Origin of the sequence: Saccharicrinis aurantiacus (assembly GCF_947489045.1) — a bacterium.
GTDB lineage: Bacteria > Bacteroidota > Bacteroidia > Bacteroidales > Marinilabiliaceae > Saccharicrinis > Saccharicrinis aurantiacus.
Genome location: NZ_CANLCN010000025.1, coordinates 1 through 57,671, shown reverse-complemented (window position 1 = coordinate 57,671; position 57,671 = coordinate 1). Strand labels below are relative to the sequence as shown.

General features: G+C 35.5%; 44 protein-coding genes (1 of these 44 running past the window's edge). 23 read left to right on the top strand and 21 right to left on the bottom strand.

What is annotated here, in order from left to right:
* From gldE to mutY, 3 genes are all read right to left on the bottom strand, one after another.
* On the bottom strand, positions 1-196 hold the 5' portion of the coding sequence (gene gldE, locus QMO11_RS19850; protein ID WP_282039539.1) for a gliding motility-associated protein GldE. 1,064 nt of this gene lie to the left of the window's left edge; only the first 196 of its 1,260 coding nucleotides appear in the window; its start codon is at positions 194-196; the stop codon falls past the left edge of the window.
* Positions 197-296: 100 nt separating this feature from the next.
* A complete protein-coding gene (locus QMO11_RS19845) occupies positions 297-785 on the bottom strand; it encodes a single-stranded DNA-binding protein (protein WP_068472036.1) in 489 nt (162 codons plus the stop codon).
* A gap of 80 nt (positions 786-865) precedes the next feature.
* On the bottom strand, positions 866-1,918 hold the full coding sequence (gene mutY / locus QMO11_RS19840) for an A/G-specific adenine glycosylase (RefSeq protein ID WP_282039535.1): 1,053 nt from the start codon (positions 1,916-1,918) through the stop codon (positions 866-868).
* 123 nt (positions 1,919-2,041) lie between these two features.
* Here mutY and QMO11_RS19835 point away from each other — a divergent pair, with 123 nt between their 5' ends.
* The 11 genes from QMO11_RS19835 to QMO11_RS19785 all read left to right on the top strand — a co-directional run bounded on the left by QMO11_RS19835 (position 2,042) and on the right by QMO11_RS19785 (position 14,805).
* Positions 2,042-2,326, top strand: coding sequence for an HU family DNA-binding protein (locus QMO11_RS19835; RefSeq protein WP_068472034.1), 285 nt, complete (start codon positions 2,042-2,044; stop codon positions 2,324-2,326).
* A 322-nt stretch (positions 2,327-2,648) separates the two neighbouring features.
* Positions 2,649-4,199 carry an Rne/Rng family ribonuclease gene (locus tag QMO11_RS19830; RefSeq protein ID WP_068472032.1) on the top strand — a complete coding sequence of 517 codons (1,551 nt, stop codon included), beginning with the start codon at positions 2,649-2,651 and terminating at the stop codon, positions 4,197-4,199.
* Between the two features lie 118 nt (positions 4,200-4,317).
* Complete coding sequence (locus QMO11_RS19825) at positions 4,318-5,730, top strand: HTH domain-containing protein (RefSeq protein ID WP_282039532.1); 1,413 nt, start codon at positions 4,318-4,320, stop codon at positions 5,728-5,730.
* Between the two features lie 108 nt (positions 5,731-5,838).
* Positions 5,839-7,611 (top strand): hypothetical protein, encoded by a 1,773-nt coding sequence (locus tag QMO11_RS19820; protein ID WP_282039530.1) that lies wholly within the window; start codon positions 5,839-5,841, stop codon positions 7,609-7,611.
* Entirely contained in the window at positions 7,596-8,396 is an 801-nt protein-coding gene (locus tag QMO11_RS19815; RefSeq protein ID WP_282039528.1) for an SH3 domain-containing protein, read from the top strand. Before QMO11_RS19820 ends, QMO11_RS19815 begins: the two co-directional genes overlap by 16 nt.
* Positions 8,397-8,425: 29 nt before the next feature.
* Complete coding sequence (locus QMO11_RS19810) at positions 8,426-9,418, top strand: AAA family ATPase (protein WP_282039526.1); 993 nt, start codon at positions 8,426-8,428, stop codon at positions 9,416-9,418.
* Between the two features lies 1 nt (position 9,419).
* Positions 9,420-10,304, top strand: coding sequence for a DUF58 domain-containing protein (locus QMO11_RS19805; protein ID WP_282039524.1), 885 nt, complete (start codon positions 9,420-9,422; stop codon positions 10,302-10,304).
* Between the two features lie 31 nt (positions 10,305-10,335).
* On the top strand, positions 10,336-11,145 hold the full coding sequence (locus tag QMO11_RS19800) for a hypothetical protein (protein WP_282039523.1): 810 nt from the start codon (positions 10,336-10,338) through the stop codon (positions 11,143-11,145).
* Between the two features lie 23 nt (positions 11,146-11,168).
* Complete coding sequence (locus tag QMO11_RS19795; protein WP_282039521.1) at positions 11,169-12,224, top strand: VWA domain-containing protein; 1,056 nt, start codon at positions 11,169-11,171, stop codon at positions 12,222-12,224.
* Entirely contained in the window at positions 12,221-14,356 is a 2,136-nt protein-coding gene (locus QMO11_RS19790; RefSeq protein ID WP_282039520.1) for a vWA domain-containing protein, read from the top strand. The genes QMO11_RS19795 and QMO11_RS19790 overlap by 4 nt, the downstream gene beginning before the upstream one ends.
* 44 nt (positions 14,357-14,400) lie before the next feature.
* On the top strand, positions 14,401-14,805 hold the full coding sequence (locus QMO11_RS19785; protein ID WP_282039518.1) for a hypothetical protein: 405 nt from the start codon (positions 14,401-14,403) through the stop codon (positions 14,803-14,805).
* Positions 14,806-15,763: 958 nt separating this feature from the next.
* On the opposite strand, the gene QMO11_RS19780 is transcribed toward QMO11_RS19785, so the two are convergent.
* Positions 15,764-18,406, bottom strand: a complete 2,643-nt coding sequence (locus QMO11_RS19780; protein WP_282039517.1) for a DUF6923 family protein — start codon at positions 18,404-18,406, stop codon at positions 15,764-15,766.
* A 544-nt stretch (positions 18,407-18,950) separates the two neighbouring features.
* On the opposite strand from QMO11_RS19780, the gene QMO11_RS19775 reads away from it, so the two are divergent.
* The 3 genes from QMO11_RS19775 to QMO11_RS19765 all read left to right on the top strand — a co-directional run bounded on the left by QMO11_RS19775 (position 18,951) and on the right by QMO11_RS19765 (position 22,608).
* Complete coding sequence (locus QMO11_RS19775) at positions 18,951-19,829, top strand: lysophospholipid acyltransferase family protein (protein ID WP_068472015.1); 879 nt, start codon at positions 18,951-18,953, stop codon at positions 19,827-19,829.
* A 3-nt stretch (positions 19,830-19,832) separates the two neighbouring features.
* Positions 19,833-21,605: an AMP-dependent synthetase/ligase gene (locus tag QMO11_RS19770; RefSeq protein WP_282039515.1), complete on the top strand. Its 1,773-nt coding sequence runs from the start codon at positions 19,833-19,835 to the stop codon at positions 21,603-21,605.
* A gap of 205 nt (positions 21,606-21,810) precedes the next feature.
* Positions 21,811-22,608, top strand: coding sequence for a substrate-binding periplasmic protein (locus tag QMO11_RS19765; RefSeq protein ID WP_282039514.1), 798 nt, complete (start codon positions 21,811-21,813; stop codon positions 22,606-22,608).
* Positions 22,609-22,677: 69 nt separating this feature from the next.
* Here QMO11_RS19765 and QMO11_RS19760 read toward each other — a convergent pair whose 3' ends face one another.
* The 4 genes from QMO11_RS19760 to QMO11_RS19745 form a co-directional block, all read right to left on the bottom strand.
* A complete protein-coding gene (locus QMO11_RS19760; protein ID WP_282039512.1) occupies positions 22,678-23,601 on the bottom strand; it encodes a helix-turn-helix domain-containing protein in 924 nt (307 codons plus the stop codon).
* A 14-nt stretch (positions 23,602-23,615) separates the two neighbouring features.
* The gene (locus QMO11_RS19755; RefSeq protein WP_282039511.1) at positions 23,616-24,128 is read right to left on the bottom strand and encodes a hypothetical protein; all 513 of its coding nucleotides are present in this window, start codon (positions 24,126-24,128) and stop codon (positions 23,616-23,618) included.
* Between the two features lie 376 nt (positions 24,129-24,504).
* Positions 24,505-25,446, bottom strand: a complete 942-nt coding sequence (locus QMO11_RS19750) for an SDR family oxidoreductase (RefSeq protein WP_282039509.1) — start codon at positions 25,444-25,446, stop codon at positions 24,505-24,507.
* Between the two features lie 148 nt (positions 25,447-25,594).
* On the bottom strand, positions 25,595-26,674 hold the full coding sequence (locus QMO11_RS19745; RefSeq protein WP_282039508.1) for a bestrophin family protein: 1,080 nt from the start codon (positions 26,672-26,674) through the stop codon (positions 25,595-25,597).
* 793 nt (positions 26,675-27,467) lie between these two features.
* Between QMO11_RS19745 and QMO11_RS19740 the strand changes: the two genes are divergently transcribed.
* Positions 27,468-28,127 (top strand): PQLLE family protein, encoded by a 660-nt coding sequence (locus QMO11_RS19740; RefSeq protein ID WP_282039506.1) that lies wholly within the window; start codon positions 27,468-27,470, stop codon positions 28,125-28,127.
* A 127-nt stretch (positions 28,128-28,254) separates the two neighbouring features.
* On the opposite strand, the gene QMO11_RS19735 is transcribed toward QMO11_RS19740, so the two are convergent.
* From QMO11_RS19735 to QMO11_RS19710, 6 genes are all read right to left on the bottom strand, one after another.
* Positions 28,255-29,100, bottom strand: a complete 846-nt coding sequence (locus QMO11_RS19735) for a helix-turn-helix domain-containing protein (protein WP_068472004.1) — start codon at positions 29,098-29,100, stop codon at positions 28,255-28,257.
* A gap of 5 nt (positions 29,101-29,105) precedes the next feature.
* On the bottom strand, positions 29,106-29,858 hold the full coding sequence (locus tag QMO11_RS19730; RefSeq protein WP_222844115.1) for a peroxiredoxin-like family protein: 753 nt from the start codon (positions 29,856-29,858) through the stop codon (positions 29,106-29,108).
* A gap of 431 nt (positions 29,859-30,289) precedes the next feature.
* Entirely contained in the window at positions 30,290-30,625 is a 336-nt protein-coding gene (locus QMO11_RS19725) for a DsrE family protein (protein WP_068472002.1), read from the bottom strand.
* Positions 30,618-31,040 carry a DoxX family protein gene (locus QMO11_RS19720; RefSeq protein WP_282039503.1) on the bottom strand — a complete coding sequence of 141 codons (423 nt, stop codon included), beginning with the start codon at positions 31,038-31,040 and terminating at the stop codon, positions 30,618-30,620. The genes QMO11_RS19725 and QMO11_RS19720 overlap by 8 nt, the downstream gene beginning before the upstream one ends.
* Positions 31,041-31,049: 9 nt before the next feature.
* The gene (locus QMO11_RS19715; protein ID WP_282039502.1) at positions 31,050-31,613 is read right to left on the bottom strand and encodes a carboxymuconolactone decarboxylase family protein; all 564 of its coding nucleotides are present in this window, start codon (positions 31,611-31,613) and stop codon (positions 31,050-31,052) included.
* A 442-nt stretch (positions 31,614-32,055) separates the two neighbouring features.
* On the bottom strand, positions 32,056-34,077 hold the full coding sequence (locus QMO11_RS19710) for a glycoside hydrolase family 127 protein (RefSeq protein WP_282039500.1): 2,022 nt from the start codon (positions 34,075-34,077) through the stop codon (positions 32,056-32,058).
* Positions 34,078-34,274: 197 nt separating this feature from the next.
* On the opposite strand from QMO11_RS19710, the gene QMO11_RS19705 reads away from it, so the two are divergent.
* The 3 genes from QMO11_RS19705 to QMO11_RS19695 all read left to right on the top strand — a co-directional run bounded on the left by QMO11_RS19705 (position 34,275) and on the right by QMO11_RS19695 (position 38,388).
* Complete coding sequence (locus QMO11_RS19705; protein ID WP_282039499.1) at positions 34,275-35,885, top strand: hypothetical protein; 1,611 nt, start codon at positions 34,275-34,277, stop codon at positions 35,883-35,885.
* 82 nt (positions 35,886-35,967) lie between these two features.
* The gene (locus tag QMO11_RS19700; RefSeq protein WP_282039497.1) at positions 35,968-37,215 is read left to right on the top strand and encodes a T9SS type B sorting domain-containing protein; all 1,248 of its coding nucleotides are present in this window, start codon (positions 35,968-35,970) and stop codon (positions 37,213-37,215) included.
* 402 nt (positions 37,216-37,617) lie between these two features.
* Entirely contained in the window at positions 37,618-38,388 is a 771-nt protein-coding gene (locus tag QMO11_RS19695) for a TIGR00266 family protein (RefSeq protein ID WP_068471992.1), read from the top strand.
* Positions 38,389-38,450: 62 nt separating this feature from the next.
* On the opposite strand, the gene QMO11_RS19690 is transcribed toward QMO11_RS19695, so the two are convergent.
* The 3 genes from QMO11_RS19690 to QMO11_RS19680 all read right to left on the bottom strand — a co-directional run bounded on the left by QMO11_RS19690 (position 38,451) and on the right by QMO11_RS19680 (position 43,626).
* A complete protein-coding gene (locus QMO11_RS19690; protein WP_282039494.1) occupies positions 38,451-38,909 on the bottom strand; it encodes a DUF6438 domain-containing protein in 459 nt (152 codons plus the stop codon).
* Between the two features lie 50 nt (positions 38,910-38,959).
* The gene (locus QMO11_RS19685; protein ID WP_282039493.1) at positions 38,960-40,774 is read right to left on the bottom strand and encodes a T9SS type A sorting domain-containing protein; all 1,815 of its coding nucleotides are present in this window, start codon (positions 40,772-40,774) and stop codon (positions 38,960-38,962) included.
* Between the two features lie 401 nt (positions 40,775-41,175).
* Positions 41,176-43,626 carry a CoA-disulfide reductase gene (locus QMO11_RS19680; RefSeq protein WP_282039491.1) on the bottom strand — a complete coding sequence of 817 codons (2,451 nt, stop codon included), beginning with the start codon at positions 43,624-43,626 and terminating at the stop codon, positions 41,176-41,178.
* 157 nt (positions 43,627-43,783) lie between these two features.
* Between QMO11_RS19680 and QMO11_RS19675 the strand changes: the two genes are divergently transcribed.
* The 4 genes from QMO11_RS19675 (at position 43,784) to QMO11_RS19660 (ending at position 52,052) form a co-directional block, all read left to right on the top strand.
* Positions 43,784-44,500, top strand: coding sequence for a M48 family metallopeptidase (locus QMO11_RS19675; RefSeq protein WP_282039489.1), 717 nt, complete (start codon positions 43,784-43,786; stop codon positions 44,498-44,500).
* Positions 44,501-44,892: 392 nt separating this feature from the next.
* Positions 44,893-49,680, top strand: coding sequence for an Ig-like domain-containing protein (locus QMO11_RS19670; RefSeq protein WP_282039488.1), 4,788 nt, complete (start codon positions 44,893-44,895; stop codon positions 49,678-49,680).
* Positions 49,681-49,787: 107 nt separating this feature from the next.
* Positions 49,788-50,588 (top strand): T9SS type A sorting domain-containing protein, encoded by an 801-nt coding sequence (locus tag QMO11_RS19665; protein WP_282039487.1) that lies wholly within the window; start codon positions 49,788-49,790, stop codon positions 50,586-50,588.
* Positions 50,589-50,708: 120 nt separating this feature from the next.
* Positions 50,709-52,052: a deoxyguanosinetriphosphate triphosphohydrolase gene (locus QMO11_RS19660; RefSeq protein WP_282039486.1), complete on the top strand. Its 1,344-nt coding sequence runs from the start codon at positions 50,709-50,711 to the stop codon at positions 52,050-52,052.
* 64 nt (positions 52,053-52,116) lie between these two features.
* On the opposite strand, the gene QMO11_RS19655 is transcribed toward QMO11_RS19660, so the two are convergent.
* The 4 genes from QMO11_RS19655 to QMO11_RS19640 all read right to left on the bottom strand — a co-directional run bounded on the left by QMO11_RS19655 (position 52,117) and on the right by QMO11_RS19640 (position 54,956).
* Positions 52,117-52,425, bottom strand: a complete 309-nt coding sequence (locus QMO11_RS19655) for a hypothetical protein (protein ID WP_068471977.1) — start codon at positions 52,423-52,425, stop codon at positions 52,117-52,119.
* 28 nt (positions 52,426-52,453) lie between these two features.
* Positions 52,454-52,696, bottom strand: a complete 243-nt coding sequence (locus QMO11_RS19650) for a Nif11 family protein (protein ID WP_075602644.1) — start codon at positions 52,694-52,696, stop codon at positions 52,454-52,456.
* Between the two features lie 191 nt (positions 52,697-52,887).
* Positions 52,888-54,492 carry an alkaline phosphatase family protein gene (locus QMO11_RS19645; RefSeq protein WP_282039482.1) on the bottom strand — a complete coding sequence of 535 codons (1,605 nt, stop codon included), beginning with the start codon at positions 54,490-54,492 and terminating at the stop codon, positions 52,888-52,890.
* An 89-nt stretch (positions 54,493-54,581) separates the two neighbouring features.
* Positions 54,582-54,956, bottom strand: coding sequence for a DUF190 domain-containing protein (locus QMO11_RS19640; RefSeq protein ID WP_068471971.1), 375 nt, complete (start codon positions 54,954-54,956; stop codon positions 54,582-54,584).
* A gap of 401 nt (positions 54,957-55,357) precedes the next feature.
* Here QMO11_RS19640 and QMO11_RS19635 point away from each other — a divergent pair, with 401 nt between their 5' ends.
* On the top strand, positions 55,358-57,514 hold the full coding sequence (locus QMO11_RS19635; RefSeq protein ID WP_282039479.1) for an elongation factor G: 2,157 nt from the start codon (positions 55,358-55,360) through the stop codon (positions 57,512-57,514).
* Positions 57,515-57,671 lie beyond the last annotated feature (157 nt).

Genomic DNA, 57,671 nt, shown 5'->3' with positions numbered 1-57,671 from the left:
AGTTATTGCCTATCAATATAGTCGCCAATAAAGTTTCGGGATCGTTTAAATGCTGTTGAATTAATGCTGCACTCTTATTTTCGCCATCTTCAATATTGTGTAAATCACTTGGTGTTAGTGAGAAAAACGCTACTTCTGAACCAGATAGCATACCTGACAATAAAAGCAAAATAAAAAGCGCTACTATAGCAGTCATTACACCAGTGGTTAGGGGCAATAACTCAATAGCTAAAATTGTTGTATTTATATGTGAGTAAATCAATACTGTAGTTAAAATTAATTGGCTAAGTTAAACATTAAAAAGGTAAATCATCGGTTTCATCCGAGTCATTAAAAGATTGTTCGTTAGGTGTATTAGATGTAAATCCAGCTTGTGGAGGCTCCGTAATAGTAGGCTCTTTATATCCTTGAGATCCTGTTGAGACTTGCGTATTTCCACCCGGATTATCTGATTTTCTTCCTAATAACTGAAGATTATCAACATAAACTTCTGTTGTATATCTTTTGTTGCCATCTTTATCGTCCCACGAACGTGTACGGAGTTTTCCCTCAACATAAATTTGAGTACCCTTTCTAACGTAGTTTTCGGCTACTTTTGCTAATCCACCCCAAATAACAACATTATGCCATTCTGTTCTTTCAGGAACCTCTTGCCCTGATGCCGTTTTAAAACCACGCTCTGTAGTTGCTATCGGAAAATTAGCAACAGCTCTGTCATTTTCAAAATATCTAACTTCAGGGTCTTTACCCACATTACCAACTAGGATTACTTTATTTACCGACATTTCTTATTTAGTTATTGGATTAAACTTACTTTTTTAAAAATACTTAAATAAGTAAGATTTGCAAAAATACAGAAATTACTCTACTCTTTGCCAAAGCGAGCCACTATATCTGTTAAAGGTTTTGGAAAAGCATATTCTTTAAGATTACTTATACTCTCAATGTCAAAGATATTTGTTTCGAGTAACTGATCAATTTTTAAAATTACTTTATTGATATAAAGAGTTTGATGGGTTAATTTATGCTTTACCTGATTTGTATAAATTATTTCTTTTTTAGCATCTGCAACCAGCTCTTTAATAAAATCAGAATTGAGTAAATTCTCAATTGAAACCTCTTCTGCAGATTCATATAAAGGAAACTGATACAAGCCCTCCCATATTCCTTTACCTTCGCGCCTTTGGATAAATGTATTGTCATTGGCATCAATAATGCAAAGAAATGATAAATATCTATTTCTCACTTTTAACTTCTTCTCCTTAACAGGAAGAACATCTACTTTATCACTCCTAAGCGCTTCGCAAGTATCTTGAAAGATACAAGTTTCACACTTGGCAAGTTTAGGTGTACAATGCAAGGCACCAAACTCCATAAGAGCTTGATTAAATAAACCATGCTCACTACCGGTATTTAAACTATGGGCGAGCTTTTCAAACTGCTTTTTACCAATGGTACTATTAATAGCTGTATCGATACCAAATAACCTGGATAATACACGAAACACATTACCATCAACAACCGTTTTGTGCTCATTATAACATATTGAACTAATAGCGGCGGCTGTATACGGACCAACACCTTTTAATTCTATCAAGTCGTTATATGTACCCGGAAATGCTCCATCTAGTTCAAAGTAAATTTTTTTTGCTGCCACATGCATATTTCTGGCTCTGGAATAATAACCCAATCCTTCCCATAATTTTAGTACTTGATCCTCAGTAGCAAGTGCCAAATCTCCTACTGTTGGAAAGGTATTTGTGAATTTCTCGTAATACGAAATCCCCTGTATAACACGTGTTTGCTGCAATATAATTTCAGAAATCCATATATGGTACGGATCCTTTGTTTTGCGCCATGGCAAGGAACGCTTATGCGCTTTGTACCACAAAATCAATTCACTACTGAAATCTCTCATTGTATATTTTTTAGCAAAAATAAGCTTTTTGTTTTTTTTTATTTCGAATATCATTCTATCTTTGCAGTCTCAAATTTTGAAAAACATTGTAATTACTTGATTATTAAATAATTTTATAGAAAGATGACAAAGGCTGATATTGTAAACGAGATTTCTAAAGATACAGGGATAGAGAAAGTTACAGTGCAAAAGACTATTGAGGCTTTTATGGAGACTATTAAGGGGTCTTTAGTGGATGGAAAAAATGTATATTTACGTGGTTTCGGTAGCTTTATTGTAAAAGAAAGAGCTGAGAAAACTGCTCGTAATATTTCAAAAAATACTACGATCATTATTCCAAAGCACTTTATTCCTGCATTTAAGCCTTCTAAGAGCTTTGTAACAAAAGTGAAAAACAACGTAAATTAATTTGGTTATTAATAAGTTTAAAAGTTAGGTTATGCCAAGCGGAAAAAAAAGAAAAAGACATAAGATGGCTACGCACAAGCGTAAGAAGCGTCTTAGAAAAAACAGACACAAGAAGAAGAAGTAATCTTCTCCACATTGTGGTAAAAAACATAATAAAGAACAGACTAAAAAGACATTTGTCTTACCGGTCTGTTCTTTGTTGTATGTAGACATTAAAAAAAAGACCTTAATATTGATGTTACAAATAAGTAACATCTCATCAAAATTTATTGATGACATAATACTAAGGCATCGTTCTTAAATTATTGAAATACCTACCATTTTGAGTGCAGAACTATTTGTAGATGTATCTCCCGACGAGCTTTCGATTGCATTGCTCGAGGATAGAAGGTTGGTTGAATTAAGAAGAGAGAAAAGCAACGTAAAATTTACGGTTGGCGATATTTATCTGGGTAAGATAAAAAGAATAATGCCAGGCTTAAATGCTGCTTTTGTTGATGTTGGTTACGAAAAGGATGCTTTTTTGCATTATTTGGATCTTGGACCCCAATTTCGTACCCTCAAAAAGTTTCTTAATATCGCTGCCACTACCAAAAAGGGAGGAGTTGCCTTAAACAAGCTTAAAGCTGAACCGGATATTGATAAACACGGTTCAATCTCAGATGTTCTTACAGTAGGTCAGGAAGTATTGGTGCAAATAGCAAAGGAGCCCATTTCAACAAAGGGGCCACGGCTAACTTCTGAATTATCCATTGCAGGAAGAAACCTTGTATTAATGCCTTTTTCAGATAAGGTATCCGTTAGTCAGAAAATTAAATCTTCTGAAGAACGTAACCGTTTGAAAAGACTAATACAAAGTATTAAACCCCAAAACTTCGGTGTAATTGTACGTACCGTAGCAGAGGGTAAACGTGTTGCAGAGCTTGATAAAGAATTAAGCACACTGTTTCGACGTTGGGAAGAGTCAACGGCTAAATTATTCCATTTAAAGCCTAGAGCTCTTGTTGTTGGAGAGATTGGACGCACCTCGGCCATTCTTAGGGATATAATGAATCCTTCTTTCAACAGCGTTTACGTATCAGATAAAGATATGTATAACGAGGTAAAAGAATATGTTGGGCTAATTGCACCCGACAGAGAAAAGATTGTGAAAGAGTACAAGGGAAACGTCCCTATCTTTGATCAATTTGGAATTGAGAAACAGATTAAAGCACTTTTTGGGAAAACAGTATCCTTTAGAAGTGGCGCATATCTTATTATTGAACACACGGAAGCACTTCATGTTATCGACGTTAATAGTGGTAACAGGTCAAAAAGCGCAAACACACAAGAGAACAATGCTCTTGATGTTAATTTAGCGGCTGCCGATGAAATTGCACGCCAATTGCGTTTGCGCGATATGGGTGGAATTATTGTTGTTGATTTTATTGATATGCAAAAGGCCGAACACAGGCACAAAGTGTATGAGCGCATGAAAGAGGCTATGGGCCCCGACAGAACAAAGCATAATATTCTGCCGCTGAGTAAATTCGGATTAATGCAAATTACACGTCAACGTGTTAGACCTGAAATGGAAATAGAGACTAATGAGTCTTGCCCATCCTGCTATGGAACAGGTAAAATTGCACCAGCTATCCTACTGGAAGAAAAACTGGAGAGCAGCATTAGAAAAGCTGTTGAAGGACACAAGAAAAAGAAATTGACCCTGAAGGTTCATCCGTATTTGGGAGCTTATTTAACGAAAGGCTTTCCTTCAATCTTCCTTAAATGGAAGTTTAAATATACATTCGGATTGAAATTGATACCTTCCGCTTCGTTAAGTTTTTTAGAGTTCAAGATCACAGATGAAGATAATAAAGAGGTTGACCAATAGGTCAACCTTTTTTTTGCCTTTTTTTAAAAAATTAACTCCCCACATAAAAGCTACTGACATACTGTTGTCACTCCCCCTTGTTTTATTTGTACTAATAAACATCTAAAACGATAATATTATGAAGACAACAAAAATGAATGAAACATTAGTAGCATGCCACAGTATTAAAACATCTCTTAATACCATAAAAGATGAAGTTGGCGTTACCCCAGAGGCAATTTATAAAGAACTCAGCAACCAAGGAATTGAACCTACGGGAGCACAAATTTGGGATTATAATGGCTGCGACGATAAGCTTGATACCATATTCGACCTTAATATTTGTGTGCCTGTTGCCAAAGCGGGTGCCGATACTGAGTTTATTCAATTTCTTACCCTTTCCGAGATGAAAGGCATTTCGTATACCCACAATGGCCCTTGGAGCGAATTTGGTAATGTATATGGTAAGTTAATTCAAAGTGTGTTTAAGAATAAACTTAAACCAAGTGGACGAAATCGTGAAGTTTACATCAACTGCGATTTTGAAGACCAATCTAATTGTGTTACTGAAATATTTATTGAAGTAGAATATGCCTCTATAACAATGAATAGAATAGATAGATTAAGTGCCATACTCATACAACTTCAAAGTAAAAGCTGTGTTACAGCTGCCGAAATTGCTAATCGTTTCAATATTAGCTTACGTACTGTTTATAGAGATATTAGAGCCCTCGAAGAAGGTGGTGTACCCATTGCTAGCGAAGCCGGTAAGGGGTATTCCTTATGCTCTGGATACAATTTGCCTCCTATCATGTTTACGCAAGATGAAGCCAGTGCTTTTATATTAGCAGAAAAGCTGATGTCAAAAATGAGCGATGTAAAAATTCAAGAAGCCTTCACCACTGCTCTATTTAAACTTAAATCAGTATTACGCTCAAGCGAAAAGGATTATCTAGAATCACTAGATCAAAAAATAAGTGTTTACAATATTAATAACACTAACAATCATGACACTGACTTATGTCTAAATGATATTCAGCATGCGCTTGTAAATAAAAAGCTACTGCAGATTGAATATGAAGCAAATTACAATGGTAAAACAAGTTCTAGAGTAATTGAACCCATGTGCCTTTGTAATTATTGGCAAACGTGGCACCTAATTTCATATTGCAGACTAAGGAATAGCTATCGCGATTTTAGATTAGACCGCATCTGCTCGCTTAAGGTGTTAGATGAACACTATGGTGATGAACACCTAATTAATATTGAAGATTATTTCAATGCACTCTCTCCCCAAAATGACCTGAAAAAAATTACCCTCCGATTTGATAAAAGCATCTACGCGCAGGTATCCCTTGCAAAGTATTTTTATGGTTTGCTAAATGAGCAATTTGATGGTAATAATTATACAATGGATTTTGCCTATGGTAACCTCATCTATTTTGCTAAATGGATTATTAGTTTTGGAACTGAAGTTAAAGTGGTCAGTCCGCCAGAACTTCAAGAAGAAATCATTCTATTAGTAAAAGAACTCTATAGTTATCACAAGTAGAAACAAACAATGTACCCCTCAATATTTAATCTATTAAACACTCCCCGAAGTACTAATCTTGATACGCACAAGTACACAAAAGCCAACTGCATTATGTATTTTTGAGTCATGATTAAACATCCAATACACAAATCACAATTTGGAAAACGACTGTTGGTATTATTCTGTTTGTTAATTTCTATAATTTCAACAGAAGCGCAAACTGCATTTTGGAAAAGCAGCAACGAAAGCTATTTTGTAGGCGATTATTTTGTGGCTTCTTTAATAATAGTTGGTTCTGATGTTAAAAAGCAACCTAAACTAGCGAGTTCTGAAGCTTTCAGTTACCAATTACTTGAAAAAAAGAAAGTAGAAACCGAAGATCAAACCACAACCATCTTCAGGTATAAGTTTATTCCTGTTAAAGCAGGTTCGCTTTTACTACCACAAGCAGCTATAGGAAATATTAAAACTGATAACTTTCCTTTAATAGTGCAAGCTCCTGAGCGTAATCCTAATTTACGGCTTGAGGTAACTGTTTCAGAAAACAGCTGTTTTCAATTTCAGCCTATTACGCTGTACTTTAATTGGCAATCGGCTATTCCTCTCAATAACCTAAAGGCTGTAAATATTGATTTACCCATTTACAAAAACAAATATTTTAAAGTATATACACCTAGTAAAACGGCACAATTCTCAAAGCACGATATTGGTCTACCCGTTTCGGGCAAGCGTATAATTGCAAGCATACACGATGTTGATATTAATAACACACCATATAAGGGCATCGAATTTCAGCTAACCATCGCACCCCAGCAAGCAGGTATTTTCGAGATAGAACCATCTACTGTTTTATGCTCATACCTAAAGCAAAATACTTCCTTCAATGCCTACCCTGCTTACTTCGATAATAATCTATTCGATACCGAAACCTCAAACAAATACAAGCGATTGGTTTGTCAATCCAAAACCATAAAACTACATGTTAAAGAACTCCCTAGGAAAAACAAACCTGCAAATTTTAGTGGCTTATTCGGTGCTTTCAATGCCGAGGCTAATTTAAGCGAAGCACAAATTGAAGCAGGCGAAGCTCTAAAAATGCAATTCAAAATTAAAGACTATCCGTTTCCCGAGACATTTGCTTTACCAGAGCTCAATACACTGCTGAATAATGATTTCTCATTTACTAAGGCAAACCCTGTAGTTTCGTATAATGATTCGTTAATTACCATCGACAAACTAATCCGCATTAATAGCACAAAAACGAAGGCGCTACCTGAAATTCATATTCCTTATTTTGATTTATCGAAAAACAGCTATGCATTTATCAATACCAATGCCATAGATATACAAGTTCTACCCAATAAAGCAAACACAAGTGATATTGCTGATTCTACTCAAACCGCTGCTAAAAAAAATGCATTAACATCTAATCCTTACGGGATACTCCAGTTATACACACAAAAAGATGCCCTGAATCAACAGAAACAAAAAGGAAACCATTGGTTTTGGTGGTCATTAATCCTCTTGCCTATTGCCATATTTTTAGGCAATAAAGCGTATGCATCTTTCACTAGCCAATCCGCCATTCAAAAAAGAAACATTCGTAAGGCCACAAAAGTATTTAATAAAAGTCCATGCAATACTATTGAGGAAACCCAGAATGCAATACAAATTTTCTTTCAGGATGCTTTTGCTGTTACAGATGAAGTATTATTGCCTAGTAAAATAACTGAAGTTTGTTCTTTTTACTCTGTAAATATCGATTTACAACCCATTAAAGATTTTTATGCTGTTTACTTCAGTAATAGCTTTTCTCAAACTGATAAATCAACTTTAGCCGATACTGAAGAGATTAAAATATGCATCAATAAACTTGCTAAGATATGCTTACAGAAATAAAAAAATACTTGCTAAGATACCATTTAGCCATATTGATGCTCTGTTTTGGGATTTCGGCTTATGCCGATAAAAATTATGAAAGCTATCAAGAAGCACTTCAACTATTTGAACAGGCAGATGAATTACAAGCTGCAAATCCTGATTCTGCAAAAGCTAGCTATCAAAAAGCTGCCAATAGATTAGAGTACTTGATACAGAAGTCGAACATCAAAAACGGATGGCTACATTACAATTTAGGGAATACCTATTTTAGAATGGACGAACTAGGCTTAGCCATATATAACTATAGAATGGCTCAGAAATATTTGCCCTATCACAAGGATGTGAGTCATAACCTACAATATGCACAATCGTTAGTGACTGATGCTACTGAAGAGAATACCTCATCGAGGTATGCCCTCACTATGGAGTATATCCGAAGCATAGCTACCCCAATTAAAGTGTTACTATTTATTCCATTGTATATTATAGTGTTGCTCCTTTTTATCACTCCCATAAAAAAACGTTTCCCGGCTTTCTACAGATGGATTGGCTTTGCGGTTCTACTACCCATAACCATATTATTGGCCTTAAGCAGCATTGAATCTACAAAGGGCATCATCATAAAAGATAGCATCATTGCTAAAAAAGGAAACAGCTTGGTTTACGAAGATGCACTAATGAGTGGACTAAACAAAGGCTGTGAGTTTACTATGTTAGAGCAACGTAATGAATGGATTAAAATAAAATTAATAGATGGCAAAGAAGCCTGGATACAAGAAGATGGTGCCAGAATTATAAAATAAGATATTAGTAAGTATAAAGACCTATTATAATGAACGATATAAAAACTGAAAACGAAGCATTATTAACGAAAGCACTGCTTTTTGATAAAATTAAAACAGAAATCAGCAAAGTAATCATTGGGCAAAGTGATTTAATTGATAAATTACTCATGGCCCTATTATGCAATGGTCACGTTCTTATAGAGGGGGTCCCTGGCTTGGCAAAAACCCTAACCATTAACAGCCTGGCCGATACTTTACATGCCTCATTTAAACGTTTACAGTTTACTCCCGATTTATTACCTGGAGATTTAACGGGTACATTAATTTATAGTCCGAAAGACGGAAGTTTTGAAACCCAGCGAGGACCTGTTTTTGCCAATATTGTATTGGCCGATGAAATAAACCGTGCTCCTGCTAAAGTACAGTCGGCTTTGCTAGAAGCCATGCAAGAAAAGCAAGTAACCATTGGTAAAGAAACGCTTCAATTACCAAAACCTTTTTTTGTTTTGGCTACACAGAATCCTTTGGAACAAGAGGGAACCTATGAGTTACCAGAAGCACAGGTTGATAGATTCATGTTCAAACTAAATGTGGAATACCCAAGTTTTGAAGAAGAACATCAAATACTACAAGCCATGTCGAAAGCCAAGGCTGATGTGAAGTTAGAACCTGTGGTTGACATAGCCGAGATACAAGATATTCAGCTTTCGCTTGATGAAATATTCTTACACGAGCGCTTAGAAAAATATATTATTCGCTTAATTTTTGCCACCCGTGAACCTAAAAAGTACGTTAGCGAGGTGGCCGAATATATTAAGATTGGTGCATCGCCTAGGGCTACCATATTTATGGCAAAGGCGGCAAAAGCAAAAGCTTTTTTACAACAGCGCACCTACGTTACTCCTGAAGATATCCATGCTGTGGCTCCCGATATTTTACGCCATCGTGTGGTAGTAAATTATAAAGCTCAGTCTCGCGGCATTAGCATCGAAAAGGTTATTGATACCATACTTAAAAACGTAGCTCTTGAGGAAGCCTAATATGTCAGTACACGAAACCGACATTCACGATATTCACCTGCAATTTCTTAAAATTGTTGATGAACAATTAGCAGGCTTATTCCGCAGTGCCTTTAAAGGCCACGGCTACGAATTGGCTGAAATACGAAAGTATGCCCCGGGTGATGAGATTAGAATGATTGATTGGAATGTGACTGCACGAACCGGTGATTTATATATCCGCCAGAATTTAGAGGATAAAGAATTATCTGTTTTTATATTAGTCGATGCTTCTGCTTCAGGATTAGTACATAGTTTAGAGTCGAGCAAGCAAAGTGTTATTAACAAACTAGCCACCTTACTCACCATGCTTTGTGTGCGTAACCGCGATCAGGTTTCTATCATTAAATTCACAGATGAAATAGAGGGATATTTACCTCCTTCAAAAACGGCATCGCAAAGTATTAAAGCCATCGACTTACTATATAAAAAAACGAGCAATTCTAGAAAAACGAGCATCAAAACAGCCCTGCAGCACTTAATTTCATTAGAAAAGAAAAATGCCTTGGTATTTCTTCTTTCCGATTTTATGGATTCTAATTATCAAGAGGAATTGGAGTTGGTATCGGAATTGCACGATTTAATTTGTTTGCAAGTAAGCGACCCATTAGACGAAGCATTACCAAATGTGGGCTTAATTGAAATGAATGCTATTGAAAGTGGCACCTCAGGCATTATTAATACATCTAACCGAAAACTACTTAAAAAAATAAATAGATCACTCCGTGAGCAACAAGACAAATTACATCGTATGCTGCTCGATGTAAATTGCGAACATCTCAAACTTAATGCAAATGATGACGCAGTAATTAGTTTAAAGCATTTTTTTAGTCAACGCAAAAAAGGACGGAATCATGTGGGCGCATAGAAATCATACAAACAAATTATTCTACCAAGTAATGTTTGTTTCCCTGATGGGAGTAGTGCTATTAGCTTGCAATAAGAAAGAAGATACCAGTCTAAGACAGCATTATTCATTAGGAGAAAGCTCTGTTGAGCTTCGATTACAAAAAACGCAGTACCACTTACCTGATTATATTAATTTCAGTTTAAACATCGAAAGTAATGAAGAACTTACACCTAAAGTTTCCATCGATAAACAATACAAAAAGCATTTGCAATTAGCGCATTTCAATAAGAACACCGTTATTGTTTCAAGGGCAGATAGATTATTGCATCAATACCAATTTATTTTCTCTGCTAAGCAAGCCGATACAATATGGTTTTCTGGGTTTAATGTGCAATTCAATAATGGGGCTGAGGTAAAAACTGATAGCATACAGATATGTGTAAACTCAGTTCTGAATGATAAAAATGCCGAGCCAAAACCAATCATTACAAAATTGCCCTTTCGTTTCCCATTTGGATTTATTATCGGTATTATTCTGCTATCAGCAGGAGGATTTTACATCTATAAAAGAAGGCTTCAAACTAAAGTTGAGACACCTATTATTGAACGTGATGAAAAGACATACTTATTAAAAGAAATAGAATCATTAAGGCTTAAACCGATAAGCCCAATGAAATTCGATAGCCATTTACAAAAGCTCTTATTTAGTTTTAAGGCACATCTTCAACCTACAGAATATATCAAACTTATTAATGAATATGATAGCTATTATAAGGAACAAAGCTTTGCTCAAAATCAAGCTGAATCAGAACGTCGGAACAAGTTAATAAGCTACTTAGTGGATAAACTCAATAATTAAAAATACTAAACACAAAAGAGTCAATGCAATTTGAATCTCCCATAGCATTTTTGCTACTCCCAATATTAGTAGTAATTGTGATTTATCGGCACCGTAGAAATACGGCTGGCGGAATTTCCATGTCGAATGATGCTGCCATGCAACTCATAAATAAACGTCAGCAATGGTATTATAAGTTACCTTATATATTGCAGATAGCAACTGCCTTTTTTCTAATATTTGCCCTGGCACGCCCCGTAACTACAAATGCAAAGTCTGAACGAAAATCAAAGGGGATTGCCATGCAACTGGTGGTGGATATTTCGAGTAGTATGGATCAGAATGTTCAAATTGCAGATAGCTCTGCTACCCGAATGGAAGTGGCCAAACATGTTATTGCGGGTTTTATAAAGGGTAACGATTCCACTTTTGTGGGACGCACACACGATGTAATAGGTATCATTTCTTTTGCGCGATTTGCCAATACCATTTGTCCGTTTATTATGGGGCCTGATGTATTGGTGCACTTTGTGGATAAACTTGAAATTGAAGATCGCCCCAACGAAGATGGAACAGCTTATGGCGATGCCACTGCCCTTGCTGCAGCGCGCCTTGAACGCATGGATGATATTTACGATCAGCAAAACGTGCAAAAAACAGATGACACTTCTGTAAAAAGCAAAATCATCATCCTGTTAACAGATGGCGAAAATAACTGTGGTAAATACCAACCCATGGCAGCAGCAGCATTGGCCAATAAATGGGGCATTAAAATTTATACCATCTCGTTACAAGACGAACCCGATACACAAGAAATAGAACACGAAGGACAAACTATTGAGTTGCCCGAAGATTTAAGCCAAACAGACTATACCTTACAACAAATGTCGAACTTAACAGGAGGCAAGTTTTGGCGTGCACACGATTTTGGTACGCTCAATAAAGTGTATAAAGAAATTGATGAACTTGAAAAGAGCGATATCAAAACCATATCGGTGATAGAAAAAAAGGATGTGTTTTACATTTTTGCACTATTGGCCTTACTGACTCTTTGCACCGAAATAATACTTCGCAACACCATATTACGCAAAATTCCATGATAGCATTAGTACTATATAAACCCATATATTTAAGCTTTATGCCATTGGTTGGCATATTGCTGTTTCTTTATTTGCGTGCATCGGTAAAACGTAGTAAGGCTTTAAAAATATTATTTCCACATAGAAAAACTAGTGCTTTTGAGCGACCAAAAAAGTTGCGTAACCTAAAAATATCTTTAATTTTATCTGCTTGTGCTTTGCTGATTTTTGCATTGGCACAACCCGCTTGGAATTTAAAAACAGACACCTCTATCCGCCAAGGAAAAGATATTGTAATTCTGCTTGATGTATCCAGAAGTATGTTGGCTGAGGATATGAAACCCAACAGACTTGAAGCTTCGAAGCAAGCTATTATAGAGTTTGCTGAGAGCTTGGAAGGTGACCGAATTGCATTGGTGGTTTTTGCTGGTGCATCGCAAATTGCTTGTCCGCTTACTTACGATTATAACTTTTTTAAGAGTGTAGTACAAGATGTGGATTGGCAATCGGCTAACGTAGGTGGTACCTATATCTCAACAGGCATGGAACGGGTTTGTAACGATTTGCTTGAAACGCAAAAACAGGCTTTAGTTGATGTATTACTATTATCGGATGGCGGTGATATGGGTAAATTAGATTCTTTGGGCCAATACTTCCTAAAGAACCAAATTAACTTGGTAAGCATTGGTGTTGGAAATGCCAATATTGAGAGCTTAATACCAGAAACAGATGCTGATAAAATGCAAACATCCCCTTATGTACAACATCATGGAGAACCCGTAAAAACAGCATTAGAACCTGAAGCCCTCAAACAAATAGCCAAAATTACCAAAGGAGCTTATGAAGAAACGGTTGGCAAAACCATTAACTTAATTAATATCTATCAGCAACATAAAAACAATGCACAACTCAAAAGTGAAATAGAATCTGACATTAGCAGCTTTAAAGAGCAGTTTCAATGGTTTATAGCACTGGCTTTATTATTAGTCCTCATCACACTAGCCATCTCTAAAAGAAAGGGACATCAAATCACTAAGGTTCTTATTCCGTTTTTCATATTATCATTGCTCAGTTGTAATAATGAGCAAAATAAGATTAAACAACTAAACAAAAGTGCACAACTAAGTACCAATCAAGAAGCCTATATATTGGCTACAAACGATTACAAAACAGCTTACGAACAAAGTACACATCGAGAAACAAAAGCTGCTTTGGCATATAATGTTGCCAATTGTTTGTACCAACAAACTTTTCATATAGAAATAGATATTGAAGAGGACGAGGAATTTGATATTGATGAATTAAAACTGCAACTCTACAACGAAAGTTTAAGCTATTACAAAATTGCCTTAGAACTAAACCCAAAACTAAAAGATGCCATATTCAACTACGAAGTTGTTAAGCAAAGTGAGAATGAATTATTGGCAGAAATTGAAAAGCAAAATCAGTTGCAAGATCAAATGAATGATCCTGTGAAAGAGATATTAAAAGTGTTGACCAACGAATTGCAATTACAGCAGAAGCATAATAACAATGTAACTTGGTTCCTACGTAAGAAACTAAATAAGAAACAAAATTTCACTCAGGATAACCGTACCGAAAAATTACAACAGTTTGCACAAACACAGTTACAATATAGTGATACTACAAGCCTTATATTACAACTAATTTGGAATTTAGAGACTGCACTTGATTCGATCCACAATGTATTACAAATACAGTTTGAGCAAGATACAATACATAAAATAGCCATCAATAAAATGGATTCTACTTTTATGTTTCAACAAAAAGCAGCTAAATTGATTACCTCAAAAAAACAGCATAATTTATCAAGTCACCAACGCAATGCAGCTAAGCTAATTCAGGAAACTATTGACTATTTTAATAGCCAGTATAATCAGGATCCTAACATGCCCGAGGGACAGCAAGAATCTGATGAAGAAGGCGAAAGTGAGGAAAGTGACCAAGAGAGTGAATCTGATTTTGCCGAAGCACAAAGCGAAGCCTCAGTAGAATTAAGTAGCATGGATGAAGTAGAAGGATTTCCCCCTCCTAACGATAATGCACAAGATGTATTAAAGCAAGAGCAAAAAAATAATGAATCGCGCAGCAAAAAGCCATCAAAGTATAAGTCGACTGAGATGGATTGGTAGCTAGAGAGCAGCAGAAGGGAAATTCATTTTTTAGATATGGAATTATGAAAATAGGTATCGCACAATACACATCTGACAGCATTGAAGAAATATCAAATATTGTTAATCAATTTTCGCTTACTTTAAAAGTATTTTTTAAGAATCTCCAATACTCAAAGGATGTCGATGAAATTTATTTTGGATTCATATGTGTTGAGGACGATTCAAAATTCTTTTTTAAACCAAAGCGTCATAGACTAAGTAAAAAAGACAATACATTTCAGTTTGAAAGTGATTTTGATATGACTATGATCAAAAATTGTTCTGAGCAAGAGATAACTCTTTTACTTCTAGAGAAGTTTAAGGAAGTTCCATTACTTCTCCCTAAAAGAGTAACAGACTTTAAAACCGAGGAATATTTTCACGATTTAGATAACTTTACTAGTCAATATATTAGTGGACTAACATAGAACTACAAAAACTCTCTGAACACTCTCATCTCAAGCCTTCACACAAGTCTTGTTAGTAGTCAAAAACGTAGATGAAGCACCTCGCAACACTTGTAAATACCATATTTTTCATCAAAAGGTAGTTCGCAACACCTGCGACATAGTTTTGAATGTAGGTTTTGTACCTCGCAATACTTGCTTGGACTATTTTCAATGTAGTTTTTTGGCTTACAACACCTGCGAGTTCCATCTTTAACGTTCTTAAGTTACTCGCAACACTTGTTAAATGATTTTCTAAGGTTCAAAAGCACCTCGCAACACCTGCAACATACTTTTGAATGTAGGTTTTGTACTTCGCAATACTTGCGAGGTCTATTTTGAACGTTCTTAAGTTACTCGCAACACTTGCGAAATGACTTCTTAACGTTCAAAAGTAGCTAGCAACACCTGCAACATACTTTTGAAAGTAGGTTTTGTATTTCGCAATACTTGCGAGTTCCATCTTTAACGTTCTTAAGTTATTCGCAACACTTGCAAGGTGCTTCTTAAACATTGGGTTTGGCACTTGCAAGACTTGCGAGCTCCTTAGAGAAGGTTCTTTGATGTGTTTTCAAGCATTGCGAAGTGCTTGTACTTTAAAGGGCAATATACTAGCCATATTATTTACCTACCTATGCTACAGAAATTGAGTAATATTAACCACATTCACACTCTCTCGCTTCAGTTCTATTTATAATTTACCATACTGCTCAGCGTATTAATTAAATTATATAGAGTCCTATGGCTACGCCACATAATACATAAGCCTTTTAGCGTATGTGCCTTAATAAACCAATATTTTTTTTGCCTGAGAATAATAACAAAGCGAGACGCTTCTTTAATCGTGAGAATTGAAAATCACTATGCTAACTGCATTAAGCAAAAAAAAGGTAGCCGCATAAGCGACTACCTAGAAAACTAAACAATCTAAAACTTCTAATTAATCTATGAAAACTACCTTACCTTTATTTCTTTTCCCATTTGGAGTAATTAATCTATATATGTAAACCCCACTTTTAATATCGTCTTTATCAATTTGTATTTCGTTAAGACCTTGGTATGCCATTCCTTTATAAGTTCTAACACTTATCCCTGTACTTGATAATAGTTTAAGAGTATAATTCCCTCCAGAATTTGAATAGAATTGAATAACACCAGAGGTTCTTATTGGATTAGGACTAATTGATATTTCACTTTTATCAATAGGAATACCATCAATATTAGTAGGCACATTTAAAAACTCAATATCGCTAATACTTAAACTTCTATTCTCTTCAACTCCCTGATTGGAGGCCTCCATTATAAACACTAATGTTGTTAAGTCTGTTGCATTAAACTCTGGTTCTCCACCAACAAAATCTGAGAATAATAAAGTATACCTTTCATCAGAATCAGTGAGTGTTATTTGAGTTTTAAATTGATTACTCCAGTCCTCAACACTCGTTTTAAATAATGAAACTATTAATTCGCCATTGCCGGAGGCATTAAAACTCAAACTATTAAACGCTGAGAAATCGCTTGATATGAATCGGGGGGTTAAAGAACGATATAGTACGCCATAACTATCTGTACTAATTTCTAAATTAGCATTTCGTTCAATTCTTTGCCCCTCACCTTCATATAAGAAACTATTATTTGTAACTGAATAATCTAATATTGTTGTTGATCCGTCATTAGTATCAACTCCATAAGCACCATCAGAGAAAAACAGATCATCAGGTGACATATCTTTACTATTACTCAACCTGAAACCAAAATCAAACATCTGCCCAATTTCTATATTAACATCATTAAGATATTCATCTAAGGTAAGAGTCTCTTCTTTATCTATTTCAGCACTTGTTTCTGTTGGCGACATACCTCCATCAATCTGATATCCTAAACCATCTACCTGATAAAGGGTGTTAATTATTTGAAGATTTAAAATACCATTATTATAAGCACCACTTTTTACAAAAACAGGAGGTTCTGCAGATAAATTGTAAGATCCAATTGTTTTTTGAGCTTCTATTAATTCTAGAATGCTATTCGCAATTGTAACCAAATCATCTGCATTGTTAGCCCAAATTTGGAAATTATAATAATCACTCTCAGCTGTAAACTGATCTAAATTCCAATGAGATTCAATAATAAACTGATCATCTTTCAAACGTGCAGCAAAACTAATAACATGTTCTTTAGCTCCTTCAGGGGTTTTTATTTCGGTTTTTATAAAGTGATGACCACCAATATCATCACTATCACTATCACTATCACCACCAATAATAATATCATTAACAGATAATATTTCAGACCCACTCATTCTATCGCATATATACTTTGTATGCTCATAAACACCATTCTCTGTTTTAATAGCTATTAAAGCAGCGCGCGTGTCTTCTCCATCAAGGTAATCAATTGAATGAATCTCAACTGCATTAGTTATATCTATTAAATCACCCGGTGTGGATGTAACTCCTATTAAACCGGGTATAGGAGACTCTAAAGGAATCATTGAACCAATTTCAGGAACACCATTTGTTGAGGTTTTTAAAGAAGGTACTCCTGTAAATTTGGCTGCTTTTAATTTGTCAAATTTCACATTGTTCTTAACCCTATTGAAATTACGCTGATTGATTTTCTCCCCTAGACGATTATTACTTTCTAAGCCACCATCATTACCTGAGCTGGTAATCGTAATTACTGGGCATTCTGCAACACCTGAACAAGATGGATCATCGCAATCAATTAGGCCATCGCCATCATCATCAATTCCATTTAAACAATCTTCTTGTGGCACAGGAGCAGTTGGACAACGAGCTCCATCGTTACTGCTGCTTGATGGACCATAAGCAAACAAATTTGAATTTATTTCACCATTGGGCTCTATGTCTTGTACATCATAAATAATATAAATTGTACCGGTATTATTTGAGGATACGTAAAACCTACCTTCACTATCAAAATAAACTGCTCCATAGGTATAATTAACACCACTTAAAATCGGAACCTCACCTAAGGCTATTACCTCACCTGATTCTGGATTAACACGATATAGAATATTAGTTTTCTTCTCCACTGTATATAAATATCCATCTACCGAATTAAAGGCCCAATCATGAATAGATATATTCTGAGATAAATCCATAGTTTTCAGATGACTAACATCACCATCGTAGTTTTCAATATTCAAATCAATAAGGTGTAGTTCAGCGCCTCCACCTTTAGCGTAATAAATTCCATCCTCACTTACATCACCAATATATCTATTAGACTCTGGTAACTCTGGCACTTCAAACTGTGTAACACTAAAATCTTTTCCTATTCGGATAATAGTTTTTTGAGGTATTGTTACAGAAGCCCATATATAACCATCAGCTGGGTTATAACCAGCTGCATTTATGTTACCATTCTGAACAACATCTACAGCAACTAAATAGGCACTGCCTGATGCTAGGTCAATGGCATATACATCAGCTTTCTGAAATAAATAAGCATTGTAATCACAATTAAATGGTGTTGAACTTGGGTTCTCTTCGCCTCTCGCTATTTCAAATATACTTAGCGATGCAAGAATCATAAGTGCAGTTAAAATATTATACATTTCGCTATGTTTTAGAAGTTTACATTAAATATACTTAAATAGGCATTCACATAGTGCATCCATAGACGAATAGCGTGTTTCTATAGATGAATGGTAAAAACACACCAAGATCGAATTGAAACATTTAGACAACACCTCGCAATTAACACTAAGCCAGATTAATGGTATGAAGTAGCGCATGCGTATTTTAATATACCCCAAAGTCATTACTCCCTAATTTACGGCATGTATTTTGAGCTGTTATTGCAAAGAGTTAATTATAGTATCGGATTACCTGAATAAAATTATTACCAATAAATATTTAATAACAAGTATTATCTAAAACACAATACAACAAAACAATAGGTAATACGATTACTATTTTATATTTATGCTAAAGGCTAGCAGTTACAGTACTTTGTAACCTTTCTTAACAGAATAAGTATCAAAGAGAAGACTTTTCTTTTAATGCATTTAAGTCCTCAAAAGTTAAAACATTCATCTGTATTGTTTTGAAGGAGGTTGATAGTGGTGTGAGAGTTTATAAACAATAGAACATTTTAGAATGAAATTATTTTTGACAGGTATTTTCTACCTCTTAGTGCTTATAGTGAGTGTTATGCCATTTAGGGCATTATATTGGTTTTCGAACTTTGCCAGTTTTATAATGCTCAATGTAGCAAAGTATAGAGTTGAGGTAGTTTCTTCTAATTTAAAAAAGGCTTTCCCCGAAAAAACAGATGACGAATTAAAACTTCTTCGCAAACTGTTTTACCGAAACTTATGCGACAATTTTGTCGAGAGCTTTAAAACTTTCACCATACGTAAGTCAACAGTAGTAAAACGCCATAAAATAAAGAACCCTGAGCTATTACAAGATATCTTTAAGAAACACAAAGGAATTATTGGTGCCACGGGTCATTATGCCAATTGGGAATGGGGAAGTTTATCAGGAAGCCTCCAGTGCGATAATAATTTTGTGGCTTTCTACAAACCGGTTCGAAACAAGTATATGGATAAGATACTTCGCGATAGTCGTAGTAAATGTGGTACTGAATTGGCTTCAATAAAACAAACAGCTGCTACCTTTGAAAAATATAAAGATCAGAATTATGTATTTTTAATGGCTGCAGATCAAAGTCCTTCCAAAGGAAACCAGTTAAAATATGCACACTGGACATCATTTTTAGGTATTGAAACGGCCTTTCTTTCTGGTATCGAAAGACATGCTAAAATCAATAACTATCCGGTAATTTATATTGACATACAAAGAGTGAAACGCGGTTTTTACGAACTAGAATTATCTGTTCTTGTTGAAGATCCTTCGAAATGCAAGGACGGCGAAATAACTGATTTGTACAAAAACAAGTTAGAAGAAATTATCAGAAAGAAACCAGAAAACTGGTTGTGGTCGCACAAGCGATGGAAGCATACAAAAGCGTAAACAATGATTGATACACATATAGCACACATGCTCCGTAATAGAGCCGATAAATACGGAAGTAAAACGGTTTTTAAATACGAGCAAGGAGACGATTACAATACCATATCGTGGCAACGATTTAAGCAGATAGCAGAACAAATATCAAAATTTTTACTGCACCAAGATATTGCAGAAAATAGTAACATTGGTATTTACAGTCCTAATATGCCCGAGTGGACTATTAGTGATTTGGCCATTCTTTCAATACGCGCAGCAGTGGTACCAATTTATTCAACTGCTGTTTATTCGCAACTGAGTTATATTGTTGATGAAACCAATATGCGTGTTTTATTTGTGGGCGATGCCGAACAACTTAAACATGCGAAAAAGGCTCTAGATAGCTGTGACTCATTGGAGTTGGTCATTACCTTTAATTGTGACGCCAGCGACGATCCAAGAATTGTGCGTTTTATTGATGTCGCAGCCTCAAAGGCTGTAGCTGATGATGCCAGCTTTAATGAAAGGCTAAATAATGTAAGTACTGACGATTTAGCAACCATTATTTATACCTCGGGCACCACTGGCGAACCTAAAGGGGCAATGCTTACGCATAAAAACTTTATGTGTGCCTTTAAAAGAAACAACGAAAGACTCCAGCTTCGCGAAGATGATGTATCCATTGCTTTTTTGCCTCTAAGTCATGTTTTTGAGCGCATGTGGACCTACTTATTGCTTTATAGTGGTGCTACCAATGTGTACAACTATAATCCTAAAAAAATTATAGAGGTATTGCCAAAGGTAAAACCTACAGTAATGTGTGCTGTTCCGAGGTTTTTTGAGAAAACCTACGATGCCATTCACCAGAAGGCAGCTACTTGGAGCGCACCCCAACGAGCTATTTTTCGTTGGGCATTAAACGTTGGCTTACGTTATATCGAATATCAAAAAGATGGCAAAAAAGTACCACAAAGCCTTGCCATAAAACAAAAGTTAGCCGATGCACTTGTGTATAAAAAAGTACGTGCTGTATTTGGGGGGAACTTTCGTATGTTACCTTGTGCTGGTTCGGCCTTGAGCCCACATATACTAAAATGTTTCCATGCCATTGGTATGTTTATTACTTATGGATATGGTGCTACTGAAACCTCAGCAACAGTATCTAACATGGCTTTTACTAACTACGATTTTGATTATACTGGCGATATTTTACCTGGTGTAGAGGTGAAAATATCAGAGGATAATATGATTCTGGTAAAAGGAGAAACTGTATTTAAGGGTTATTACAACAAACCTGAAGAAACCGCCGAAGTATTAAAGGATGGTTGGTACCATACAGGCGATCAAGGGTATATTCCTAAGCCTGGCAAACTACACATGACGGAGCGAATTAAAGATATTATTAAAACTTCTACCGGTAAATATATCTCACCTCAAAAGGTGGAGTTGGTATTAAGCCAATCAACTCTTGTGGAGCAAATTTGTGTTATTGGCGACAACCGTAAATACCTCACTGCACTCGTAGTTCCGGTTTACGATGCCGTTATAAAACATGCCGATGAATTAAAAATAGCGTACGATAACATTGGCAGCTTACTCGAAGAATCTGAAATTATTAAATGGATAACTAGTGAGTTTGAAGAATTACAGAAACTATTACCATCGCACGAACGAGTTATTAAGTTTAATTTAGTAGAGGAGCCTTTCTGTGTATCCAACAACATGCTTACTAATTCTATGAAGGTACGTCGTAAGCAGGTAAATATAAATTATAAATCAACAATTGAAGCCATGTATTAATCGTTATGCAAATCATAAAATTGTCGCATTTATTAATTTGAAGTCATAAAATTAGCGGCCAATAGAAACCCGCATAATAGTAATTCTGTAATTTAGCGCCAATTGATTTTTCAAGTTTAAATTATTGTCGTAGATTAAGTTATAATTTTTAAAGTATGAATTAAGAATCTTAATCTGATTTATTAATAATCTAAATTTGAACAGCATGAAGAAAACTACAATTGCACTGACTCTATTCGTTTTAATGTGTTCACTATTTATTACATCGTGCACACAACCCGCTAAACAAAAAACACTTGATAGAATTTTAGCTGATCAAACCATTGTTGTTGGCACAACAGGCGAACAATTTCCATTTTCTTTTAAAGATGATGAAGGCAAAATTACAGGTATTGATATTAGTATTGCTAACCACCTAGCTAAAGAATTAGGGGTTGATATTAAATACAAGGTTATGCCCTTTAATCAGTTAATCCCTTCGGTTATTAATGGCGATGTTGACATTGTTTTTTCGGGCGTGTCAATTACTACCGAGAGAAATACAAAGGTTGTATTTCCGGGGGCATACTATGCTAGTGGTAAATCAATTTTAACAAAAGATAAAAAACTATCTGAAGGCAAAAAGGAGCTTATTAACTCTGAAGACATTACTTTGGCAGTAACAAAGGCAACTACAAGTGTTGATTTTGTAGAAACCAAATACCCAAAAGCCAAAATAGTGTTGGTGAAAAATGCAGATGATGCGGTTGCCTTATTAGATGATAATAAAGTTGACGGTGTAGTTGCTGATTATGAAACCTGTGAACTGTTGGCCTACTCTTATAAAGAGAGCTACTTATATTTTAAGAATTTATCATCAGCAACTGAAAAAGAATTCTTAAGTCCTATTGTTGCTGCCGACGATTACCTTTTTATTAATTTAATTACCAATTATATCAACAGAATAAATACTGTGGATAAATATGAAGTGATTGACTTAATTTGGTACGAATATCTGAATTAAAATATTCAATCATCTATACCTACTTTTATTGTGAGTGTATTTCCTATTGATTTACACTCACAATAAAAATTAATTCAACGAAGCTGACTCAATATACTCTTTGGGGCTCAGTCCGGTTTTCTTTTTAAATAAACGAGAGAAGTATTGCGGATATTCAAAGCCCAACTTGTAAGCAGTTTCGGATATTGAGGTGGCGGGATCTAATAATAGGTTTTTTGCTTCCTCAATTAAATACAGGTTAATCTGATCAACAGCAGTTTTTCCGGTCTCTGATTTAATACTATCACTCAAATAGCGATGGCTTACTTCTAACTGAGATGCCAACCATTGCACACTTGGAATTCCGTTTTCTGATAGCTGTCCACTTTCAAAATAGGCATCTAAAATTTCGGTAAACCGCGTCATTAAATTCTTATTAATCTCTTTTCTATTTAAAAATTGACGCTTGTAAAAACGATCAGCATATTTTAAAAGTGTTTCAAGGTGAGAGATGATAATCTCTTTACTAAACTCATCCTGATTATTTTGGTATTCCGATTCAATATTCCTAAAGATGGTTTTTATGGTTTGTTCCTCTTTGGGCGAAAGATGTAGCGCCTCGTTAACATTGTAATTAAAGAAATGGTAATTCTTAATCCTTTTACGAATATCCAATCCTTGAATAAAATCATCGTGAAAAGCCAAAAACCACGATTCAGAACTAATTACAATATCTTTTACCGTATAGGTTTGATTGGGTGCAGAGAATAGCAGTGTTCCTGTGCTACAATCGTATTTTGTGCGGCCATAAATAATTTCGCCAGATATAATGTTTTTTAAACTGATGATATAAAACTGATTGGTATAACTGGCTTCCTCCTTTGAGGAGATGCAATTATTTATCTCATCGGTACTCATTGTTTTCTGACCAATACTGAAAAGCGGATTCTCTGGCTCAGGTAAATTCTGCGCCAAGTTGAACTCGGTAATATTTTTAAAGTTTATATCTCTCATCACTACAAATCAAACTATTTATTTAAAGGCATTTCAAGCGAAATTAATTCAGCTTTATATGCCTCAATTCTATCGCGAGCAGTACCATCAATCAATAAAATAACTACTAACATGGCAATGGTTGTAATCATGCTAGCGCGCCATACTGGCGAATTCATAAAAATAATAAGCAAAGCACATACTGCTATAATTATGGGAATAGCTTTAAAAACTATCGTTTTATATTCGTTAATCGCTTTATCTACACGTACTATTTCTGCTTCTACAAAAGCTGAGGCATCGGCGTTGTAATCTGCTGCAAAGCTCGAAATTCGGGATATATTGGTGAAAAACAAACCAAAACCTATGGTTAAAAGCATTGTTCCGGCAACCAATGTTGGAATGATATATGCCTTGGCCATATCTGTTTTTCCTAGCTGCCAAAAACCGATGCTTGCTAATACAAAAGCAAATCCGAAAACAATGAAAAATGCGGTTGAAAAAACCTCGGCTTTAGCCCAATCTGTTGCAGTTTTTAAAATATCCATAGCGTTATTCATTTTAATATCAATGTTGTCCTAATTAAATTTTCACTCAAGCCGTGAAGGCTTCTACTTTTTTCTACAGTCAAAAAAGTAGACAAAAAGACCGTCGACTGCACCCATTTCACTCAAAAAACTTTAATGGTGCTGAAACAATTAAGAATACTCAATTCTTAATCGTCCCGATATTATAAACTCGCACTTTTTCGTGCCTCAAAGCACTCAAACAGAAAACAATTTTTAAGCGTCATTTCAATCCAGTTTTTTGGTTCACTGGCTGAGGTCGATACTAAACAAGGCGTACAGCCCATTATATAAAAACGTTTAGGACGAGATTGTTTTAATATTTAAAATTGATGAACTTCTTTAGTAGCTATATAGCCTACTTTAAACCCGTTTCTTTTTCTGATAAATCCCACAGTTTTTTTGCAACAATCCTATCCTTAGCGTGAGCTTCTATTTTATGTGCTCCCACGGGACCAACCCAATTGCTTCGGCCTGTAGGACCGTAAAAGCCTTTTTCATCCAAATCATCTTCGGTAGCACACATTAACTCAGGGTAAGCTCCTTTTTCAGCTGATTGTGTTAAGGGTGATAGTTTCATCAATCCAAAGGTAATTCTAAGCATTAAACTACCACTGGTTTTAATAAGCGAAGTTCGTGAAGAGCCCGGGTGACAGGCATAAGCTTTCACATCAGTTTTGCCAGCTTGTTTTAATCTATCTTGTAATTGGTAAACCGACATAATTTGAGCCAGCTTACTTTGGCTATAAGCATTATTACCGGTGTAATCCTTATTCCAATTCATATCATCAAATTTTATGGCTTTAATGCCCATATTATAACCCAAACTACCCACGGTTACAATGCGTCCTTTTGATTTTTCAATTAAAGGGAATAATAATCCTTGTAGTAAAAAATTTCCGTAATGATTGGTTCCTAATTGGCTTTCAAAACCATCTTCGGTGAGCACTTGCTTGGGCACTTGTGCAATGGCGGCATTTAGCATTAAAGCATCAATGCGTGGCACGGTTTCAAGCACCTCTTTAGCTGCTTTTTTAACAGAGGCCAACTTACCTAAATCCAAAGTTATATAGGATACATCAATAGCATTTCCTAATTCGTTTTTATAGCTTGCAATTACGTCTTCTGACTTTTTAGGGTTACGATTCAACATCACTACTTTGGCACCTTTTGACAAAAGAATTTTTGCTGCTTCAAATCCTGTTCCGCTAGTGGTTCCGGTAATAACAAATGTTTTCCCCTCTTGCGATTTCATAAACTCTGGTGTCCATCCTTTTCTTCCAAATCTGCTATCAGTCATCATTCAAACTTTTAGTTACAAAAATATTATGGTACAAAGGTCGTTTATCAAAGGCATTTAGCACTTAAACATTTTGGTAGTAGTTGTATACTTTTTGGTATTAACACCCAAACTACTATAAACTTAGCGCAATTTACCTTAAAGTATCTTACATCTGTGTATTTGAATATTCAGGATGTGCTTTCGGAATTTCATTTTTATCATCCCCTATCATTTCGCGTATATCAATCTCAATTGCTCGGGATATCGTTGTAATTGGTATGTCGTTACTCATTCCTTCAAACGGATTTTCAGAAACATCGCCTACTCTTTCCATTAACATGAAAATCCACGAAATAACGATACTAAAGGGAATGGTTAACCACACAAAGTTTTTAGCAAAGAACAGGTGCAATACATTAACATTTTCGTGTTCGAGTAATGCATGGCCAATCTTATCGAATTCATGCATGAGCCCTAATGGCAATAGAAATATAAAAATCCAAACAAAAAACAGATTCAGTGTGGCAAACTGTCGGGGGTAAGGAAAATTTTTAATCCGCTCTGCTTGCCCCTGCAAAGTAAGTAGCTCGCCAATGATGTTTTTAAACTCCACATGCCTAAAATTATCGATATACCCGTTCAGTTTTAATTGTTTAAAATGACTGGACTGGAGGTTAAGACAAGCAGTTTGTTTATTGGTTGTACTTAATATTTGGTCTCTTTCTTCATCAGATAAATAACCGGCTAACTCCTCCTTTAAGGTATGCTCATACTCCCTTACTTTAATGGCTTTCATATGCTCCTTATCCGATAGGTTACTTACCGTTGTTTCCCAGTTTTTCTTAACCCTAAGGGCATGCCTGAGGGCTGTCATCCAGGCCACATGGCGCATAATAATCGTTTTTTTAATCTCGAAAAACTCCTCATCTGTTTTGGCTTCCTTGGCATATTCATTGGTAATAAAATCATTAACCATTGTGGCCAATAATCGAGATGTATTTACAATTCCTCCGTATATTTTTCTGGCTTCCCAAAGCCTTCCGTAGGAGGCATTATTTTTAAACCCACTGATAAATGCGAGGGCCATACCAACCAATCCGATAGGAAGCCATGGCAGATGTAGCCATTTCCAATCTACTACTTCGTATAATATTACAGGTACAAGTGATAAGAGTACAAAGAAAAAGAGATACCTCCTTGTCCATCGCACTACAGTGCTGATGGGGTAAATTGCTTTTGTATACATAGTATGAGTTTATTAATTAACTAGCTATTAAATTTTAATGACTGAAGTAGAAACACTGACTGCAAGCGCGCCATTTTATCCATTTCTCTTAAAATTAAGGCATTCTAAACACAATTAGAAATAGAAATTGTTTAAAGTTGAATTGAAATAGGATACTTACTATTGATAATGATTATCAAATGGCCAGAAAATATAATACTCTAAATATGGCCTCTTACCCTCTTATTTAGAACCACAAAAAATAAGCTTTCAATACATCTACACATCATAAAAAAAACTATCTTCATTATCGTTTTTAAAAAAACAGCACCAAAAATAACGTTAAAGAGAGAAAAACATTACATGAGAAAGTTAAGAAGTTAAGAGAGGATAAAGAAATAGCCAAACTTTAGTAAAACCCAGTGTTTATAGGCCGACCGCCGATGCAAACTAAGCACCATCCGGTGTGAATTAAGCAAGATCTAATGCATTTTACAGGCCAACCCATATAAACTACGCACCATCTAATACAAACTAAAGTAAATCTAATACTCGCTGCGCAGCATCCAATGCAAATTACGCGTAATACATGTGCAATTGTGCGTTAGCAAGGGTATAGAAGTGGCAATCTAGTGCAAAGGAGCAATAAACGGATGTAAATTAACAGACATCTGGCTATCAGCAATCTCAACAGAATGTTAGGAGAAATAATTTCATTGGAATTATAAAAGTGTAGACATAGAGTAACGTTAAGGCAATTAAGAATAAGGTCTCGCTAATGAGGCATTAAATATTAACCTTAAAATTAACTATTATGGTAATTACAGAACAAGCTCTAGAATTAAAGAAACTTGAGAAAGACAGAGTAGCATTAGAAAATACGAATAACAACCCTGCAATTGCGGCCGCCATGGCTAAGTTTGGTTACACCGATGTGGTGATGGATGAAGGCAGAGCCTTATACACAAAAACACGCAACACTTATGATGCCAACACTATTGAAGAAGAGGAAACAACAGAAGCTTACAACAAATTTACAAACGATTTTAAGGCTTTAAATGATAGGTATAACCAGCACCGCTCACTGGCAAAAATTGTTTTTAAAAATGATGGCGTAAACTTTGTGAAGCTAGCCTTGCAAGGTATGAAATCGAAGGCCTATGTATATAAAATGGAAACCATTCGTACCTTTTATAGAGTAGCTCTTTCGGATACTAACATACAAACAAAGTTAGCTCGTTTTATGATTACTCCTGAGAGTTTGCAGGAATCGCTTTCACTACTAGAATTAACAGAAACCAATAGAGCAGAATATTTAAACGAGAAAGGTGAATCGCAAGAAGCCACTCGTTTAAAGGACATTGCGTTGCAAGAACTAGATCATTGGATGAGCGATTTTTATCAAGTGGCACGCATAGCCCTTGCGGATCAACCTCAATTGCTCGAAGTACTAGGTATTAAAGTGAAGCGCTAAAAAAATAACGAAAAACTGAATTTAGAATAGGTGACACAAATTTGTGAGTGACTATTCTTATGCAAAGTTCGGCTTATGGGTTCAGCGAAGCGGAGACGCTTCGCTGTTTTTTTTGTTTTAAAGTATTTTAATTCGAATTCTGATTACGGAATTCACTGGGAGTAATACCAGTATGTTTTGTAAACAGACGGGTAAAATATTGTGGGTCGTTAAAACCAATATCATAAGCAATATCACTCACACTAAGTGCTGTACTTTTTAAAAGTATTTGTGCTTTTTCAATACGTTTGGTATTAATATAGTTTTGTGGACTATCGTTATACACCTTCTTAAACTCTCTTTTGAACGAGGATAAACTCAGGTTACTCATTTTAGCCAATTCATCTGCTGAAAAATTGGAGAACAAATGCGTATCTATCACCTTTCTGAGTTGCGCAGTTTTTGGGGCATACAAATCGGAAATCAAATCAACAATAGAATCAATATTCTTGGTTTGAATTAGCAATAATATCAATTCCTTTACCTTAAGTTCGAGTATATCTTCACTAACAAGATCTGGATTCTCAAAATAAAACTCGAGGGACTCAATAAAACGTGCTATAATATTTTCAGAAGCAACTACTTTGCTTTGCTTTGCCGTTTTACTTTTTTCAATAATGGCAGGTAGCTCATCGCCATAAATGGCTTTTAGTTGTTCCGGTACCAAATGAATGGCCAATACATCAACCGTATCGCTATCAACACTATTTAGCAAATCGAAATAGTAGGTACCGCAACGTAACAACACCGCTTCTTTCGATTTTATGGGCATGTCTTTTAATGTTGAAGACTGCATTTTAAAACCAGCCTCCTTAAAATAAAGGAAGCAACCTTCATTCTCAAAAATACCTTCTTTTCGGAATGGGGCTGTTACGGTAACCCGCGAAATAAGCTCACGACCTTTGTATTCAAAATTCGACTGGTTCAGAATCATCTTGCTTATTTTATAGCTTCAATGGCTTTTATAATCTCACTTGGCTCAGCACGTTTGGTATAATCGGCATCAATAAAAGCATAACTAATTACACCATCTTTATTAATCACATAGGTGGCTGCAAGCGGCAATTCGTCGGAATTATTCCCATTGTAAGATTTAAGATCGAACTTGGCATCGTAAATTTTAGCCACATCCGGAGCCAGTTTAAATACCAATCCGTATTCTCGGGCCACCTTATTATCCAAATCACTTAGTATGCTAAATTCGAGTTCGTTTTTCTCGGCCGTGCTCATTGAATTATCCGGTAATTCAGGCGTTAGTGCCAATAAGTTAGCACCTGCTTTTTTAAATTCATCCAAATTATCCTGAAGCGCGTGAAGCGTGAGGTTGCAATAGGGGCACCATCCACCGCGATACCACGTTAATATAACCGGAGTTTCTTTAAGCATATCATATAGTGCAAGCTCTTTGCCCATCTGATCCTTTAAGGTGAAATTAGGTGCCTTGTCTCCCACCTTTAAAACCCGCTCATAAATACCCGAAGCAATTACCGATTCAACGCCATTGGCATAAATATCTTTTACCTCTTTACTAAAATTTTGCTGCGCCCATTGCGCTCGTTCATCCAATTGCTCTCCGAGTGATTTCATTTGAGTTGCGTTTTTAGGGCTCTGTTTATCTTGAGCCGAAATACTATTTGCTGTTATTGTTAGTAGTACTAAAACAAATAATTTGATGCGTGTATTCAATTTCATATTCTTTTTGTTGAATTGTGTTAGTTTATACCAAAACCATCATCAAATGATTAATATAAATTACTTCTATTAAGTTTTAACTTCTTCATAAAATATCAATGTAGCTATGGCTATACATCTATTTTATGCATCGTAAAAACCCAATATAATTCAATTTATTTATCAATCTTTTAATAATGCATTTGGTATTAAAATGCGAACATCTCAAATGATAGTTTTGTTCTTAACTATTCAGTCGTAAGACAATAGTATAAAGACATAAGACCAAATAATTTAGGTAAAAGTGAATTTCTAATTATCTCTAGAAATCTATTCGAATTGGGTTATCAGTGGAAAATTAGTTAGGTCAAACTGCACATAGTGCTATATGCTTATAAATCCTAATACTTACGTCTTAATACTTTATACTAAATAGTTATTCTTGTACACTTTTACAGTGTAAGTACTTTCTCGTCGTTTTTTAGATATTGGGTTAAAGGTTCGCCCATGTATAAAACATCTACGCCGAGTGCCTTTATTTTTTCAGCCACACCAAATTGCTCAGCACAGGCCTGACAAGCCTCTACATGAACGCCTGCTTTCATCATGTCTAATACTTCCTGCTGCACTTCGCTATTTTCTCCGACCAACTGTGCCGATGCACCCCAAATAATAACATTAACTTCTTTCCACCAAGCATTAATAATGGCATTAGAAGCATACATTACAATCATTTTACTAATTGTGTCGCGGTTTGTGGTCGTCCACAAAATGTTTAATTTATCCATTGTCCTTAGTTTTATTATACAAATACATATTTGTAACAGTTAAACAAATATATGCTATTCCCATTAAGGGTGGCTTATATTCCATTGGCAGAATCTCAGCCGGCACATCAGGATGCAGGTGTGTATAAATGGCAACCACCATAGTAGCAATTACAGCAATATTGGCTAGCCAGAAGGTAATTTTCTGAGTCTGCTTTTTTAGCATATTGCCTTTGATTGCAAGAAACAAAAGAAGAACTCCTATTCCAACTTCGCCAAACTTAACGGCATATTGCGTAAACTCAGGAAATGGAAAACCTATTATTACAAGATGCTGATAAATGAAGGATTTAAAAGGGTTGACGAACTTTGCCAACCCTGGAACTAACATAATAAACCCTAAAATACCTGTTAATATCTTAACTGATTTTGACATGGATTCTAATTAATGAGTTGCTACTGATTTTTCCCACTTGAACTTCACAAAGCCATTATCGACAGGCGTTTCTGCCAAATGATTTACGTAATTACTAATCACCTTTTGCGATAAGCCCAGGATGATATCAAGCAAGTGTTTATTCTCATAGCCTACACTGAAAAACTTTTCGCGTGTTGCATCTGTAAGTCTGCCTCTCTGACGGACAATCTCTAGTGTTGTTTCTCTTAATACTTCTAGTTTCTCGCTTGGAAGAACTGTTTCGTTTCGTAAGGCATCTGTAATGGTATCATCAACCTTCATCATTTTTGCAATACCGGTATGTGCTGGCACACAATAATGGCACTCGTGCTCCACATTAATCGTTTGCCATACTACGGTTAACTCATCAGCATTAAACGATGCGTTTACAAACCACTCGTGCAATTGTTTATAGGCTTCTAATAAACCCGGTGACTCGGCTAAAACACCATGTAAATTTGGTACCATCCCGAAGGCTTTTAACGATTGCTCTAAAGATTCTTTGCTCGCTTCAGGAGCTGTTTCGATTGTGTGAATTTTTAAATTTTTCATGCTATAAGCTTTAAGAAGCGTGTGCTTCATTATTTGTATTTATTTCTATGTTACAAATGTAGGGGCTTATGAGCAGGCGCATGCGGACAATAAGTTCAGCCTAATGGACAATTGGCTCAAGGTGCGATTTTGCGAAAATTTATAATGTGTTGGGCTTTATATAGTATTGATTAATTTAGGATGGTATGAGGTGAGAAGGGCTCGGCTTAACGATAGGAGCGGCATCCTTTTTGGCCTTTTTCGGGACAAAAAGATACAGCGTATAGCGTGACCCGCAGGGGAAGCCCCTTGTTAAATTATGAATTAAAAATTATTAATGGGATTTACAGATTCTAATTAGGTGTATATATATTACTAGTAATTTATTTGCAAAGCTACAGACATAAAAAAACCCGAAGATACGTAGTACCTCCGGGCTCCTTAATAAATATTAGTGATAGGGTTATTTCCAGATTATTGGCATAAATACAGTCATTTCTGCGCGTCCACGGTTACTCCACGAGTAAACAGGTACCAATTGTGATTTTACTACTTCGAACTCAGGTTTTGAAACCATTTTATACATATCAGCATCGTTGTTGTTTTTACGTACTAATACTTCGGTTTCAATTGAAGTTACACCACTTAATAAGTCTTTTTTGTATACTGGCTTAAAGTCTTTATCGCTACTTAGGTAGATGTCCATGATTTTGGCATCTTTTGGTAAGTCAGGCGACTCAACACAATAAACAATTGGTCCACGTTTAATGGCCACTTGGTTACGAGCTTCCTCAATTAAAGTGTTACCCTCAACATATCTTACGTCCATTGGCATATCAACAGTAAGCACATCGCCTTTTTTCCATGCGCGGTTAATAGTGGCAAATTTACCTGCCTCAACAGCTACTCCAGCATCTTTTCCGTTAACCAATACTTTGGTTCCTTCTGCCCAGTTTGGGATACGCACCATTACATCGAAAGCCGCTTTTTTAGCTTTATTAATGGTAATATCTACACGACCTTCCCAAGGATATTTGGTTACTTGCTCAAGCTCTAATTTAGAACCATCTAATAAAGTTGTGTTCAATTTGTTTCCGCCATAAAGATTCACTGCAATACCGTTGGCTGGCTTGCTATAAGCCCATCCTGAAAGTTTACATACCGTACGAACCAAGTTTGGAGGACAACAGAAACAATCCAAGTAAGGCTGACGTTCAGGGAACTCAGTTACCATTTTATCATAGTCAATTGTTCCGTTAATCATACGCAATGGGTTGGCGTAATAATAGTCTTTACCCTCAAGGCTAATACCTGATAAACCAGAATTATAAACCACAAGTTCCATAATATCGGCATACTTCGATTCTCCTTTGATATCTAACATACGCTTAGAGAACATTGAGTTACAAATATTCGCACAAGTTTCGTTATAAGCATGTGTGTTAGGCATTGTGTAGGCATCTAAGAATCCCTCTTCGATCAACTGACGGTTTGAAGATGCTCCGTAGTGTGTTTGACCTAAAGCACCAGTTACATACATCTTCTGTTGAGTAACGTTATACCATAGTCTATCTAAAGCATCAATTAAAGCTTTTTCGCCAGTTTCGGCATATACATCGGCAGCACCTGCGTAGTAATATAAAGCTAATACAGCGTGTCCTACAGCCTCATCTTCTTCGCGAAGAGGAGTAGTCTCTTGTACCATATCACCAATTGGGTAGCCCTGAGTTTCTGGTGTTTCTTCTACTTTATATTGTCCGCGATTATTGATGAACTTTTCTGCTAACTTTAAATACTTCGCATCGCCAACTGTACGGTATAATTCAACACAACCCATAATTTGAGTTTGGTTAAATCCGAAGCGACCGAAATGTTTGTCTTCTGGCATGAATAAAGTGTACAATAAATCGGCATGACGAACGGCTAAATCTAAAAAGTTCTTTTGCCCAGTAATACGGTAATGGATACAAGCACTTGTTAAAAGGTGACCTGTGTTATACATCTCGTGGTACTTACGATTCTCGTAACGATTTACTTTATCGTTTAACTGAATTTGGGTTTGTAGGTAACCATCTTCAAGCATGGCTTGCTCAATGATAGAAATCCAACCATCTAATTTTTTTAAGATTTCGGCATCCTTAGTTTGCGCATACATATACATGTAGGCTTCCATAAATTTATAGAAATCGCCATCGTGCCAACGCATACCTTTATGCTTTCCTTCTTTTAAACCAGCAGCAATTTTAAAGTTGTTAAGCGCATGGCCCGTATCGCCAGTTAAAAGACTCTCCATGTATGGAAGCATGCTATTTTTTGCTACATCAAATTTCTCGGCCCAAAAACCATCAGTCCAAACACAGTCGCCCATGTCAACACTTTTTAGTTTTACATACGGACTCTCTGAGTTATTAATAATTCCGTGCTCTTGTGCAGAGGCAAGCTGCAAAGCAAAAACACAACATAGTAATAAAGCTAACTTTTTCATTGTATTTATAGTTTTAAAATATGATTGATGTGAATGTTAATCTTTGTAATAATACTTCTGCAATTTTAGAGCTTATTAACGAAATAAAACAATAACGAGGCCTGACAAAAACAGGACAACACCTACTTTTAGCGGTATTTTAACAGGACATATAAAATATTTGTTTTACTTTTGAAAATCATTAAGAATCTAATAATATGACACTTAAAGAATACAGAAGTATATTAACACTAGTAATAGCAACTATATTCTCTCAACTAACATCAGGACAAGTCTCTTTAAATTCAAGAAACCCTGAGGAAGTATCCAAAGAGAACAGTCCACAGCTTCAAGCATTAGAAAAAGCGTTTACACTTGCGGATAACCAAGGTAATGATTCTTTAAAGGTTTCAGCCTTATTAAACCTAAGTGAGTATAACCAAACTACGCAGAACTACAGCTCTGCTTTTGAGTATGCAGGCGAAGCACTATACCTGGCCGAAGAGCTTAAGGACTCTGTATTATTAGCTGGCGCTTGCCAAATTTTTGGTGTGCTCAACTACATGCTATATCAAAAGAACGATGCCAACTTTTATTTGCAACGTGCTTTAGAATTACATAAAGAATTGGTGCCTAAGCATAAGTTAAACGTGCATAGGTTAGTATCGGCCTACTTTAGCGTTACCCTCTCTCACAGGCATTTTAAGGAATACGACAAGGCCTTGGTGTATTTAGATAGTTGTTACTTTATTTCGGATACCATTAATACTAACCCAGTAAATATGGGGTATTTAGATGTGGAAAAAGGCATACTCCTCAGTAGTTTAAATAAACCCAAAGAGGCCTTGAAACCGCTTAATAGTGCGAAAAAAGTGTTTGAGGAAATTAAGCCAACGGATAAAAAAATATCAGACAAGGAGTATTTGGTAATCATTTACACGTATTTAGGTATCGTACAGAAACAACTAGAGAACTATTCTGCATCCATCAATTATTTTGAGCGAGCGCTTCAATTATTAGAAACAAAGAAAAAACATATTGACTTAAGTCCTTTTATACATGAACAATATGCCCTATTACTTTATCAAATAAAACAATATCAAAAGGCATATACCCATTTGCAATTATCCAAAAATATGAATGAGCGTTACTTTAGCACAAAGGCGATTTCTAACAATGACTTTATTACCATTCGCAGCAGGTATATGGAAGATATCAACCAAAAGAATGATGAGATTATAAAGCAGAATTTAGAATTGGCCAAAAACCGTCAATCCATCATCATGTTCAGAGCTATATTGTATTCTGTATTTTTATTGCTAATAATAGGAGGATTAATTGTTAGGAATAGATATCAGGCTAAAAAACACAAAAAAGAAAAACAACTTAACTTACAGAAGCAAAAGGAATCAGAAAAACTACTTGAATTAAAAAATAAGGAATTAACCGCATCTACATTACAGTTAATTGAGAAGGAGGAAATGATGATTACTGTGCGTGAGTATCTGAAATCTCAAAAAGACAATCGCGAATCAAAAGTGCTATTAAATGCATTGAAGCATAATGAAAATAGTTTGTGGGATGATTTTAATACGCGTTTTATTGCTGTGAATAAAGATTTTTACGACAAGCTACAAGAACAGTTTCCAAAGCTAAGTCATGGTGATTTAAAGATATGCGCCCTCATCAAATTAAACTTCTCAGGAAAAGAAATGGCTCATCTATTGGGTATTTCAACCGATAGTGTGCATAAAGCACGGCATCGCTTGCGTAAAAAAATGGATTTAGATAGAAGTATCAATCTAACCAGTTACATCTCGTCAATTTAATACGAAATACAATTATTATAAATGCATTCCGTTTAAATAAATATCTTTAACAATTATATTTATAAGCTTGAAATAAAGAACAATGAAATTATATACTCTTCTTGCTATATTATTATTCTCTAACGCACTTCTTTCTGCGCAAATGCAAGCCACAGGAAACAATAGCGAAACAGAAACAAAATACACAACACACCCTACGCAAGATCCCGTTTTTTTATACTCCAATCTTAGTACAGGAGGCATATCGGTAAGCCCTATTAATCCGCCAGCAGTGCCCACCTATGTTTGGTATACGAATACAAATGGTGTTTGGAAAGAGGAATACTCTAATAATAGCCCTGTTTATAATCAGGATATAGAAGAAGGCGGCTATAAAGTAGAAATCCTTGAGGGTGGTGAAACTGGTACAATAACTGAAACACACCATTGCTGGGTATTTGTTCCTGTAATTGAATCAGTAGATATTGATTCCACTTCTACAAGTTGTGAGTATGTGCGGATGAAAACTGATATTGTTTCAAAAAATCTAACTTATTACGACATTACTACGTCAGCGGCTATCAACCTCGAATATGAATACACCTACAATTGGACCATAACTCCCAACGATGATTTTGAGAATGTTGATGAGCCCAACCCTGCACTACCTGCTCCGGTTGAAAAAACATCTTATGCATTAAACCTTGAAGCATTCAATTTCTATACGCTTAACAGTAATACTATAGAAATTGAAGAGATTGCTGTGAAGGCAGAATACAAAGCGACAGTTTCTGAAAGAGATTATGAAAATGAGATAAGTAGTTCAGATAGTTACTCCGCTCCTGTTTTAGTAAATTTCGAAGATATCTCAAAAGGCAGTATTGATGATAGAGAGTGGGTATACTATAATACGCAAATTGAGGGCCCTGAAGGCGAAATTGGAGCCGATTATGACATTCTTAAACCCAATTACGTTTTCTCAGAAGCTGGAACCTATAATGCAAGGCTAAGCATTCTAAACAGAACAACAGGCTGCACAGATACACACAGTGGAACAGAAATAAAAGTAATTGAAATGTCAATTGAGGTACCCAATGCTTTTACTCCTAATGATGATGGTACACATGATATTTTCTTGGTACAATACAAATCCATTGAAAAATTTAGAATGGTTATCTTGAATAGATGGGGACGCAAAGTGTATGAAACCAATAATCCGGGTGAAGGATGGAATGGAAAAATTAAAGGGCGAAAAGCATCAGAAGGCGTTTACTTTTATTACATCACTGCAGAAGGCTTTAATAAAGATGAAAAGAAGAAACTAGAAGGCGCTATTCACTTGATAAGATAATTACCTCTACATTATCAATGAAGCTTAATACTTTGTTTTAATTATAAATTCTTTCTTCCATTATAGTGTCATAATTATGCCAAGGTCTACTCTTATTACTTTATCTAAAAACAGAAGAAATTATTAGGCATAAAAAAAGGGGAGGTAACCACTCCTCCCCTATACTTAACCAAACCTAACTAAACACTTTTACATAGAATGTAAAAGCAACACATTTCTTTAACCTAATCTATAAAAAGAATTCATATACAAGATAATACATAAATTTTCCGATGGCAAGCCTATTCAGAAAAAAAATAAAAATTTATAACTTAATTTGTATAATAGTAAGGCTACTTACGTTATATACTAAGGAGTGTAGCGCTATTAAAATTCTTGAAAAAACTTTTAAAGTTCACAATAATGAAATCGCACGAAATTGATTACAAAATTAAAGGACATGATATTCAGTTTGTAGAAATTGAATTAGATCCTAATGAAACTGTTATTGCTGAAGCTGGAGCAATGATGTATATGAAAGAAGGCATCCAGTTTGAAACCAAGATGGGCGATGGTTCAGCACCAGACCAGGGGATGATGGGAAAATTATTTTCTGCCGTATCCCGAACCATAACTGGTGAATCGATATTTATTACTCACTTTACACATCGTGGTATCGGTAAAAGCCATGTTGCTTTTGCTGCACCTTACCCAGGAACAATAATACCGGTGAATTTGGCAAATATGAATCGGAAAATTATTGTGCAGCGCGATGCTTTTTTATGTGCTGCATTAGGTACCAAAATTAGTATGCACTTTAACCGTAAGTTGACTGCAGGTTTCTTTGGTGGTGAAGGTTTTATATTGCAAAAACTTGAGGGTGATGGAATGGCATTTATACATGCAGGTGGCACTATAGTGGAACACGAACTTAAAGGTGATACCTTAAGAGTTGATACTGGTTGCGTAGTGGGTTTTCAGGATGGAATTGACTTTGATATAGAACGCGCTGGGGGCTTAAAATCGATGGTATTTGGTGGCGAAGGATTATTTTTAGCCACTCTAAGAGGACATGGTAAGGTTTGGCTACAATCAATGCCAATTCGTAAATTAATAGCTCAAATAGCACCTACTGGCGGAAATAGAGGAAAAGAAAGTAGTGGTGGTTTATTAAACACACTCCTGGAAAGTTAATATTCAAATAGAATATAAATAAAAAGCTCCAATATGAACACTTACATATTGGAGCTTTTTAATTATTCCATTTTTTGCCAATTACCTTCGGCTACAATATCTTCAAGTAGCTTTTCAAGAACTTTTAATTCTTCGGGTGCACCATGATAATCTCGAATTCTTTTACATACACCTTTTGAGGTGTATGTGATATACGTAGTAGGCAAATCAGTTATCATTGCTGTATATTCATCTTCAAAATCAAAGAACTTCGCTTTTTCAAAAGCTTTGATTAGAAGGTCTACCCTTTCTGATCCAATATTCTTTGAGTGATTCCCAAGCTGTTCCATATTCTTTCGTCCGTTTAAAACGGCTTTTCCATCAGGATACAACTCAAGACTGTATGAAGGGTTAATACTTCTTCCTGGCGACTTAGATAACTTAATTACTACCTCATTACTTTTAACTGCAGTTTGTTTTGTAGTTTGACAAGCTGATATCAGAACAGCCAATAGTGCTAATAAATATATTAAGTGTTTCATTGATTAAAATTTATTATTCATTGGTCAGATGGTAATTTCATCTGCAGATTTTAATGATGTGAGATAATAACCTTTTTGATGCTTACCAATTGACTGTTTTCAAAAACTGACAAAAAGTACATTCCGTTGCTTAAATCTGAAACATTAATACTATTATCCATAAGACTACTACGAAGCACTTCAACGCCTGTCATACTTGTAAGACTAACAACTACATCTGTTGTTTTTGTGCCGTATACATTCAATAAATTATTAACAGGATTTGGCGCAATCTTTATCTCCGAATTCTCATTGTATTTTACCGAACTTCGTAAATCATTATTAATTACCAGAGAATAATTAAATGGATCAATTGTTTCTACACCCTCATCAATACGAATCACCAATGGAAAGAATCCTTGCCATGAATCGTAATCATTTACAATCACTTCATTATATTCATCAGCATAAACCACCTCTATTCGTTGAGGATCGACTCCATAATGTATCTTAACCAATACCAATTGCATATTATCGAGACTACTTGAAGACTTCAGTTTTACCTTGAAAGATTCTGATGATACTAAACCAAAGTAATCAGCACTTAAACGCATTAACTGGTCGTTACCATCTTCCTTACTTAGCCATCTTATTTCTTGTCCTGAAAAATTAAGAAATTCTTCACCACTTTCGTATGCCTTTGAATTAAATGTATATCCAAAATGTTTTGCATAAAATGCTAAATAAGAAAAATAAGTACCCGCTCTGCTATAATTATAAGGTGAAAAATCGGCATTACTTTTTAATACTGCATTTGCCACATGAAATTTTACAAACACATCTCTCAATGTGGAAGAATAATTCGTTGAAAGTTCTTTATCAATAGCATCTAAAGTAAAATTATCTATACTTGTATTATAGATATCCTTCACAATATCGTTACCGAATTGTTCCGTTAAGTATTGAATAAAAATCCATGTACCATACCAATGATTATCATATGTATCATCATCAGGGTTCTCACCATTACTAAAATTTAGGGCAACATCAGTTTTAAAGAAAACCTCAGGCAACCATCCTAAATTATCATCTATACCGGGATAAATCAAGTTCTCTGCCCACGTTGCGCATGCTTCAAAAAACCACGAATCCATTGAGGCCGCAATACCAAACTGAATAGAATGCATATATTCATGTGCTGCTGTTGACCTGAGTGCAATATCTTGTCGGTTACTATCACCAGCACTGCTATAATTACAACGCATTACCATATGACTGCCGAATGAGCTCTGTTCAATTACAATAGAATTTGGATTATCCCCAACATATGTACTACTACTTGCACTAACATACCCATAAACACCTTCCCCGGTTAATTCGCTACTTATATATATATGATATGTACCTGTACCATCCTCTACATTATAGTTAGGAGGCACTGTATAATCAAGTTCTGCATGATACTTACTGTATACATCTTCAGTAAATATAGAAGCCATGTTATCTACATAATCTGGTACTCCATTATTATCCTCATCTGTGGGGTCTACATTTTCTTCATCTATACTACTATCTGTACAGTAGTGAAAAGTAAATATCCCCGCTTCATATAATTGCTCAGTCCCTTCTTTAAAAGAAGGACCCTCACCATATACTGAGAAAACCTCTTGTGCCTTTGGTGACAATTTATCCCAATTTAAAACGACTTCTTTAAGCAATGGTGTTAACCAAAGGTTATTCTTCTGTTGTGTACTTTTTAACTGTGCACTGTTTTTATTTTTTTCATACCGCTCTATCAGGCGGTTTGATAATTCAACATCCTGGGCAGAGGCGTAGTTGAAAAGAATACTTGCTACAAGTAGCAAAATGGTAAGTGTTGACTTCATATGTTAGAATTATTTAATATTTAGGTTAATGCATAAATCATTCTAGTATACTTAAAATAATGATTTATGGATACAATTATATAAAGGAAAATCTAAATAATGTATTAATTATCACAATTATAATAGCAAAACAGGCTAAATTGTTTAGCATGGATTCTGAATTATAAGATCGATATGAGCATTAAAAGTTAGATAAAACAGGGCTTGACTCAACAAATCATAACGCCCTTATGGGAAGAATTTAATTGTACAATAGGTTTTCTAATCAAAATGATTGCTCTATGATATGCAATTACCTTATTTACACAAATACCCCACATCAAGTTTTGATGTGAGGTATCAATAGACAATACAAAAATTATAATGATAGGGTTGAAGTTAACTTTCAGTCCCTATAGACTCTATATAAATAAATTCAAATTAGATTGTTCGGCTTCTTCTAAATAATTAGCCACTCCGCCAATATTAACACCATCAATTAATTCGTCCTTATCAACACCCATAATATCCATACTCATTTGACAAGCGATCATGTTAATGCCACTTTCTCTGGCTTTATCAATCATGGTTTCAAGGGCATCTACATTTTTATCCTTCATACGCAGTTTCATCATACGACGGCCCATACCTGCCATATTCATATTAGATAGGTTTAGTCTGCCTGCATGCCCTGGCATCATTTTACTAAACATACTGCCCATCATATCCTTCTTTACCTTTGGTTTATCAGGATTCTTAATCACATTTAATCCCCAAAAAGTAAAGAACATGGTCACTTTTTTGCCCATACTTGCGGCTCCGTTAGCAATAACAAATGAAGCAAGGGCTCTGTCTAAATCATCGCTAAAAACAACCATTGTTTTATGATCCAATGCAGATGGTGCTGCTCCGTTTGGAGCCACTGCTTTCTTTTGCTTTTTGATAACAGCCGTAATTTCGCCCGATTTATTTTCGCGCTTTACTAATTCATTTCCAGTAACCTTACACCATGATTCAACATCACTATAAAACCCTGGATCGGTAGCGACTACCTCCATTTGGTCGCCATTTTCCATTGTATCAATGGTATCTTTAAGTTTTAAAATTGGACCTGGGCATTGCAAACCACAAGCATCTACTTGTAATAATTTGGTATCTATTTTAATAGGTGCTTCTGTTTCTACTTCCGTAAGTACGGGCTCAAAAAATATTGGATTAGATTGTTCTGCCATGGTTTGTTTATAAACTTTTAATCCTCCTGATAAATTGTATACATCCTCATAACCATGTTGACGAAGGATTCTCGCGGCAACATAACCTCGTAATCCAACCCCACAATAGATCATTATTTTTTTATCCTTCGGAATCTTATTTAAATTATCTCTTATCTCGTCAACATCAATATTCACTGCTCCATCAATGGTATCAATTTCATATTCTGTAGCTGTTCGAACATCTAAAACAAAAGAATCTTTAGCACTACGCTTTTTAAACTGAAATGGGGATAACGGTTTAAATAAACCCTTCATAATATTCTCCGCATTGTACCCAGCTTGATTTACCGGATCTTTTGCTGAACTAAAAGGTGGTGCATAAGCATGCTCAATTTCTTGTAGATCATATATTGTTCCGCCATTTTTAATGATCGTAGCCAATAAATCTAGGCGTTTATCAACTCCCTTATAACCTACTATCTGACCTCCAAGTAATTTTCCATTATCTGGATCGAAACTAATTTTAAGAATCATTTGCATAGAGCCAGGATAGTAACCTGCATGCGAACCTGCATTTACAATAGTACTCTCGTGTTTAATTCCGGCTGCTTTAAGACCTCGATGCGTCATACCAGTAATACCGGCAGTCATATCAAATACTTTAGCAATAGCTGTTCCTATTGAACCCTTATAAGATCTATTATGACCATAAACCATATTATCGGCCAAGATTCGTCCTTGCTTATTAGCAGGCCCAGCTAAAAATGCTAAACTTGGTTTTTTAGTAATTGGATGTGGAAACTCTATGGCATCGCCAAGCGCGTAAATATCTTTATGAGAAGTTTGTAAATATTCATCAACCCAAATTCCACCAGTTTCTCCTATTTTTAATCCAGTTTCTTCTGCAATACTAGCATCAGGCTTAACTCCAATAGAAAGAATAATAAAATCAGCTTTAATTATACGCTCACTAGCTAAGTGAACTTCAACAATGTTTCCAACTTGTTTAAACTCTTTAACAGCGTCCTCTAAAAACAAGGCTACACTTTTCTCTTTAAAATGCTGATGCAGTGGAGCGGCGATTTCACTATCCATCATATTCATAACCTGGCTTGATGCTTCCACAACAGTAACATCAACGCCAACATGATGCAGGTTTTCAGCCATTTCTAAACCAATGAATCCGGCACCTACAACTACAGCTGTTTTGGGTTCTTCATCATCAACAAAAGCTTTTATTTTATCAGTATCCTCTACATTACGTAGCGTAAAAATATTATCTGAATGAATACCTGGTATTGGAGGCTTTACAGCCGAAGCTCCTGGGGAAAGAATTAACTTATCGTAGGTTTCAGTGTACACTTCTCCTGTTTGCATTTTTTTCACTTCAATACTTTTAGCTTCAGTATTAATTGAAGTAAGCATAGAATATGTGCGGATATCAATATTAAACCGGGCATTAAAACTTTCTGGTGTTTGTACCAGTAGTTTATCCCTGTCTTTTATTACACCTCCAATATAATAAGGTAATCCACAATTGGCATAAGAAATATGTGGCCCTTTTTCGAGCATAATTATTTCTGCCTCTTCATCAACTCTTCGCAAACGCGCAGCTGTGGTAGCTCCTCCAGCAACACCTCCTACAATAATGTACTTCATTTATATAATATTTTTCTATTGTCCAAACTATTCATCAACACATCTAAATATGTATTGATGTGCAAATATAGAAATAATTAATTATCTACCTTTCTAGATATAATAATATTTTCAGAACAAATAAGTTTACTTGATTAGTTTTATTTATTTTGCAGCTATGGAGATGGTTAATATAAAGGATGTAGGTCCTGTATTATTTGAGGTAAGCAATAGAGCGAAACGCCTATCGATAAAACTTAAACCTTTTGAGGGGGTGAAGGTAATTGTGCCCAAACACATGCACCCAAAAGAAGCCTTACAATTTGTGCATGATAATGCAGCATGGATTAAGCAAAATATGGTTAAGGTTAAAGAAAAGGAAAGCGATTTGACCATTTTTGATGAGCACACTCAATTTAAAACACGCGACTTCTCTGTACAAATTAAAAAATCGGCCCTGAGCCAAGTAAAATTGCAATTAAAGAATGGGATACTCACAATCTATTACCCACAAAATCAGGATGTAAAATCGCCTATTATTCAAGAAAATATTAGATACGGAATAGAAGAAGCCATGCGTATGTATGCGAAAAACTATCTGCCAAAACGCCTGCATCAGTTGGCTGAAATCCATGGCTTCAGTTATCGGAAAGTATTTATTAAGAATTTAAAATCGCGTTGGGGAAGCTGTTCTAATGTTAATAACATCAATTTAAATTTACATTTAATGCGCTTACCTGATAATTTAATTGATAGCGTAATTTTACATGAGCTTTGCCACACTGTTGAAAAAAACCACGGACCTAGATTTTGGGCTTTATTGGATAAAGTAACCAATGGCAAAGCAAAAGTACTAGATAAAGAAATGAAGCATTATAGAACGGTTATCTATTAAGTATATTAATACTCCGCTATACATAAATGAGTTACATCTCATCATTATATGAAAATTTAGTCGGGGGTATTTAAAATAATGCTACACAATATGACAATGAGAAAAAACAAGTTATACTACTACATATAAGTAATATAAATACAATAGGGTTAGATGAATATAATGTAGCTACTGCGCCAACTATGTTATTGTATAATCGGTTTAATCAAATATATTTCTGACACGTTAAAGTCTAGATTTCGGTAATCTAATATATTAACACGGTTGGTTATCATATCAACCCCTATGGTTACAAGTTATCGAATAAACCCACACTTGAGTCACAACACCCCTTAAAGCCTGAACAATAGATCGATACATTTAGTATGTTAATCTACTAATAAATCGAAATCATGAAAATTAAAAAATTATTACTTAGTGCTGTTATGTCCATAACAATGGCGCATATGATTGCACAGGTGAATGTTGATGTTAATCTAAACATTAAACATTCTGTAAACGGCGTTTCCGATTTTGGTCGGGAACGACACATCACCGTACATTCAACACCTACCGAAATTGACTGGATTGGTGAAGAAGATAAACTAGATTACTTTATTAATGATTTAGATGTGTACTTCGGCAGGGATAATGGTTCCTCAACATGGAAGTTTCAAGCATCTGAAGAAGATGAGAACAACAGAAACCATGTTGATTCTTTATGGTTTAAAGGTTTTGGAAGCTGGCTAAAGGATGAATATGCAAAGAAAACTATAGCGCATCAATATGAAACCAAAGGAGCCATGATTATGGGTACTAACCCACACCCATTATATCCAACTCTATCATGGTATGATAATGGATCCACATGGAGTGGATGGCAAACTAAAAATGTTGAAGCCTCTTCAGAATGGGTAGAACTATATTTAGACTATGCATTCAGAAAGTACATAGGGCAACCAGGAGAGCCACTGCCTACTTATTGGGAAGTTGTAAATGAAATTGACATGGAATTTATGACTGGTAAATTGCTATTTTCAAGCTACGAGCATATTTGGGAATATCACAATTTAGTGAAAAAAGCCTTAGACGAACGCTTGGGTGATAAAGCTCCTAAAGTTGGAGGGATGACTTGGGGACAACACGATTTTGAGAAGGGTGATGGCATAGGCAGACAATCAGTTGAGAAGGTCTTAGGTTGGGGAATAGATCCTGATGCTGTAAATACTTCCCTAGAACCATACTATAAAAACGATTGGTTTCAATGGGATGTATTATTTCAAGGGTTTATGGATGCCTGCCCTAGCATGGACTTCTGGAGTATTCACCTTTATGATTGGCCCAAAGCCTCTAATAGCATTAACCGCGCAGGCCCTAATGTTGAAGCTGCTCTTGATATGATTGAGTGGTACGATAACTACAAGTTAGGTGCTCCTAAAGAACTCATTGTCTCAGAATTTGGTTCTGTATCGGGTTACCTTGATGAAGTAAGTCCTAAACGCAGAGCTTGGGAAAACCTAAAACCTTTTAATTCTATGTTTATGCAGTTTTTAGAACGCCCTTCTCATATTACCTTAACCATGCCTTTTGCTCCTGTAAAAGCAGAGTGGGGTGATGAATATGATGCTGATGGGAATCTAACCAAAAGATACCCATCTACCCTCCTTGATAAAGATGAAAATGGAGATTGGCAATGGACAGATTTTCTATTATGGTATAAGCAGTGGAGTGATGTTGATGGCACAAGAGTAGAGACCAAATCATCAGATAGAGATGTTCAGGTTGATGCATATATCAATGATAACCATGTGTATTTAATTTTAAACAATCTTCATTCTCAGGCCGAAACAATAGATTTAAATCTGTTTGGAGGAGGTACAAATACCATCAAAAGTGTAAATGTAAAAAACCTATACTTCGACGAATCATTAGGTACACATGGAGAAGCTATTTACGATGTTTCTAAATATAAAACCGCACCAGGTTCAATTGTTCTTAATGGAGATGCAACCATTATTTTAGATTATACTTTTGAAAATTCGGTTTCAATTACCGATGAAATGAAGGAAGTAAAATATATGTGTGAACGATTTGGAACAGGAAATACGCCAACGGGTGGAGATGTTTTCAGAAAGGTTGTGGACGGACGAACAGATTTAAGCGCACAAGTTAACAATGTAATTGTTCCTGAAGGAGCAGCTGAAGCAGTTTTAAGAATTGGAGGTAAGTTTTGGGATAGTGGTAAAATACCAGGTTCAATAACCATTAACGGTAATGTATTGCACTCAAACCCTAGTTTTAGCTCAGATTTAGATCTTGATTGGAGAGGTGAAGATAACCCTGGCAGAAACTATTGGTTTGGTGTGTATGAAATAGATGTGCCTAAAGAGTATTTACAAGAAAATAATACAATTACCTGCCAATTTGGTAACAATGTAACCTACACTACTGTAATGTTGCAAGTTTTTGATTTTACAACAGAGCCAATGCGTTCGGTGAACAATGATGGTGTTTCATTAACAGGAATTTCTTTGCCTGCTAATATATCACTTATGCAAAATCAAATTGAATCACTGGCAATTATTTTTACGCCTGAGAATGCTACGAATAAGAAAATCACTTGGGAATCAGATGATACTGATATTGCAACAGTCGATGAACAGGGCGTAGTTACAGCAATAAGCTCAAGCGGATCAACAGTAATAAAAGCAATTAGTAATGATGGTAATAAGGAAGCTACTATTATTGTAGATACTAAACCATATGTTAGTACTCCCATAACTGGGATTACTATTAACGAAGGTAATGCCATAGAGGTCGATTATTATGTAACTACGCCTTTACACGTAAACATCCTTCCAGCTGATGCAACTACTCAAACTGTAAGTTGGAGTTCTTCAGATAATGATATTGTGGAGGTTGATCCTGTAACAGGAAAAGTTTTAGGCAAGGTAATTGGTGAATCTGCAATAGTAACAGCTAGCATTACTGATGAGCATAATGGAGATGCTATTTTTACAGAGTCAATTACTGTAAATGTTGGCATTGTTGGTGAAGAAACAATTTATTCAGATGCATTGCCAAATCAATTGGTTGGTAATAATAATTATACTATCAACGTTCCGGTAAATGTTAATGGAGTGCGTTCACTAAGTATTGAGTTAATTCAGGATGGAACAACTATACTAGCATCTCAAACAGCAAGTATTAATGCTCTTGGAAAAACAGACATTAAAATAAATCTTTCTTTAGCAAGTGTTCCAGCCATAGGAACTAACTATTCGCTAAGAGCGGTTCTAAAAGATGGAGAAAACAGCATTTATGAAACGAATACTAATCTTGAAATCTTAGACATTATTCATGTTGAAAGCATTTTACTCGATGAAGTTTTCAATCAAGTAGAAATTAATGGCGATAGTCCAATACTAAGCTTTGTAATTGCACCATTAGATGCATTTAATAAGAACGTTACATGGACTTCAAGCGCTCCTGCCATTGCTTCTATTGCTACAGATGGAACAGTTACAGCACATACTGAAGGTGAATTTACAATTACAGTAAGCTCTGAAGATGGAAACAAATCGGATGCCGTTACACTTAATGCTGTAAGTTCATTTACACAAGGTCCTGAATCAATAATGATACCGAGTGAAATCAGTGTTTTTCCTAATGCAAACTATACATTTACTGCAGATTATACCCCAAGTACTTTACCCGAATCGTTAAAAGGGCTTACTTGGATATCGAGCAACCCAAATATTGCCACTATTGATGCAAATGGAGAATTAAATGCTAATGCTAATTTAGGCAGCACTACAATTACGGCCAAATCCGTGGAGGACGAAACTGTACTTGCAACATGTATTGTTAATGTTGAGCCTACTTTAATAATTGAAGCAGAAGATTGGGCAGCTATGGGAGGTGCTGTTGGCGACATTGGTAAATATACTTTTACCAATGGGATAGCCATTAACAATGTTCAGAAAGGTGACTATTTAGAGTATGATGTCATTGCTCCCATAGCAGGAGAATACGAAGTAACCTTTGTTGCTGCCACAGCCGTTGCTGATGGTGTAATAGAGTTATTACTTGAAGGTGTAAGCCAAGGTAGCGTAAAGCTTACCTCAAGTACATGGGATAGTTTTGCTGATTACAAGATGACGACAAAAGTAAGCCTTACCGAAGGCATACAAACCATCAGGTTAAATGCGGCGGGTACTTCAGATTGGCAATGGAACCTTGATAAATTTAAACTGGAATATGTAGGTGTTCCTTTTGACAAAATGGTGTTAAACACTTCATTTCTTCATTTAGCCATCGGTAACCAGGAAACACTTGTTCCCACAATTACTGTTAACGGTGCTTCGAGCACTAGTGTAACTTGGAGCAATTCTGTTGAGGGAATAGTGAGTATAAATAATGGTGTAATTACAGGACTAGCTGAAGGAACAACAATTATAACTGCTACTTCTACTGAGAACACAGAGCTAAGCGCATCTTGTAATGTTACCGTTGGTGAACTATCTGACCCAATTGTAATTGAAGCTGAAGATTTTATTGCTGATGGTGGCGACTATGCCGATGGAAAAGATGGAGGAGTCAACTTAAATCCAGGAGTTGGTATAAACCATGTCAATAATGGCGACTGGGCAGAGTATAATTTTAATATTGCAGAATCAGGAACGTATAAAATCACCTATTATATTTCGTGCCCAACACCCGATGGAAATATAACTGCCTATGTTGATGGTGCCTTTATTTGTACTGATAATATTCCGAATAATGGTACAGGAGAATGGGATACCTATATTCCAATTGTAGCATCATCAACTGCTCAATTATCTGTTGGTTTACACACCTTCAAAATTGAAGCATCGGGTAGCGATTGGCAATGGAATTTAGATAAAATTGAATTAGTAAGAATTGGTGATTACATCAGTACGAATTTATCTACTGAGGATAAAAACTTGGTTAAAATATTCCCGAATCCTACTAAGTCAGACTTAAATATCTTCATTGAAAATGCAAACATATTCCAATTACTTGAGATTTTCTCGTACACAGGTCAGCTTATCTTAAACGAGGACATAACAAATAGAAACGGAACTGCACGAATCAATTTAAGTGCTCTTCCAAAAGGAATGTACATTCTTAAACTCTCTGGATCAGAGACTCAACGTATCAGTTTTATTAAAAACTAAGATCCTTTATAGTTCATTTCAGCCTTTATATTCTCCATACAAGAATAAATAAAGCGCTGAGATGAACTTTTTATCAACGATTATTAATCTCAAAAATCAATAATTTTATGAAAACTTCTACATTGTTAATTCTACTAAGCTTCGTAGCACTTACTGTAAATGCTCAAACCTCATTACTTAATCAAGCATGGTCTGCAGAAGGAACTGACGGTTGGACACTTGAAAAAACTTACACTATGGACGATGCTTTGCCATCAGGGTTCACCCTTGCAAGCTCTGAAGATAACGGTGCAACACTACAGTATAAAGCATCAGCTTATGCAACACTTCCTGGGCTTCGTATTGTTCCAACACTTTATAAAAGTGCTTGGTTTGCCTATTCGCTTAGCGGCTTAACAATAGGCAAAACCTACGAACTTAAAATAAATGCAATGGTTCAAAACTCAAATATCAAGATGGCAATGTATGCTTGGGAAACTAATAACACAAATATTCCGAGTGTAACAGTTGAAGATGAAGAAGTTGTAGCTGATCATGGTTCTTGGACTGATTATAACATCATGATAACAGCAACTAGCGAGACCATGACGTTTGGAGCCGGTGTGTACCGAGTTACTGGGAATCCGCAATTGTATATATCTTCAATAAATATATCTGAAACAACAAGTACGAATCTTAACAATACTAGAGATGATGAACTTGTAATATATCCTAACCCTGTGAATGATATCATAAACATCAGTAATGTTAATAGTAATAGCAGTATAAATATCTATAACACTTCTGGGCACTTAATAAAAACTCAGGAGGCTATTTCAACAAAAATGGCTATCGACATCTCTGACCAACCCAATGGGGTTTATATTGTAAAAAATGGAACGCAAGTTCAAAGAGTGGTAAAAAAATAACCGCTCGAATTTATATTATATGCGGAGGGCACAAGTATGTGTCCTCTTTTTTTGTGCTTCTTATGCGTTCTTGTAGCAATAAATCTACTATTTTTACAAAGCACAAAAAGCAACATTTACATGATGAATTGGGATCAATTACTATCGACTAAACGAACAGGTCAAGAAGATAGAGTTTCAGATATAAAACACCAAAGAACACAGTTTCAACGCGATTATGACCGTTTAATATTCTCTTCTCCATTTCGTCGTTTGCAAGATAAAACTCAGGTTTTTCCGTTACCGGGAAGTATTTTTGTGCACAACCGACTAACACATAGTTTAGAGGTAGCCAGTGTCGGACGCTCTTTGGGACACAATATTAGTGAATATTTACTCCATGAGTACGGAGAAAAAAATGAACTTATTAACGAAATTGGCTCTATTGTAGCTACGGCATGTTTGGCTCACGATATGGGAAATCCTCCATTTGGCCATTCTGGTGAAACTGCACTTTCTCATTATTTTAAAAGTGGCGAAGGCAAGAACTTAAAAGCCGAATATGATATTTCTGATGCCCAATGGAATGATTTAACCGATTTTGAAGGAAACTCAAATGCATTCCGCATTTTAACGCATCAATTTAATGGCCGACGAAAAGGAGGTTTTTCTCTTACCTATAGCTCTGTGGCGTCAATAGTTAAGTATCCTTATGCATCAGGCCTCAGTGATAAAAAGAAATATGGATTCTTTCAGTCGGAAAAACAGATGTTTAAAAAGGTAGCGGCAGAGTTAGGCATCATTGAAAAGGAACTTGATGTCTATTGTCGCCATCCTTTGGTTTATTTAGTTGAAGCAGCTGATGATATCTGTTATGGTGTAATGGACGTTGAAGATGCGCATAAGCTTAAAATATTAAGCACCGAAGAAACTAAAAATATCCTCATGGCCTTCCTCAAGGAACCTGAAGATGCTAGTACTTGCCAAAAAATTGAAACTGCTTGTATAGAGGTAAGTGATATTAACGAACAAATTGCCACAATAAGAGCCGCTGTTATTGGCAAACTGGTTAATAGATGTACGCAAATTTTCAAAGAAAATTATGATTTAATAATGAATGGAGAATTTGAGAAAGGCCTAACAGATCATTTAAGCGGTTGTACCAAAGATGCCATGAAGTATTGTGAGAAAATTTCACTTGAGAAAATATATAGGCATCCTTCTGTTGTGGAAATAGAAATATCTGGCTTTAAAATACTTGGCTCATTATTACACGAATTCTCTCAGGCTATCTTAACACCCGAAGACACCTTATCAAAAATGTTATTGGCATTTATTCCTGAGCAATTTACGGTTGCTGAAGGTGCCACAACCTATCAGAAACTACAATCTGTTTTAGATTATATAAGTGGGATGACAGATATTTATGCCCTTGATTTATACCGTAAAATAAATGGTATAGGCCTAGCCGATAAACGATTCTAGAAAATAAAAGAACGTTCCAAATTTTGAATTGCCCTTCATTTGGAACGTTCTTTTTTATATCCCCTTAGTTCAGAAATACTACTTCTAATTCTTCGTTATCCTTATCTTTTTCACGAATATCATATCTACCTGAGTTGATAAAAGTATATCCTTTTTCGTAGGCTGCCTCTAGTAAAAGTGGCTCTATTGAGGTAGCTACATTTGTATCCAAATCTTTATTGAAATAGAAAAATAATTGTTTTGCATCTTCATCGTTAAAGCGCACCAAAACACTATTATTCTCAACAAAAACTAAATCATCGTAGCTATAAGAAACCGGTAAACCCACCGATTCTAAAATCTCCATAACATATCCAAGCGGTCTGTAATTCATAGCATAAAAGTTTATAGTATTACCAATTCTACATTGCAATTAACTTGATTAAGTTAACTGTATTTTCCAATTCATCGTGTTCTTCAGCAAACTGACATTTAAACATCATCATGCTATGCGCCTCCTCAAAGTCTGTTTCAGAAAATGGCAAATCCTTTTTTGTAATAAAGGTATTGAGGCCATCTAATCCATCTACTTTATAAAGTTCGCTTCTAAAAACACTATCTGTTTGAACAGACTGAATAAATTTTTTCGCGTTTTGTATCGACATAAGCATTCGTTTTAAGATCCTACATAATTGTTATAAAAAAGAATTGAATCTACATTTATGTGGTGCACTTACTAGTCCTGAAGCCCCATAAACATTAGATTTCTCATTTATTAGCGATTACATATTATTATAAAACAATATCTATGCCCCTGCATAAACTAAAAAGGAAGATTGGAATATTTATCAGATAGCTAATGAGAAAGTACTTCGTGAAGAGGTTCGCCAATATTACCTTCTGAAATAGGAATTTGCATTAGTGCAGATAATGTAGCAGCTACATCAACCATCTCAACTTTACGATAAATTGCACCATGCTTAATATCACTGCCCCAAAAAATTAACGGTACTTTTATGTTATGATTTATTGATTCTACTTTCTGCCCACTCAGGTCAACTTCTTCGCTCCAGCCAGATAGTAAGGATATCATTATATCACCTGATCTATTGTAAGCATAAGAATCTTGCATCTCTTTAAACAAACCGTGGGTGTAGGTATTTGTCCTTAATAAACTTCCTGAGATCGTTTTATCTATACCAGCAACATCCAATAAAAATTCAGACGCTTCATCGCGCAGATCTGACGACTTTAAACCTTCTTTCTTAATCAAATCATGATTTAAATAAAACTGCCTATCATGATACCCCAATACCCACTTTCCTTGACCATGTAAAGCCATAAGATATAAATTTAATAAAGCCGATATCTTTTTACCGTTAAAAGAACCACCTTCCATTCCCTGGGCTTTCATCTGCTCAGGCATGTAACGCTGGCTAGGCGTTGACGTTAGCATAATTAGGGTATGCTCTGTACCTATTTGTGATTCAATCACTTTTAAAAGCGATGCAATTTCTTGATCCAAACGCAGTAACATATCTTCTTGCTCAGCACATAATAAGGAATTCTTAGAACCTTTTAACACCTTGGGTTTACAAGTAAAGTTGATGCTCACAAAATCTGTATATTCATCTTTACCATAAGCTTCATTTAATAGCATGGCTACAGAAAAGTCTCTTAATACAGTATTCATTTCAGGTGAGCCTGAGAAACGATCAAATGGTGTATTCCCTTCTTGTTTGAGCTGATATAAGAAGTGTCTTATTTCAGTTTTATGATCTCCTAAATACTCATGGTAGGATCTAATATCGGTTGATGGACCCCACAAGTTATTTATATTTTTAGCAGGAAAACCATGTGAGTTGTATTTATTGGCCCAATCGGGCAATGTATCTTTACCTTGAGTAATCATCTCTCCTGTTGTTCTATCAAACCAAAACATATTAGAGTATTTATGTCCTGTATTAAAAACAACATCAGCAGGGTTAATACCTATAGAGGCAATCTTTGATTGATTTCGGGTAAACAGTTCCAACTCATCACAAATAGTAGCTAGTTTATTCTTACTGGATGAAAAATCACCAGAATCGGGATGGGCAATATTATCGGTTCCTGTAAATTGAAAAGCTGATTCAGAATCCTTTCCATAACGATTATACCACTTATCGCTAATTATACCATGGCCGGAAGGGTAAGCTCCGGTGAGTAAAGTGCTTCGTTTAGATCCATGAAACGAAGAAAATGTACCATATTGTGCATTAGTATATAGGGTTCCTTCATCTAATAAACGATTAAAACCGTTTTTACCAAACTTATGTTTTAAGGCTAAAAAATGATCCGTTTGTAACTCATCAATATTAATAAATAACACCAATTTTGGAGCTACTTTTACTGAAGTGGTTTGAGCGAATATATTGACTCCGACTAAAAGAAATAGTAAAACAAGCTTGTTACGCATCATATGAAAAAAATGTTTACGCAAATATAAGCTTAACACTCAAATCAACAACAAGAAATAAGTCCGATAAAATATTTGCGTAAGCTTAGATGCTAGATATGATTTGCAGAAGTTTTTGCATCCTCTTGTTTCCTGAAACATACTACATTTACGGATTCGATATAAACGATACCTGAAGCATTGGCCTTATCTAATAAGCTAGATACAACCTTTGAAAAATCTTCTATACGCTCTTCTCTATCAACAATTTCAATAGTAATTGGAGGTTCAGTTTTAAAATTTATGCCTCTATTTCCATTTTTGGGGCCATCAGCACCAAATCCCAAAAATCCTTTTGTTGCAGTTACGCCTGCCATAGTATACTTTTTAGCAGCAAATATTATGGCTTCATATAAATTTCTCTGATAAATTACTTCTGACTCAGAGATTATAATTTTCAACTTCTTCTCATTTCCTTCTAACACCATACCCTAGTCTTTTAGTTGCATTAAAAATTCATTTCTAGGTTAATCTCTCATTAGGTAAATTACAACTAATAATTATCACATTCAATACCCTATTATATCTGAAAATTTGAATAAGTTGGTTGCCTAATTTATAATGTTTACAAACAAGCAAAATGTTGTAAATCAAAACACTGATCACTTGATAATTTCTTAAATTTTGTTAAATTTGAAACACTCCTTAATCTTAGTCATATCCAATTCATTTATAAACTAGGCTTAGGAGTATAAAATCCCTTATTTATTAACTTATGGTTCTCTCACTTCAACAAATACTCCTGCCGCAACACTGCTATTAAAAGCCTTCCTTTGGCTATGCGTCATCGACTTATTTGTAATTGAGAAAGCCTATTAAATTTAGTTTTATGAAGGTATATCAAGCAAATGAGATCAAGAACATAGCCCTTCTCGGAAGTTCAGGCTCGGGTAAAACCACCCTCGCCGAAGCTATGTTATTTGAGGGTGGTGTTATCAACCGTAGAGGTGATATCGGAAGTAAAACCACAGTATCAGATTACCATCCTGTTGAACACGAATACGGTTACTCAGTATTCTCATCAGTGATGTTTACAGAATGGTTAGGGAAGAAGATTAATTTTATAGATACCCCTGGCTCTGATGATTTCATAACAGGAGCCATTACTTCTCTTAATGTTACAGATACTGCATTAATGGTTTTAGACGCTTCCCATGGCGTTGAAGTAGGAACACAAAACCTTTTCAGATATACTGAAGAATACAAAAAACCAGTAATATTTATAGTAAATAAATTAGATCACGAAAAGGCAAATTTTGAACAAACAATTGATCAAGCTAAAGATAGTTTCGGAGGTAAGGTAGTGATAGTACAATACCCTATTACAGTTGGTAATGGCTTTGATGCTTTGATTGATGTACTTAAAATGAAAATGTATCAGTGGGGACCTGATGGTGGCGAACCTCAAATACTTGACATACCTGACAGTGAAAAAGATAAAGCCAACGAATTACATAATACTTTAGTTGAGGCTGCCGCTGAGAATGATGAAGATTTGATGGAACTATTCTTTGATAAAGGAACTCTAGATGAAAATCAAATGAGAAGCGGCATTCATAAAGGGCTATTGGCATTGGATTTATATCCCGTTTTTTGTGTTTCAGCAGAAAAAGATATGGGTGTTAGACGCATGATGGAGTTTTTAGGAAACATCGTTCCCTATGTATCTGAAATGCCAAAACCCATAACTAAGGACTTAGTAGAGGTAAACCCAGATCCTAATGGACCAGCTTCTGTTTTTGTGTTTAAAACGAGTATAGAACCACACTTAGGTGAAGTTTCTTTCTTCAAAGTAATTTCAGGTACTGTAAAGGAAGGTTCTGACCTTATAAACATGACGAAAGATGCAAAAGAGCGTTTGTCGCAATTATTCTGCGTTGCTGGTCATAATAGACATAAAATTACAGAACTTGTGGCAGGAGATATAGGGGCTACTGTAAAGCTAAAAGAAACAAAAACGAACGATACGCTCAACGAAAAAGGTTGCAAATTCGCTTTTGAGGCAATTCACTATCCAGATTATAAATACAGAACAGCAATATTTCCTATAAACGATAGTGACGATGAGAAACTGGGAGAAGTTCTTCACCGTATGCACGAAGAAGATCCTACAATTATAGTTGAATATTCAAAAGAATTGAAACAGATTTTAGTATTTGGTCAAGGTGAATTCCATTTAAATACACTAAAGTGGAGAATTGAGCACAACGACAAAATAAACATTGGTTTTGAGCGTCCAAAAATTCCTTATCGCGAAACCATCACAAAAGCAGAACAAGCAGATTACCGTCATAAAAAACAATCTGGTGGTTCAGGACAATTTGGTGAGGTACACATGGTAATTGAGCCCTATACTGAGGGAATGCCAGAACCAACAACCTATAAGTTTAATGGGCATGAGTTTAAAATGCCAATTCGAGGTAAAGAGGAAGTTGAGCTTCCTTGGGGTGGTAAATTAGTTTTCTATAACTGTATTGTTGGTGGCGCTATAGATGCCCGTTTCTTACCAGCGATAATGAAAGGCATCATGGAAAAAATGGAAGAAGGACCGTTAACCGGCTCATATGCACGTGACATTAGAGTTTGCGTATATGATGGTAAAATGCATGCAGTAGATTCAAATGAAATTTCGTTTAAACTAGCAGGCAGAAATGCCTTCAGTGCAGCATTTAAAACCGCAGGTCCAAAAATACTTGAACCGATATACGAAGTAGTGGTTAAAGTACCTTCAGATAGAATGGGAGATGTTATGAGCGACCTACAAGGTAGGCGAGCCATAATAGAAGGTATGAGTAGTGAAAAAGGCTTTGAAGTAATTACCGCTAAAGTTCCATTAAAGGAAATGGATAAGTACTCAACCTCGCTAAGTTCTATTTCAGGTGGAAGAGCTCATTTTACACTTAAATTTGCTAAATATGACATTATCCCTCATGATGTACAGCAAGAGCTCTTAAAAAGCTATGAAAAGGAGCTAGAAGAAGCATAAATCTAAATCTGTGTAAGATCAAATAACAATAAGTATAATTTGGGCCTTAGGATGATATTATCTTAGGGCCTTTTTTTAATCAAAAAAAGCCTCACAGAGTATCTGCAAGGCTTTACCATTATTGATGTATTATCTGTACCGAGAGGCGGGCTTGAAC

Coding starts and splice junctions, on each gene's coding strand:
- QMO11_RS19835 (WP_068472034.1), top strand. CDS start 2,042: ATGACAAAGGCTGATATTGTAAACGAGATTTCTAAAGATACAGGGATA.
- QMO11_RS19800 (WP_282039523.1), top strand. CDS start 10,336: ATGTTTGTTTCCCTGATGGGAGTAGTGCTATTAGCTTGCAATAAGAAA.
- QMO11_RS19715 (WP_282039502.1), bottom strand. CDS start 31,613: ATGAAAAATTTAAAAATTCACACAATCGAAACAGCTCCTGAAGCGAGC.
- QMO11_RS19845 (WP_068472036.1), bottom strand. CDS start 785: ATGTCGGTAAATAAAGTAATCCTAGTTGGTAATGTGGGTAAAGACCCT.
- QMO11_RS19750 (WP_282039509.1), bottom strand. CDS start 25,446: ATGACTGATAGCAGATTTGGAAGAAAAGGATGGACACCAGAGTTTATG.
- QMO11_RS19660 (WP_282039486.1), top strand. CDS start 50,709: ATGATGAATTGGGATCAATTACTATCGACTAAACGAACAGGTCAAGAA.
- QMO11_RS19670 (WP_282039488.1), top strand. CDS start 44,893: ATGAAAATTAAAAAATTATTACTTAGTGCTGTTATGTCCATAACAATG.
- QMO11_RS19690 (WP_282039494.1), bottom strand. CDS start 38,909: ATGAAACACTTAATATATTTATTAGCACTATTGGCTGTTCTGATATCA.
- QMO11_RS19745 (WP_282039508.1), bottom strand. CDS start 26,674: ATGTATACAAAAGCAATTTACCCCATCAGCACTGTAGTGCGATGGACA.
- QMO11_RS19790 (WP_282039520.1), top strand. CDS start 12,221: ATGATAGCATTAGTACTATATAAACCCATATATTTAAGCTTTATGCCA.
- QMO11_RS19680 (WP_282039491.1), bottom strand. CDS start 43,626: ATGAAGTACATTATTGTAGGAGGTGTTGCTGGAGGAGCTACCACAGCT.
- QMO11_RS19685 (WP_282039493.1), bottom strand. CDS start 40,774: ATGAAGTCAACACTTACCATTTTGCTACTTGTAGCAAGTATTCTTTTC.
- QMO11_RS19740 (WP_282039506.1), top strand. CDS start 27,468: ATGGTAATTACAGAACAAGCTCTAGAATTAAAGAAACTTGAGAAAGAC.
- QMO11_RS19825 (WP_282039532.1), top strand. CDS start 4,318: ATGAAGACAACAAAAATGAATGAAACATTAGTAGCATGCCACAGTATT.
- QMO11_RS19760 (WP_282039512.1), bottom strand. CDS start 23,601: ATGAGAGATATAAACTTTAAAAATATTACCGAGTTCAACTTGGCGCAG.
- QMO11_RS19815 (WP_282039528.1), top strand. CDS start 7,596: ATGCTTACAGAAATAAAAAAATACTTGCTAAGATACCATTTAGCCATA.
- QMO11_RS19780 (WP_282039517.1), bottom strand. CDS start 18,406: ATGTATAATATTTTAACTGCACTTATGATTCTTGCATCGCTAAGTATA.
- QMO11_RS19700 (WP_282039497.1), top strand. CDS start 35,968: ATGAAATTATATACTCTTCTTGCTATATTATTATTCTCTAACGCACTT.
- QMO11_RS19640 (WP_068471971.1), bottom strand. CDS start 54,956: ATGGTGTTAGAAGGAAATGAGAAGAAGTTGAAAATTATAATCTCTGAG.
- mutY (WP_282039535.1), bottom strand. CDS start 1,918: ATGAGAGATTTCAGTAGTGAATTGATTTTGTGGTACAAAGCGCATAAG.
- QMO11_RS19785 (WP_282039518.1), top strand. CDS start 14,401: ATGAAAATAGGTATCGCACAATACACATCTGACAGCATTGAAGAAATA.
- QMO11_RS19810 (WP_282039526.1), top strand. CDS start 8,426: ATGAACGATATAAAAACTGAAAACGAAGCATTATTAACGAAAGCACTG.
- QMO11_RS19805 (WP_282039524.1), top strand. CDS start 9,420: ATGTCAGTACACGAAACCGACATTCACGATATTCACCTGCAATTTCTT.
- QMO11_RS19720 (WP_282039503.1), bottom strand. CDS start 31,040: ATGTCAAAATCAGTTAAGATATTAACAGGTATTTTAGGGTTTATTATG.
- QMO11_RS19675 (WP_282039489.1), top strand. CDS start 43,784: ATGGAGATGGTTAATATAAAGGATGTAGGTCCTGTATTATTTGAGGTA.
- QMO11_RS19705 (WP_282039499.1), top strand. CDS start 34,275: ATGACACTTAAAGAATACAGAAGTATATTAACACTAGTAATAGCAACT.
- QMO11_RS19730 (WP_222844115.1), bottom strand. CDS start 29,858: ATGAAATTGAATACACGCATCAAATTATTTGTTTTAGTACTACTAACA.
- QMO11_RS19755 (WP_282039511.1), bottom strand. CDS start 24,128: ATGGATATTTTAAAAACTGCAACAGATTGGGCTAAAGCCGAGGTTTTT.
- QMO11_RS19710 (WP_282039500.1), bottom strand. CDS start 34,077: ATGAAAAAGTTAGCTTTATTACTATGTTGTGTTTTTGCTTTGCAGCTT.
- QMO11_RS19765 (WP_282039514.1), top strand. CDS start 21,811: ATGAAGAAAACTACAATTGCACTGACTCTATTCGTTTTAATGTGTTCA.
- QMO11_RS19650 (WP_075602644.1), bottom strand. CDS start 52,696: ATGTCGATACAAAACGCGAAAAAATTTATTCAGTCTGTTCAAACAGAT.
- QMO11_RS19645 (WP_282039482.1), bottom strand. CDS start 54,492: ATGATGCGTAACAAGCTTGTTTTACTATTTCTTTTAGTCGGAGTCAAT.
- QMO11_RS19770 (WP_282039515.1), top strand. CDS start 19,833: ATGATTGATACACATATAGCACACATGCTCCGTAATAGAGCCGATAAA.
- QMO11_RS19695 (WP_068471992.1), top strand. CDS start 37,618: ATGAAATCGCACGAAATTGATTACAAAATTAAAGGACATGATATTCAG.
- QMO11_RS19775 (WP_068472015.1), top strand. CDS start 18,951: ATGAAATTATTTTTGACAGGTATTTTCTACCTCTTAGTGCTTATAGTG.
- QMO11_RS19725 (WP_068472002.1), bottom strand. CDS start 30,625: ATGGATAAATTAAACATTTTGTGGACGACCACAAACCGCGACACAATT.
- QMO11_RS19655 (WP_068471977.1), bottom strand. CDS start 52,425: ATGAATTACAGACCGCTTGGATATGTTATGGAGATTTTAGAATCGGTG.
- QMO11_RS19665 (WP_282039487.1), top strand. CDS start 49,788: ATGAAAACTTCTACATTGTTAATTCTACTAAGCTTCGTAGCACTTACT.
- QMO11_RS19735 (WP_068472004.1), bottom strand. CDS start 29,100: ATGATTCTGAACCAGTCGAATTTTGAATACAAAGGTCGTGAGCTTATT.
- QMO11_RS19820 (WP_282039530.1), top strand. CDS start 5,839: ATGATTAAACATCCAATACACAAATCACAATTTGGAAAACGACTGTTG.
- QMO11_RS19795 (WP_282039521.1), top strand. CDS start 11,169: ATGCAATTTGAATCTCCCATAGCATTTTTGCTACTCCCAATATTAGTA.
- QMO11_RS19635 (WP_282039479.1), top strand. CDS start 55,358: ATGAAGGTATATCAAGCAAATGAGATCAAGAACATAGCCCTTCTCGGA.